52 protein-coding genes and 2 pseudogenes (2 of these 54 cut by a window edge) are annotated in these 56,183 nt (G+C 73.7%); 31 read left to right on the top strand and 23 right to left on the bottom strand.

The window, feature by feature from the left end:
* The 3 genes from ABZ452_RS18985 to ABZ452_RS18975 form a co-directional block, all read left to right on the top strand.
* A protein-coding gene (locus ABZ452_RS18985) for a hypothetical protein (protein WP_357944303.1) crosses the window boundary here: on the top strand, window positions 1-409 show its 3' portion. Its footprint begins 335 nt before the window's first position; only the last 409 of its 744 coding nucleotides appear in the window; its start codon lies beyond the left edge, outside the window; it ends in the stop codon at window positions 407-409.
* 223 nt (window positions 410-632) lie between these two features.
* The gene (locus ABZ452_RS18980) at window positions 633-1,454 is read left to right on the top strand and encodes an HAD family hydrolase (protein WP_357944300.1); all 822 of its coding nucleotides are present in this window, start codon (window positions 633-635) and stop codon (window positions 1,452-1,454) included.
* Window positions 1,454-2,266: an HAD family hydrolase gene (locus ABZ452_RS18975; RefSeq protein ID WP_357944297.1), complete on the top strand. Its 813-nt coding sequence runs from the start codon at window positions 1,454-1,456 to the stop codon at window positions 2,264-2,266. Before ABZ452_RS18980 ends, ABZ452_RS18975 begins: the two co-directional genes overlap by 1 nt.
* A 30-nt stretch (window positions 2,267-2,296) precedes the next feature.
* Here ABZ452_RS18975 and ABZ452_RS18970 read toward each other — a convergent pair whose 3' ends face one another.
* Entirely contained in the window at window positions 2,297-2,890 is a 594-nt protein-coding gene (locus ABZ452_RS18970) for a bacterial proteasome activator family protein (protein WP_357944295.1), read from the bottom strand.
* Between the two features lie 84 nt (window positions 2,891-2,974).
* Between ABZ452_RS18970 and ABZ452_RS18965 the strand changes: the two genes are divergently transcribed.
* Window positions 2,975-3,802: a prolyl oligopeptidase family serine peptidase gene (locus ABZ452_RS18965; RefSeq protein WP_357944293.1), complete on the top strand. Its 828-nt coding sequence runs from the start codon at window positions 2,975-2,977 to the stop codon at window positions 3,800-3,802.
* 49 nt (window positions 3,803-3,851) lie between these two features.
* On the top strand, window positions 3,852-5,081 hold the full coding sequence (locus tag ABZ452_RS18960) for an ABC transporter substrate-binding protein (protein ID WP_357944291.1): 1,230 nt from the start codon (window positions 3,852-3,854) through the stop codon (window positions 5,079-5,081).
* Window positions 5,082-5,142: 61 nt separating this feature from the next.
* Here the strand turns inward: ABZ452_RS18960 and ddaH are convergent, their stop codons facing one another.
* Entirely contained in the window at window positions 5,143-5,976 is an 834-nt protein-coding gene (gene ddaH / locus ABZ452_RS18955; RefSeq protein WP_357944288.1) for a dimethylargininase, read from the bottom strand.
* Between the two features lie 59 nt (window positions 5,977-6,035).
* On the opposite strand from ddaH, the gene ABZ452_RS18950 reads away from it, so the two are divergent.
* Window positions 6,036-6,494: an Lrp/AsnC family transcriptional regulator gene (locus ABZ452_RS18950; protein WP_091265141.1), complete on the top strand. Its 459-nt coding sequence runs from the start codon at window positions 6,036-6,038 to the stop codon at window positions 6,492-6,494.
* Between the two features lie 65 nt (window positions 6,495-6,559).
* Window positions 6,560-7,516, top strand: a complete 957-nt coding sequence (locus tag ABZ452_RS18945) for a zinc-binding dehydrogenase (RefSeq protein ID WP_357944284.1) — start codon at window positions 6,560-6,562, stop codon at window positions 7,514-7,516.
* Between the two features lie 69 nt (window positions 7,517-7,585).
* Here the strand turns inward: ABZ452_RS18945 and ABZ452_RS18940 are convergent, their stop codons facing one another.
* The 3 genes from ABZ452_RS18940 to ABZ452_RS18930 all read right to left on the bottom strand — a co-directional run bounded on the left by ABZ452_RS18940 (window position 7,586) and on the right by ABZ452_RS18930 (window position 9,627).
* A complete protein-coding gene (locus ABZ452_RS18940) occupies window positions 7,586-8,686 on the bottom strand; it encodes a hypothetical protein (protein ID WP_357944281.1) in 1,101 nt (366 codons plus the stop codon).
* 87 nt (window positions 8,687-8,773) lie between these two features.
* Window positions 8,774-9,031: a DUF6457 domain-containing protein gene (locus tag ABZ452_RS18935; protein ID WP_357944279.1), complete on the bottom strand. Its 258-nt coding sequence runs from the start codon at window positions 9,029-9,031 to the stop codon at window positions 8,774-8,776.
* The gene (locus ABZ452_RS18930) at window positions 9,028-9,627 is read right to left on the bottom strand and encodes a molybdenum cofactor guanylyltransferase (RefSeq protein WP_357944277.1); all 600 of its coding nucleotides are present in this window, start codon (window positions 9,625-9,627) and stop codon (window positions 9,028-9,030) included. Before ABZ452_RS18930 ends, ABZ452_RS18935 begins: the two co-directional genes overlap by 4 nt.
* Before the next feature lie 66 nt (window positions 9,628-9,693).
* Here ABZ452_RS18930 and fdhD point away from each other — a divergent pair, with 66 nt between their 5' ends.
* Window positions 9,694-10,548: a formate dehydrogenase accessory sulfurtransferase FdhD gene (gene fdhD, locus ABZ452_RS18925; RefSeq protein WP_357944274.1), complete on the top strand. Its 855-nt coding sequence runs from the start codon at window positions 9,694-9,696 to the stop codon at window positions 10,546-10,548.
* Window positions 10,549-10,553: 5 nt separating this feature from the next.
* On the opposite strand, the gene ABZ452_RS18920 is transcribed toward fdhD, so the two are convergent.
* On the bottom strand, window positions 10,554-11,564 hold the full coding sequence (locus ABZ452_RS18920; RefSeq protein WP_357944272.1) for a DUF4192 domain-containing protein: 1,011 nt from the start codon (window positions 11,562-11,564) through the stop codon (window positions 10,554-10,556).
* Between the two features lie 162 nt (window positions 11,565-11,726).
* Here ABZ452_RS18920 and ABZ452_RS18915 point away from each other — a divergent pair, with 162 nt between their 5' ends.
* The 6 genes and pseudogenes from ABZ452_RS18915 to ABZ452_RS18890 all read left to right on the top strand — a co-directional run bounded on the left by ABZ452_RS18915 (window position 11,727) and on the right by ABZ452_RS18890 (window position 18,610).
* Window positions 11,727-12,641 (top strand): fructosamine kinase family protein, encoded by a 915-nt coding sequence (locus ABZ452_RS18915; RefSeq protein WP_357944270.1) that lies wholly within the window; start codon window positions 11,727-11,729, stop codon window positions 12,639-12,641.
* The gene (moaA, locus tag ABZ452_RS18910) at window positions 12,638-13,654 is read left to right on the top strand and encodes a GTP 3',8-cyclase MoaA (protein WP_357944268.1); all 1,017 of its coding nucleotides are present in this window, start codon (window positions 12,638-12,640) and stop codon (window positions 13,652-13,654) included. Before ABZ452_RS18915 ends, moaA begins: the two co-directional genes overlap by 4 nt.
* Window positions 13,655-13,657: 3 nt before the next feature.
* Window positions 13,658-13,903, top strand: coding sequence for a MoaD/ThiS family protein (locus ABZ452_RS18905; RefSeq protein WP_357944265.1), 246 nt, complete (start codon window positions 13,658-13,660; stop codon window positions 13,901-13,903).
* Between the two features lie 20 nt (window positions 13,904-13,923).
* Window positions 13,924-14,268 (top strand): annotated as a pseudogene (locus ABZ452_RS18900) (metallophosphoesterase); the annotation flags it as partial.
* A 195-nt stretch (window positions 14,269-14,463) separates the two neighbouring features.
* Window positions 14,464-15,324, top strand: a pseudogene (locus ABZ452_RS18895) (metallophosphoesterase); the annotation flags it as partial.
* Window positions 15,325-15,418: 94 nt separating this feature from the next.
* Complete coding sequence (locus ABZ452_RS18890; protein ID WP_357944263.1) at window positions 15,419-18,610, top strand: UvrD-helicase domain-containing protein; 3,192 nt, start codon at window positions 15,419-15,421, stop codon at window positions 18,608-18,610.
* 66 nt (window positions 18,611-18,676) lie between these two features.
* Here ABZ452_RS18890 and ABZ452_RS18885 read toward each other — a convergent pair whose 3' ends face one another.
* Together ABZ452_RS18885 and ABZ452_RS18880 are read right to left on the bottom strand one after the other, a co-directional pair.
* Window positions 18,677-19,384: an A24 family peptidase gene (locus ABZ452_RS18885; protein ID WP_357944261.1), complete on the bottom strand. Its 708-nt coding sequence runs from the start codon at window positions 19,382-19,384 to the stop codon at window positions 18,677-18,679.
* A gap of 11 nt (window positions 19,385-19,395) precedes the next feature.
* Window positions 19,396-20,403 (bottom strand): EamA family transporter, encoded by a 1,008-nt coding sequence (locus ABZ452_RS18880; RefSeq protein WP_357944259.1) that lies wholly within the window; start codon window positions 20,401-20,403, stop codon window positions 19,396-19,398.
* Window positions 20,404-20,488: 85 nt separating this feature from the next.
* Here ABZ452_RS18880 and ABZ452_RS18875 point away from each other — a divergent pair, with 85 nt between their 5' ends.
* Complete coding sequence (locus ABZ452_RS18875; protein WP_357944256.1) at window positions 20,489-21,244, top strand: flagellar basal body protein FliL; 756 nt, start codon at window positions 20,489-20,491, stop codon at window positions 21,242-21,244.
* A 135-nt stretch (window positions 21,245-21,379) separates the two neighbouring features.
* Entirely contained in the window at window positions 21,380-22,615 is a 1,236-nt protein-coding gene (locus ABZ452_RS18870) for an ATP-binding protein (RefSeq protein WP_357944253.1), read from the top strand.
* 7 nt (window positions 22,616-22,622) lie between these two features.
* Here ABZ452_RS18870 and ABZ452_RS18865 read toward each other — a convergent pair whose 3' ends face one another.
* Window positions 22,623-23,168, bottom strand: a complete 546-nt coding sequence (locus tag ABZ452_RS18865; protein WP_357944251.1) for an N-acetyltransferase — start codon at window positions 23,166-23,168, stop codon at window positions 22,623-22,625.
* Window positions 23,169-23,303: 135 nt separating this feature from the next.
* Here ABZ452_RS18865 and ABZ452_RS18860 point away from each other — a divergent pair, with 135 nt between their 5' ends.
* Together ABZ452_RS18860 and ABZ452_RS18855 are read left to right on the top strand one after the other, a co-directional pair.
* A complete protein-coding gene (locus ABZ452_RS18860; protein ID WP_357944249.1) occupies window positions 23,304-23,849 on the top strand; it encodes a DoxX family protein in 546 nt (181 codons plus the stop codon).
* Window positions 23,850-24,053: 204 nt separating this feature from the next.
* On the top strand, window positions 24,054-25,490 hold the full coding sequence (locus ABZ452_RS18855) for a glycosyltransferase 87 family protein (RefSeq protein ID WP_357944247.1): 1,437 nt from the start codon (window positions 24,054-24,056) through the stop codon (window positions 25,488-25,490).
* 3 nt (window positions 25,491-25,493) lie between these two features.
* Here ABZ452_RS18855 and ABZ452_RS18850 read toward each other — a convergent pair whose 3' ends face one another.
* The 5 genes from ABZ452_RS18850 to ABZ452_RS18830 all read right to left on the bottom strand — a co-directional run bounded on the left by ABZ452_RS18850 (window position 25,494) and on the right by ABZ452_RS18830 (window position 31,440).
* Window positions 25,494-25,934, bottom strand: a complete 441-nt coding sequence (locus ABZ452_RS18850) for a molybdenum cofactor biosynthesis protein MoaE (protein WP_357944245.1) — start codon at window positions 25,932-25,934, stop codon at window positions 25,494-25,496.
* On the bottom strand, window positions 25,928-27,184 hold the full coding sequence (locus tag ABZ452_RS18845; RefSeq protein ID WP_357944241.1) for a molybdopterin molybdotransferase MoeA: 1,257 nt from the start codon (window positions 27,182-27,184) through the stop codon (window positions 25,928-25,930). The genes ABZ452_RS18850 and ABZ452_RS18845 overlap by 7 nt, the downstream gene beginning before the upstream one ends.
* 37 nt (window positions 27,185-27,221) lie before the next feature.
* The gene (locus ABZ452_RS18840) at window positions 27,222-27,692 is read right to left on the bottom strand and encodes a MogA/MoaB family molybdenum cofactor biosynthesis protein (RefSeq protein WP_357944239.1); all 471 of its coding nucleotides are present in this window, start codon (window positions 27,690-27,692) and stop codon (window positions 27,222-27,224) included.
* Window positions 27,689-28,180, bottom strand: a complete 492-nt coding sequence (moaC, locus tag ABZ452_RS18835) for a cyclic pyranopterin monophosphate synthase MoaC (protein ID WP_151464469.1) — start codon at window positions 28,178-28,180, stop codon at window positions 27,689-27,691. Before moaC ends, ABZ452_RS18840 begins: the two co-directional genes overlap by 4 nt.
* A gap of 224 nt (window positions 28,181-28,404) precedes the next feature.
* Window positions 28,405-31,440 carry a BTAD domain-containing putative transcriptional regulator gene (locus ABZ452_RS18830; RefSeq protein ID WP_357944236.1) on the bottom strand — a complete coding sequence of 1,012 codons (3,036 nt, stop codon included), beginning with the start codon at window positions 31,438-31,440 and terminating at the stop codon, window positions 28,405-28,407.
* 540 nt (window positions 31,441-31,980) lie between these two features.
* Between ABZ452_RS18830 and ABZ452_RS18825 the strand changes: the two genes are divergently transcribed.
* The 5 genes from ABZ452_RS18825 (at window position 31,981) to ABZ452_RS18805 (ending at window position 37,711) form a co-directional block, all read left to right on the top strand.
* Complete coding sequence (locus tag ABZ452_RS18825; protein ID WP_357944233.1) at window positions 31,981-34,497, top strand: bifunctional diguanylate cyclase/phosphodiesterase; 2,517 nt, start codon at window positions 31,981-31,983, stop codon at window positions 34,495-34,497.
* A gap of 62 nt (window positions 34,498-34,559) precedes the next feature.
* Complete coding sequence (locus ABZ452_RS18820; protein WP_357944231.1) at window positions 34,560-35,915, top strand: glycosyltransferase 87 family protein; 1,356 nt, start codon at window positions 34,560-34,562, stop codon at window positions 35,913-35,915.
* The gene (locus ABZ452_RS18815; protein ID WP_357944229.1) at window positions 35,912-36,544 is read left to right on the top strand and encodes a phosphoribosyltransferase family protein; all 633 of its coding nucleotides are present in this window, start codon (window positions 35,912-35,914) and stop codon (window positions 36,542-36,544) included. Before ABZ452_RS18820 ends, ABZ452_RS18815 begins: the two co-directional genes overlap by 4 nt.
* A gap of 23 nt (window positions 36,545-36,567) precedes the next feature.
* A complete protein-coding gene (locus ABZ452_RS18810; RefSeq protein WP_357944226.1) occupies window positions 36,568-36,945 on the top strand; it encodes a zf-TFIIB domain-containing protein in 378 nt (125 codons plus the stop codon).
* Window positions 36,946-37,027: 82 nt separating this feature from the next.
* Entirely contained in the window at window positions 37,028-37,711 is a 684-nt protein-coding gene (locus tag ABZ452_RS18805) for a maleylpyruvate isomerase N-terminal domain-containing protein (protein WP_357944223.1), read from the top strand.
* An 18-nt stretch (window positions 37,712-37,729) separates the two neighbouring features.
* Here the strand turns inward: ABZ452_RS18805 and dnaB are convergent, their stop codons facing one another.
* On the bottom strand, window positions 37,730-39,133 hold the full coding sequence (dnaB, locus tag ABZ452_RS18800) for a replicative DNA helicase (protein WP_357944221.1): 1,404 nt from the start codon (window positions 39,131-39,133) through the stop codon (window positions 37,730-37,732).
* Between the two features lie 394 nt (window positions 39,134-39,527).
* On the opposite strand from dnaB, the gene ABZ452_RS18795 reads away from it, so the two are divergent.
* Entirely contained in the window at window positions 39,528-41,120 is a 1,593-nt protein-coding gene (locus tag ABZ452_RS18795; protein ID WP_357944219.1) for a hypothetical protein, read from the top strand.
* Between the two features lie 84 nt (window positions 41,121-41,204).
* On the opposite strand, the gene rplI is transcribed toward ABZ452_RS18795, so the two are convergent.
* From rplI to rpsF, 4 genes are all read right to left on the bottom strand, one after another.
* On the bottom strand, window positions 41,205-41,651 hold the full coding sequence (rplI, locus tag ABZ452_RS18790; RefSeq protein ID WP_357944216.1) for a 50S ribosomal protein L9: 447 nt from the start codon (window positions 41,649-41,651) through the stop codon (window positions 41,205-41,207).
* 14 nt (window positions 41,652-41,665) lie between these two features.
* A complete protein-coding gene (rpsR, locus tag ABZ452_RS18785) occupies window positions 41,666-41,905 on the bottom strand; it encodes a 30S ribosomal protein S18 (protein ID WP_007073789.1) in 240 nt (79 codons plus the stop codon).
* Window positions 41,906-41,946: 41 nt separating this feature from the next.
* Window positions 41,947-42,474: a single-stranded DNA-binding protein gene (locus tag ABZ452_RS18780; protein WP_357944213.1), complete on the bottom strand. Its 528-nt coding sequence runs from the start codon at window positions 42,472-42,474 to the stop codon at window positions 41,947-41,949.
* An 81-nt stretch (window positions 42,475-42,555) separates the two neighbouring features.
* Window positions 42,556-42,846 (bottom strand): 30S ribosomal protein S6, encoded by a 291-nt coding sequence (gene rpsF / locus ABZ452_RS18775; RefSeq protein WP_046563719.1) that lies wholly within the window; start codon window positions 42,844-42,846, stop codon window positions 42,556-42,558.
* 643 nt (window positions 42,847-43,489) lie between these two features.
* Here rpsF and ABZ452_RS18770 point away from each other — a divergent pair.
* Together ABZ452_RS18770 and ABZ452_RS18765 are read left to right on the top strand one after the other, a co-directional pair.
* Window positions 43,490-44,272, top strand: a complete 783-nt coding sequence (locus ABZ452_RS18770) for a deoxyribonuclease IV (protein ID WP_357944211.1) — start codon at window positions 43,490-43,492, stop codon at window positions 44,270-44,272.
* Window positions 44,269-46,629 carry a hypothetical protein gene (locus ABZ452_RS18765; protein ID WP_357944208.1) on the top strand — a complete coding sequence of 787 codons (2,361 nt, stop codon included), beginning with the start codon at window positions 44,269-44,271 and terminating at the stop codon, window positions 46,627-46,629. Before ABZ452_RS18770 ends, ABZ452_RS18765 begins: the two co-directional genes overlap by 4 nt.
* 4 nt (window positions 46,630-46,633) lie before the next feature.
* On the opposite strand, the gene ABZ452_RS18760 is transcribed toward ABZ452_RS18765, so the two are convergent.
* The 3 genes from ABZ452_RS18760 to ABZ452_RS18750 all read right to left on the bottom strand — a co-directional run bounded on the left by ABZ452_RS18760 (window position 46,634) and on the right by ABZ452_RS18750 (window position 51,752).
* A complete protein-coding gene (locus tag ABZ452_RS18760; RefSeq protein ID WP_357944205.1) occupies window positions 46,634-48,190 on the bottom strand; it encodes a glycosyltransferase 87 family protein in 1,557 nt (518 codons plus the stop codon).
* 122 nt (window positions 48,191-48,312) lie between these two features.
* Complete coding sequence (locus tag ABZ452_RS18755; protein WP_357944202.1) at window positions 48,313-51,111, bottom strand: transglycosylase domain-containing protein; 2,799 nt, start codon at window positions 51,109-51,111, stop codon at window positions 48,313-48,315.
* A 194-nt stretch (window positions 51,112-51,305) separates the two neighbouring features.
* Window positions 51,306-51,752: a DUF5318 domain-containing protein gene (locus ABZ452_RS18750; RefSeq protein ID WP_357944200.1), complete on the bottom strand. Its 447-nt coding sequence runs from the start codon at window positions 51,750-51,752 to the stop codon at window positions 51,306-51,308.
* A 174-nt stretch (window positions 51,753-51,926) separates the two neighbouring features.
* Here ABZ452_RS18750 and ABZ452_RS18745 point away from each other — a divergent pair, with 174 nt between their 5' ends.
* Both ABZ452_RS18745 and ABZ452_RS18740 read left to right on the top strand, forming a co-directional pair.
* Window positions 51,927-52,565: a PadR family transcriptional regulator gene (locus ABZ452_RS18745; RefSeq protein WP_357944197.1), complete on the top strand. Its 639-nt coding sequence runs from the start codon at window positions 51,927-51,929 to the stop codon at window positions 52,563-52,565.
* A 23-nt stretch (window positions 52,566-52,588) separates the two neighbouring features.
* The gene (locus ABZ452_RS18740; RefSeq protein ID WP_357944603.1) at window positions 52,589-53,668 is read left to right on the top strand and encodes an inositol-3-phosphate synthase; all 1,080 of its coding nucleotides are present in this window, start codon (window positions 52,589-52,591) and stop codon (window positions 53,666-53,668) included.
* A 63-nt stretch (window positions 53,669-53,731) separates the two neighbouring features.
* Here the strand turns inward: ABZ452_RS18740 and ABZ452_RS18735 are convergent, their stop codons facing one another.
* The gene (locus tag ABZ452_RS18735) at window positions 53,732-54,211 is read right to left on the bottom strand and encodes a methylated-DNA--[protein]-cysteine S-methyltransferase (protein ID WP_357944195.1); all 480 of its coding nucleotides are present in this window, start codon (window positions 54,209-54,211) and stop codon (window positions 53,732-53,734) included.
* A 70-nt stretch (window positions 54,212-54,281) separates the two neighbouring features.
* Between ABZ452_RS18735 and ABZ452_RS18730 the strand changes: the two genes are divergently transcribed.
* The 3 genes in view from ABZ452_RS18730 to ABZ452_RS18720 are tightly spaced (at most 17 nt apart) and all read left to right on the top strand, a layout consistent with a single transcriptional unit that may run on beyond the window.
* On the top strand, window positions 54,282-54,791 hold the full coding sequence (locus ABZ452_RS18730; RefSeq protein WP_357944193.1) for a SigE family RNA polymerase sigma factor: 510 nt from the start codon (window positions 54,282-54,284) through the stop codon (window positions 54,789-54,791).
* Entirely contained in the window at window positions 54,788-55,879 is a 1,092-nt protein-coding gene (locus ABZ452_RS18725; RefSeq protein ID WP_357944190.1) for a hypothetical protein, read from the top strand. The genes ABZ452_RS18730 and ABZ452_RS18725 overlap by 4 nt, the downstream gene beginning before the upstream one ends.
* Before the next feature lie 17 nt (window positions 55,880-55,896).
* Window positions 55,897-56,183: the 5' portion of a hypothetical protein gene (locus tag ABZ452_RS18720; protein WP_357944187.1), read on the top strand. 256 nt of this gene lie beyond the right edge of the window; the window shows 287 of its 543 coding nt (coding positions 1-287); it begins with the start codon at window positions 55,897-55,899; its stop codon lies beyond the right edge, outside the window.

The following is a 56,183-nucleotide window of genomic DNA, read 5'->3' as shown; positions in this document are numbered from 1 at the left end:
GCTACGCGGCGCGCCCCCGGTGCGGCAGCACGCCCGGCTCGCGGGTCTCGGTCTCGCGGCGGCCCTGCTGGCCGTGCTGACCGCGACCGCCTTCTCGCTGCAGGAGGTGAGCCGCCGCGCCCTCTTCTTCCCCGCCGAGCAGCGGTTGCAGGTCGAGCACGGGCGCGGCCTGGTCACCGCCTTCCTCGCCACCGTGCTGCTGGCCGCCGCGCTGCACCTGTCCGGCCGGGCCGGCGCCAGGCCGGACGGCCGGGTGGACGAGCCCCGGGCGGAGCCGGCCGACGGGGCGCCGGACGGCTGGTCCGGGCGGGGCCGGCGCCGGGCGGCCGAGGACGAGCTTCCGCCGGCCCCGGCCGACCTGAGCGTGCAGCCCACCACGCCCTTCGCCCGGCCCGAACCGCCCCGCTGACCGGCCGGCGACCAGGCCCTTCGCCCGCCCGAAACCGCCCGCCCGCACCTGCGGAGCGGGCCGTGCGGGCGACACCGGACGGCCGCCGCGGGTTGGTGTCCGATTCGCCGAAAAGCCATGGTTGCGACCCGTTCCGCGAGATACGGTTGCTGCCCGCCGTCCGGTGGCCGCGGCACCGAGGACCTGGACGGCCGACGCGACGGCGGCGGGCGAAGGAGGAACCATGATCCGCCCGGGACTGCCCAAGCTGATCGCCACCGACCTCGACGGCACGCTCGTCCGCAGTGACGAGACCGTCTCCGCCTACACCCACGACGTGCTCGACCGGGTGCGGGCCGCGGGGATCCCGGTGGTCGGCGCCACCGGCCGGGGGCCGCGCCTGACCGAGCTGACCCGCAACGACATCCGCGCCGCGGACTTCCTGGTGATGGCGGGCGGGGGCCGGGTGGTCGACCAGAGCGACCCGGCGGGGCCGCTGGTGCTGCGCGACGAGCGCCTGTCGGGCAGCGTGCTGGCCCGGATCCTGGCCGACCTGGAGGCCGCCGTCGGCCCGCTCACCGTGATGGTGGAGGCGTCGGACGAGCCCGACGCGCCGCTCTGGGGCGACTACCACCCGAGCTGGCCCTACCCGGACCGGTTCGAGGCGCGCAGCCGCGCGGAGTGCCTCTCCTGCGACGTGCTCAAGGCGTTCACAAGGACCGCCGACCACCACGTGGACGAGCTGCTGGCGGTCGGCCGCCGGATCGTCCCGGCCGAGCTGGCCACGCTCACCCAGGCCGGGCTCGGCTTCGTCGAGATCTGCCCGCCCGGTGTGGACAAGTCCACCGGGCTCAGCGTGGTCGCCGAGCGGCTCGGCGTCGACCCGGCCGAGGTGCTGGTCTTCGGCGACCAGCCGAACGACCTGCCGATGTTCGAGTGGGCCGGCTGGGGCCGCGTGGCGGTGGCCAACGCGCACCCGGAGGTGCGGGCCGCGGCCGACGAGATCACCCTGCGCAACGACGACGACGGCGTCGCGGTCTACCTGGACCGACTACTCTCCCGGTGATGGGAGAGGCACCTCGGCTCGTCGCGACGGACATCGACGGCACGCTGCTCCGGGACGACCGGACGCTCAGCCCGCGCACCGCGGCGGTGCTGGCCCGGATCTCCGCGGCGGGCACGCCGGTCGTGCTGGTCACCGGCCGTCCCATCCGCTGGCTCCAGCTCGTGTACGACCAGCTCGCCGAGCCGCTGCCGGCGATCTGCGCGAACGGCGCGGTGGTGTACGACCCGGTCACCGACGAGGTGCTCCGCGCCGATCCACTCGCCCCGGAGCTGCTGGCCGAGGTGGCCCGGCGGCTCCGGGCCGAGGTGCCCGAGGTGAGCTTCGCGGTGGAGATCGTGGACAGCCGGCAGATGCGGCACGAGGCGCACTACCCGCTGCGCTGGGACGCCGACGCCGACGCGATCCGGGCCATCGAGTCGCCGGAGGAGCTGCTCGCCGTCCCGGCGGTGAAGTTGCTGGCCCGGGCCGGGGAGCAGGACCCGGACGTGTTCGTGCGGGTGGTGGCCGGCGCCCTGCAGGGGCTGGCCGAGGCGACCCACTCGTCGTACAGCGGGCTGGTGGAGATCTCCGCCGCCGGGGTGACCAAGGCGGCGGGCCTCGCCTGGTACGCGGCGCGACTCGGCGTCGACGAGCGGGACGTGCTGGCCTTCGGCGACATGCCGAACGATGTGCCGATGCTGACCTGGGCCGGCCGGGCGGTGGCGGTCGCCAACGCCCACCCGGCCGTCCTGGCGATCGCCGACGAGGTCGCCGGGGCGAACACCTCCGACGGCGTGGCCGCGTATCTCGAACAGGTCTTCGGGGTGGCCTGAGCGGCCGGGGCGCGAGCGCGCCCCGGCCGGTCAGAGGTACTGGCCGGGCGCGTGGCCCTCGTTGCCCTGCGGCATGCCCGGCATGCCCGGCACCATCCCGCCGCCCGGGCCGCTGGGCAGCGCCTGCCGTCCGGAGCGCATCTGCTCCAGCTGGACGCGGGCGGCCATCTGCTGGGCGACCAGCGCGGCCTGGATGCCGTGGAACAGCCCCTCCAGCCAGCCGACCAGCTGGGCGTGGGCGATCCGCAGCTCGCCCTCGCTGGGCGCCTGGTCCTCGGTGAAGGGCAGCGAGATCCGCTCCAGCTCCTCGCGCAGCTCGGGGGCGAGGCCCTCCTTCAGCTCGACGATCGAGCGCTCGTGGATCTCCCGCATCCGGTGCCGGCTGGCGTCGTCCAGGGGCGCCGCCTTGACCTCCTCCAGCAGCTGCTTGATCATGCTGCCGATCCGCATCACCTTGGCGGGCTGCTCGACCAGGCGGGCCGGATCCTCACCCTGGCCCTCCTCGGTCTGCACCGTGCCGACCGGCCGGCCGTCCGGCCCGACCACCACCACGGTGCCGGGGATGCCATCGTTGCCCTGTTCGTCGTCCTGTCCGGCGAAGCGCGCTTCGGTCATGGGACCCATCTTTACCCACCTCCACCACGCGCACGCGCCCGGTCCGGCTGCCGGGCCGGAACCACCCGGCCGGGACGCGCTACCGTCGCCGTCATGCCCGCAGACCCGCGCGCCGTGCTGACCCGGCCGGCCCCGCCGCCGGACGCCACCGTCGCCTACGGCGACCACCCGGACCAGTGCGCCGACCTGCGCCGGCCGGCCGGCGACGGGCCGCCCCGCCGGCTCGTGGTCGTGGTGCACGGCGGATTCTGGCGGGCCGAGTACGACCGCACCCACACCGGCCCGATGGCGGCGGCGCTGGCCGCGCTCGGCCACCCGGTCGCCCAGATCGAGTACCGGCGCACCGGCCAGCCGGGCGGGGGCTGGCCGCACACCCTCACCGACGTGCTGGCGGGGATCGCGGCGCTGCCCGGGCTGGCCGCGGCCGCGCTGCCCGGCCTGGTGGCCCCCGCCCCACCGATCGTCGTCGGCCACTCGGCCGGCGGGCACCTGGCGCTGTACGTCGCCGCGCACGCGCCGACCACGGTCGGCGGCGTGCTGGCGCTGGCGCCGGTCGCGGACCTCGCCGAGGCGTACCGGCTGGACCTGGACGCCGGCGCGGTGGCCGCGCTGCTCGGCGGCGGCCCGGCCGACTTCCCGGACCGGTACGCGGCCACAGATCCATCGTCGTTGGTGCCCGTGCAAGCACGCACGGTAGTCATGCACGGGGTTCTCGACCGGCAGGTTCCGATCGCCATCAGCCGGTCCTGGGTGGCGGCCGCCCGGGCCGCCGGCAGTCCCGCCACGCTGATTGAGCTGCCCGAATGTGAGCATTTCGGGCTGATCGCACCCGACTCGGCGGCCTGGCCGCAGGTCGTGGCCGCGTTGCGGTCGCTTCACGATGATCTTCCGGGCATTGACGCAGCGTCGCGGAGCAGGTAGAACGCCGAGGGGGCGTTGCACCCTGGCCGCTCCATCGGGAAGGAAATTGGTGTCGCAGATGAACCGCAGGCGGGCGCTACAACTGCTGGCCGCACTGGGTACCACCGGGCTGGCGGCGGGCTGTGGCTCCGGGACCGACACCGCCGACGAGGCCAAGCCGGGCAGCCCGATCAAGATCGGCCTGATCGTCCCGGGCAGCGGCCCGAACAAGGTCATCGGGGACGAGATCACCAACGGGTTCCAGATGTTCCTCACCCTCAACGACGGGCAGCTCGGCGGCCACCCGGTGACGGTGGTGCCGGCCGAGGAGGGCGACACCGCCAAGACCGGCCAGGCCGCCGTCGACCGGCTGGTCAAGGAGGGCGTGCTGGCGCTCACCGGCGTGGTCAGCTCCGCCGTGATGCTCGGCATCCGGGACGCCGTGGAGCAGGCACGGATGCCGCTGATCGGCTCCAACGCCTCCCCCATCAGCCTGCAGAGCGTCGTCTACATCTGGCGCACCTCCTACGTGCTGAACGAGCCCGGTGAGGCGCTCGGGGAGTACCTGCGGCAGACGCTGGACGCGTCCAGCCGGATCGCCATCTTCGGCACCCAGGGCCAGAGCAGCCGGGACGTCATCGACGGCCTCCGGCGCGGCTACGAGCAGGGCGGCCGGCGGCTCGCCGATGACCCGATCTTCACCCCCGACTACCCCAACCCCGGCAAGGGGGTCTACACGGGCTCGATCCGCAAGGCCCTGGACCGGCGGCCCGGACCCGACGCGGTCTTCTGCCACTACACCGGGGCGCAGGCCGTGCAGTTCGTCAAGCAGCTCTACGCCGAGGGCTACCGGGGCCCCATCTACGCGCCCGGCTTCCTCACCGAGGGCACCGTGCTCGGCCAGCTCGACGACGGCGAGAAGGGCGAGGAGCGAGGGCTGATCGAGGAGAACGGCATCGAGACCGCGCTGAACTACTCGGCCGACCTGAACAACACCGCCAACCGGGTCTTCGCCTCGGCGTACCGCAAGACGTACAACGCCTCCCCCACCACCTACGCGATGGCCTCGTACGACGCCGCACTGGTGTTGGACAAGGCGATCCGGCTGGTCGGTGACAACCCGACCCCGCAGCAGGTCAACCTGGCGCTCGGCAAGATCGGCCAGATCGACAGCCCGCGCGGCGCCTGGCAGTTCAACCAGTCGCGCACCCCGCAGCAGAAGTGGTACCTGCGCCGGGTCCAGCTCGACGGCCGGATGCTCGCCAACGTCGTGATCAACGAGCTGGCCACGCTCGGCTGATCCACCCCGCGTACGCGAAACGGGCGGCCTCCCCTCGGGGAGACCGCCCGTTTCCGTGCGTTCAGTGGCGCAGTTCGGCGATGCAGCACTTCACGCTGCCGCCGCCCTTCTTCAGCTCGGCCAGCTCGACCGGGACCGGGTGGTAGCCGGCCGCCTTGAGCTTGCCGGCCAGCCGGGTCGCCTCGCTGTTCAGCACCACGTTGAGGCCGTCGCTGACCAGGTTGAGGCCGAAGGTCAGGGCGTCCTCGTCGTCCGCGACCACCGCGTCGGGGAAGAGCTGGGTGAGCACCTTCTGGCTGGCCGCCGAGAAGGCGCCCGGGTAGTAGACGATGTTCTCGTCGTCGATCGAGGCGAGCGCCACGTCCAGGTGGTAGAAGCGCGGGTCGACCAGGCGCAGCGAGACCACCGGCCGGTGGAGCGCCTCCTGCGCCTCGGCGTGCGCGGCCAGCTCGGTGCGGAAGCCGTGACCGGCGAGGATCAGCCCGCCGTGCGCCTCCGGCAGGTAGGCGAAGTCGCCCTCGCCCTCGTTGGTCTCGCTCGGCGCGATGAACCGCCAGCCGTTCTCCTCGTAGAACGCCCGGTGCACGGCGGCCTCGGCGGCCCGCTGCTCGTGCTTGAACTGGGCGCCGTAGACCGTGCCGTCCACCACGAACGCGCCGTTGGCGGCGTAGACCATGTCCGGCAGCCCGCGGCCGGGGGCGAGCAGGTGCACCTCGTGGCCGAGGCCGACCAGGGTCTCCCGCAGGCGGTCCCACTGCTTGACCGCCAGCTCCGCGTCGACCGGGGCGGTCACGTCCATCCACGGGTTGATCGCGTACTCGACCGCGAAGTGCTCGGGCGAGCACATGAGATATGTCCGCTTTCGCGGGACTCGCTGCTGGTTCACGGTCACCAAGAGTAGGTACGGTACAACTTTGGTAACAGCCACAACCATTGCTTCCCAGAGGCGGAACGTTGCAGATAGACGCGGTCGACCAGCGAATCATTGCGTTGCTCGTGGCGGATGCCCGCGCCTCGTACGCGGACATCGGCACGCGGGTGTCACTCTCCGCCCCCGCCGTCAAGCGCCGGGTCGACCGGCTCCGATCGGCGGGGGTCATCCGGGGCTTCACCGCGGTCGTCGACCCGGCCGCCGTCGGGTGGACCACCGAGGCGTTCGTCGAGCTGTTCTGCGCCGGCCGGACCACCCCGGCCCAGATCGGCGCCGCCGCCCGCCGGCATCCGGAGGTGGTCGGCGCGTACACGGTCTCCGGCGAGGCGGACGCGCTCGTGCACCTGCGGGCGGCCGACATCGCGCACCTGGAGGAGGCGCTGGAGCGGCTGCGGGCCGAATCCTTCGTCACCTCGTCCCGCAGCACCATCGTCCTCTCCCGGCTGGTCGAGTCCCCCGGCGTCGGCCCCTCCTCGGCTTGACCTGAACCGCACTTCAGGTCGTCAACTGGACCCGGACGTTCCGAGGGCGGCAGCGGGGAGGCGACATGCGGGCGGTGTGGCTACGGGAATTCGGCGGGCCGGAGATGCTGGTGCCCGGACCGGCACCGGATCCGGTGCCCGGCCCGGGACAGGTGCTCATCGACGTGGCGCACGCGAACATCACCTTCGTCGAGACGATGTTCCGGGCCACCGGGTTCGGCCCGTTCACCGCGGCCCTGCCGGTGATCCCGGGCAACGGCGTCGGCGGGACGGTCACCGGGGTCGGCCCCGGGGTGGACCCGGCGCTGCTCGGCCGGCGGGTGGTCAGCACCACCGGCGGCACCGGCGCGTACGCCGAACGCGTGGCGGTGGACGAGGGCGCGCCGATCCCCGTACCGGACGGGTTGCCGCTGGACGCGGCCGTGGCACTGCTCGCCGACGGCCGGACCGCGCTCATGCTGGCCCGGGCGGCCGGGCTGCGGCCCGGCGAGCGGGTGCTGGTGGAGGCGGCGGCCGGCGGGGTGGGCGGGCTGCTCACCCAGCTCGCCACCGCGGCCGGCACCCGGGTCGTCGCCGCGGCCGGCGGCCCCCGCAAGGTCACCCTGCTCCGCGAGCGCGGCCTCGATCCGGTGGTCGACTACCGGGAGCCGGACTGGACCGACCGGGTCCGGGCGGCCGTCGGCGGGGTGGACGTGGTCTTCGACGGGGTGGGTGGGTCGCTCGCCCGGGCGGCCTTCGACCTGCTCGACCGGGGCGGGCGGATGGTCAGCTTCGGGCTAGCCGGCGGCGCCTGGGCGGACGTGCCCGAGGCGGAGGCCGCCGCCCGGGGAGTGGCCCTGGTCCGCCCCGGCGGCACACCCGGCGAGCTGCGCGCCCTCACCGAGCAGGCGCTCGCCGAGGGGGCCGCCGGCCGGCTCCGGCCGCTGATCGGGCAGCGTTTCCCGCTGGAACGGGCCGCCGACGCGCACGCCGCCATCCAGTCCCGGGCCACGGTCGGCAAGACCCTCCTCGACGTCCGCTGACGCCGCCGGGCCTGGCCCCGGCTCGCCGGCCGATTCGCGGCCGTCCCCGGCGTTCCTCCGCCGCGGGCGTCAGAGGTACATGCCGGTGCGGTGCTCCTGGGAGCGGGCCGGCTTGTCCCCCTCGCCGAAGAAGCGCTTGCCGCCGAACTCCCCGTGCAGCCGGTCGTCCAGCTCGTCGGCGAGCCCGGTCATCACCTGCACGGCGAGCATCAGGTGGGTGGCCTGGAAGTTGCGGCCGAACACCGGGATCGAGGCCCACACCGTGTCGTCGGCGCAGTAGAGCCGGCCGATCGGCATCCGGTTGGTCAGCTCGGAGAGCTTCACGTAGAGGCGCTCGGTCGGCTCGACCTCGGTGAGCACCGGGGAGAAGACGTCGACCAGGGGCGGGTTGTCGCGGACCCGGACGAAGACCATCGCCGAGCCGGCGCGGATGTTGATGTCGCCGTCCGAGTCGACCTGCACCTGGTCGGCCTTGGACTTCAGCATCGTGGAGACGACCGTGCGCACCCGCTCCTCCAGGGCCAGCACGTCGTTCTCGCCCGCCTGGGCCGTGGCGGCCGCCGCGAGCGCCTCGTCCAGGTCGGCCTCCACGTCGCGGTCCGGGCCGAACTCGCTGCGCGCGGTGCCGAGCGGCTCCTCCGGCAGCGGCTCCCCCTCGGCGTCGTGCACCAGGTAGACCAGGAAGGCGGGGTGCGGGGCGCCGTAGACGTCGCGCAGGGTCCGGGACAGCACGGCCGACAGCCGGGTGGCCTCGTCGGCGACGCAGTCCAGGCCGAACTGCTCACCGGAGCCCGCCACCACACCGGGCGGGGACCAGCCGAGCGCGATCATGTCGGCCACCGCGGCCCGGTCCAGCCGGTAGCCCTGCGGCAGCGTCGCGTTGCCGACCGCCCGCGCCGAGAGGCGGCCCTCCTCGCCGGCGTCCACGCTCACCGAGTAGACGGCGTCCCCGGTGCCGGAGGCGGTCGGGTCGAGGGTGACCTCCAGGTGCGCGCCCGCGGGCAGCCCGCGCAGCCGATCGGCCAGCGCGCGGGCGAACTCCCGCCAGGCCTCGGTCACCTTCGCCCGCAGGTCGGCCGTGGTCGGCTCGTCAAGCAGGATCGACTCGTGCTGCTCCGGCGTCGCGCCGGCGGGCTCACCAGCCGGCGCCGAGGGGTGGTCTGCCGTCATGATCGCCTCCGTCCGTCCTCGCCACCCTACCCACGCACGAAGGGGGGCCAATCACCCCGACCGGCATCGGACAGCGGACCGGAGGCGCTAGTCGGCGGGGGCGGTCCCGTCCAGCTCCACGGGCCAGGTGCCGGCCAGCGCGCTCAGCCGGGCGGCCGCCGCCGCCGGGTCCGCGCCGCGCCCCACGGCCACCCCCAGGAGGTACGCCGTGACCGGCGCCCCCGGCCGCAGCACCTGGTGGGCCACGTCCTTGGCCAGGTCGAGCACGGTGGGCACCGGCACCTCGGCCGGGTCCAGCCCCAGCTCGGCGCAGGCCGCCGTGACCCAGTCGTCCATCACCGTCATCTCGTCCACTCCTCGGCCCGGCGTACGTCCTCGTCAGTGTCGCAGTCGAACCAGGGCGGTGGCCCGGACCCGGACCAGGACACCTCCCGCACCGGTGTGCCGGCCAGCAGCGCGCGCACCGGGGCCCCGTCGACCGTGCCGCCGCGCTCGGCGGCGAGCCGGTCCAGGGCGGCCCGGAGCGCGCTCACCCGCCACACCGCGCAGAGTTGCTGCCGGCGGCCCGCGTCGTCGACGTAGCAGGCCACGCCGGCGGCCGAGCCGTCGAGGGCGGCCCGCAGCTCGGCCACCGCCGCGGGGCTGAGCAGCGGCAGGTCGGCCGCGAGCAGGGCGACGGTGGCGGTGCCGGGGTCGAGCAGCGCCAGCCCCGCCGCGGTCCCGGCCACCGGGCCCCCGCCGGGCGGCTCCTCGCGGGTCACCCGGACCCCCTCGGGCACCGGGCCGGCCGGGCCCACCACGATCCGCTCGCCCGCGTCGGCCACCGCCGCCAGCACCCGGTGCAGCATGGGCCGGCCGCCGACCGGCCGGGCCGGCTTGTCCACCCCGCCCATCCGGCGGGCCGCGCCGCCCGAGAGCACCACCGCCGCGTACGCCGTCACCGGCCCACGGTAACCGCAGCGGCATCGCCGTGCGGGTGGCCCGGGGCGCGGGGCAGGATGGGCGGCATGGGACGGGCGACTGACCGGCGGGGTGTGCTCCGGATCGACCTCGACGCGGCGGCCGACGGGCGGGCGCGGATCCGCCGGCAGGACACCATGGCGGTGGAGGAGCCCCTGGAGATCCGGGTGGGCCCGGCGGGACCGGGCCGGCGCAAACCGCTCGCCGTGACCATGCGTACCCCCGGCGACGATCTGGACCTGGCGATCGGCTTCCTGCTCACCGAGGGACTGATCCGGTCGGCCGACGACGTGCGCACCGCGCAGCTCTGCGCCGGGGCGGAGACCCCGAACACCTACAACGTGGTCGACGTGGTGCTGGCTCCCGGCGTGCCGGAGCCCGTCACCGATCCGGCCCGCAACTTCTACACCACCAGCTCGTGCGGGGTCTGCGGCAAGGCGAGCATCGACTCCGTCCGGACCCGCTCGCAGTTCGCCGTGCGCGAGGATCCGCTGGCGGTGACCGCCGCGCTGCTCGCCGGGCTGCCCGACCGGCTGCGCGCGGCCCAGCGTGCCTTCGACCGCACCGGGGGCCTGCACGCGGCCGGGCTGTTCACCGCCGACGGCGAGCTGGTGGTGCTGCGCGAGGACGTCGGCCGGCACAACGCGGTGGACAAGGTGGTCGGCTGGGCCGTCCGGGAACGCCGGCTGCCGCTGGCCGGGCACCTGCTGCTGGTCTCCGGCCGGGCGAGCTTCGAGCTGACCCAGAAGGCGTGGATGGCCGGGGTTCCGTTGCTCGCCGCGGTCTCCGCGCCCAGCACGCTCGCCGCCGACCTGGCCGAGGAGGCCGGGATGACGCTGGTCGGCTTCCTGCGCGGCGCGACCATGAACGTCTACACCGGGGCGCAGCGCGTGGCCGGCTGACCCGGTCACCGCCGGGGACGCCGCTTGCGGCGGCGCAGCACCGTGCCGGCGGTCGTCGGCCAGTCGTCCAGCTCGGCCGGGGACAGCCCGCGGCGGAGCGCGTCGTCGAGGAGCACGGCGAGCGAATAGCCCGGGTGGGCGGCGAGCACCCGTTCCAGGGCGACCGCGGCCAGTGCGCCGTGCCCGCCTCGCCAGGCGGCGAAGGCCAGCAGGCTGCCCGGCGCGGCGATCAGCTCGGGCTCGGCCCGGCGCAGCACGTCGGTCCAGAGGCTGATGTCGGCGTCCCGGCCGTCGGTGCGGGACCAGGCGTGGTCGCGGACCGGGAGATGGGTGAGGAGCACGGTCAACCAGGCCACCTCGTCGTCGCCGAGCCGCTCGCCGCGCCGGTGCCGCCGGAACGCGGTGCGCACCGCCGCCATCCCCGCCGAGCGGACCGGGGGATCACCGGCGAGCCCGGCCAGGCGACGGCGGGCCCGATCGGTGGCCCGGCGCATGGCCACCCGGACCGGCCCGCCGATCGGGGCCACCTGCGCGGCCAGCGCGGCGCGGTCGGGCAGGGCCACCTGGCCGGCGAAGACGGCCGCCGCGCTGACCTGGCTGGCCGCCGGGTCGTAGGGGGTGCCGTCGGGCGGGCAGCAGGCCGGCTCGGCGCAGAGGTAGGACCACCAGCGCCCGTCGGTCACCCGGAGCGCGTCGAGGACGACCAGCCCGGCCCGGTCCAGGGCCTCGCCGACCGCGTCGACCGCGCCGGTGACGCGGGCGGCCGGACCGTAGCCGATCACGGTGGCGGCGTCGGTGCCCTGCCGGGCCACCACCTCGGCCACGTGCCGGGCGGCCGGGCGCGGGTCGCTGCCCGGCTCGGGCAGGTCACCCCGGGCGGCGAAGACGACCCGCCGGCCGCGCATCGCCACCACCACGACACTGTCGGCGGGATGGAAGCCGAGCAGGTACGGCACGGCGGCCACGAGGTCGGCCGGCGAGCGGACGGCGAGGCGGGGACGCTCGATGGAGTTCATGCCGGGAGCGTGCGGCGCACGGGTGCCACCCCGACAGGCCCTGTGGACGACACGCGGGTTGTCCACAGATACGGAGAGTATCGGCCCAGGTCGGGGAGGCGCGGCACGGCGCGGAGCCGCACACGGCCCGCACCGCCCCCACGGACCGGCTACGTTGCGCTCATGGACCTGGCGTACCTGCGGGCACACCCGGAGCACCTGCCGACCTTCCTGACCCACCAGCGGATCCGGGAGACGCCGGTCTCCGGCGGGGACATCTGCGCCGCGTCCCGGCTCACCCTGGACGACGGGCACTCGGTCTTCGCCAAGACCTGGCCGGAGCACGCGGAGCGGGCCGCACCCGAGGGCTTCTTCACGGCCGAGGCGGCCGGGTTGCGCTGGCTGCGCGACGCCGGCACGGTCGCCGTACCCGAGGTGGTGGTGGCGCTGCCCGAGCTGCTGGCGCTCGACTGGGTCGAGTCCGGCGAGCCGACGCCGGAGGCGGCCGAGCTGTTCGGTCGCGAGCTGGCCGGGCTGCACCGCGCCGGGGCCCCCGCCTTCGGCGCCGAGTGGCCGGGGTTCATCGGGGCGCTGCCGCAGGACAACACGCCCGACCCGGGCCCCTGGCCGGAGTGGTTCGCCCGGCGGCGGTTGCAGCCCTACCTGCGGATGTCGGTCGACAACGGGGCGCTCACGAGCGGGGAGGCCGGCCGGGTCGAGGAGCTGATCGACCGGATCGCCGAGTTCGGCGGCGACGAGCCACCGGCCCGGATCCACGGCGACCTCTGGCCCGGCAACCTGCTGTGGGGCCTCGACGACCGGGTCTGGCTGGTGGACCCCGCCGCGCACGGCGGCCACCGGGAGACCGACCTGGCGCAGCTCGCCCTCTTCGGCGGCCCGCCGCACCTCGCCCGGATCACGGCCGCCTACCGGGAGGCGTGGCCGCTGGCCGACGGCTGGCGGGAGCGGGCGCCGCTGCACCAGCTCCACCTGCTGCTGGTGCACACCGCGCTGTTCGGGTCCGCGTACCGGGCCGCAGTGGACTCCGTCGCCCGCGCCGCGCTGCGCGGCACCGGACGCGCTACGGTCGACGGGTGACCGCCGCCCCGACGACGACCGACGGGGTCCTCGTCGACCGCTACGGCCGGGTCGCCCGGGACCTCCGGGTCTCGCTGACCGACAAGTGCAACCTGCGCTGCACCTACTGCATGCCCGCCGAGGGGCTGCCCTGGCTGGCCGGGCCGCAGCTGCTCGACGACGACGAGATCGTCCGGCTGATCCGGGTGGCGGTGCACCGGCTCGGCGTCACCGAGGTCCGTTTCACCGGCGGCGAGCCGCTGATCCGGCCCGGCCTGGCCCGCATCGTGTCGGCGGTGGCCGCGCTGGAGCCCCGCCCGCGCATCTCGCTGACCACCAACGGCATCGGCCTGGACCGCCTCGCCCCGACCCTGCGCGCCGCCGGGCTGGACCGGGTCAACGTCTCGCTGGACACCCTCGACCCGGCGCGGTTCGCCGGGCTGACCCGGCGGGACCGGCACGCCGACGTGCTGGCCGGGCTGGCCGGCGCGGCGGCGGCCGGGCTCACCCCCGTGAAGATCAACGCCGTGCTGATGCGCGGGGTCAACGACGACGAGGCGCCCGCGCTGCTCCGGTTCGCCCTGGCCCACGGCTACGAGCTGCGGTTCATCGAGCAGATGCCGCTGGACGCCCAGCACGGCTGGGACCGGTCGACCATGGTCGTCGCCGACGAGATCCTCGCCGCCCTGCGCGCCGAGTTCACGTTGACCGCCGACCCCGGCGAGCGGGGCGCGGCCCCGGCCGAGACCTGGCTGGTGGACGGCGGCCCCTCCCGGGTCGGCGTGATCGCGAGCGTGACCCGGCCGTTCTGCGGCGACTGCGACCGGACCCGGCTCACCGCCGACGGTCAGGTCCGCAACTGTCTCTTCGCCACCGAGGAGTCCGACCTGCGCGCCGCGCTGCGCGCCGGGGCGGACGACGAGGAGCTGGCCCGGCGCTGGCGTGCCGCGATGTGGGGCAAGCGGGCCGGGCACGGCATCGACGACCCCACCTTCCTGCAACCCGCCCGCCCCATGTCGGCGATCGGAGGCTGACCGGTGCAGCTCACCGTCCGCTATTTCGCCGGCGCGCGGGCCGCGGCCGGCCGCGCCGAGGAGACCGTGGCCGCGGGCCGGTCGCTCGACGCGCTCCTCGACGAGCTGACCGAGCGGCACGGCGAACGGCTGGCCATGGTGTTGAAAGCGGCGAGTTTCCTGGTCGACGGGGTGGCCTGCCATGATCGTCAGGCACCGCTGCCGGCCGGGGCGACGGTCGACGTGCTGCCGCCCTTCGCGGGCGGCTGAGGGAGGCTCCCGTGTTGGCGATGGCGACGTTCGTGGGCTTCGCTGTGCTCGTCACCGCCCTGATCCACCTCTACCTGTGGAAGCGGCTGGTGCGGGACGCAACCCGCCCGGGCCGCCTGCGGAAGGCCGGTGGGGTGGTCACGCTCCTGCTGGCGCTGCTGGTGCCCGCGACGATGGTCGGCACCCGCAACGGCTCGTACTGGCTGGCCTGGCCGGGCTACCTGTGGCTGGCCCTGATGTTCTACCTGCTGGTGCTGCTGCTGGTGCTGGAAGTGCCGATGGCGGTGGCGAAGCTGGTGCTGCGCCGCCGGGAGCGGGCCGCGACCGGAGCGGTCGGCGAGCCGGCGCTCGTGCCGGCGGGCGGCGGCGGCCGGGCGGACACCTCCGCGACCGGCCACGTCGCGGAACCGGCGGCCACCGGCCCCACCGCCACGTCGCCCGTCGCCCTCGCGGAGCCGCCCGCCGCGCCGGTGGCGGCGGAGTCCGCCGGGTCGGCCGAGCTGCCGGCCGGCGAGGACAGCGGGCCGCGCGCGGCCGGACCGCGGGACGGCCGCGACCCCGCCGGGGACCGGCCGGACCGCGACCCGTCCCGCCGGTTGCTGCTCGCCCGGGGGGCCGCCATCTTCGCCGGGCTCACGGCCGCGGGCATCACCGGGTACGGCGTACGCACCGCGATGGGAGCGCCCCGGCTGGACCGGGTGCAGATCCCGCTCGCGAGGCTGCCCCGCGCCATGGACGGGCTGCGCATCGCCACAGTCTCGGACATCCACCTGGGGCCGCTGCGCGGCCGGTCGCACACCGAGCGGATCGTCGCGATGATCAACCGGCTCGACGCCGATCTGGTGGCGGTCGTCGGTGACCTGGTCGACGGCTCGGTGGCCGAGCTGGGCCCGGCCGCGGAACCGCTCCGCGACCTACGCTCCCGCTACGGCAGCTTCTTCGTCACCGGCAACCACGAGTACTACTCCGGTGTGGAGGAGTGGGTGCGCGAGGTGGACCGGCTCGGCCTGCGGGTGCTCCAGAACGAGCGCCAGGAGATCCGGGCCCGGGGCGGCGTGCTCGACCTGGCCGGGGTCAACGACGTCACGGCCACCGGCACCGGGCTGGCCGCCCCCGCCGACTACGCCGCGGCCCTCGGCGACCGCGACCCGAGCCGCCCCGTGGTGCTGCTGGCCCACCAGCCGGTGGCCGCGCACGAGGCGGCGAAGTTCGGCGTGGACCTCCAGCTCTCCGGGCACACCCACGGCGGCCAGATGGTGCCGTTCAACCTGCTCGTGAAGCTCCAGCAGCCGGTGGTCTCCGGTCTCGGCGAGGTGGACGGCACCAAGGTCTACGTCACCAACGGCGCCGGCTTCTGGGGCCCGCCGGTCCGGGTCGGCGCGCCGCCGCAGGTGACCCTGGTCGAGCTGCGCGCCCCATAGCGCGTCCGGGCCGCCCGGTCCAGCACCGCATTGCTCAGGTCACGCGTACGCGTGGCGGCGGGCGGCCGGGGGACCGGGCGTGACAGGATGCGGCGTGCCTCCGTTCAGCGCCGTACCCTCCGGTGGCCTCCCGTCGTTCGTCGCGGATCTGCACATCCACTCGAAGTACTCGCGCGCGTGCAGCCGTGACCTGACCCTGCCGAACCTCGGCTGGTGGGCCCGACGCAAGGGCATCGGCGTGCTCGGCACCGGCGACTTCACCCACCCCGCCTGGTACGACCACCTCCGCGAGACCCTGCACCCGGCCGAGCCCGGCCTCTACCGGCTGAGCCCGGAGGCGGAGCGGGACATCGCCCGGCGGCTGCCGCCCCGGCTGGCCAGCGCGGCGGAGGCGGACCCGGTCCGGTTCATGCTCAGCGTGGAGATCTCCACGATCTACAAGCGGGACGACCGGACCCGGAAGGTGCACCACCTCATCTACCTGCCGGACCTGGACGCGGTGGCGCGGTTCAACGCCGCGCTGGGGCGGATCGGCAACCTGGGCTCGGACGGCCGGCCGATCCTCGGGCTGGACTCCCGCGACCTGCTGGAGATCACCCTGGAGGCCAGCCCGGACGGCTACCTGGTGCCGGCGCACATCTGGACGCCCTGGTTCTCCGCGCTCGGCTCGAAGTCCGGCTTCGACGCCATCGCCGACTGCTACGCCGACCTGGCCGAGCACATCTTCGCCGTGGAGACCGGCCTGTCCTCCGACCCGGAGATGAACTGGCGGGTCGGCAGCCTGGACCGCTACCAGCTGGTGTCGAACTCGGACGCGCACTCGCCGCCGGCACTGGCCCGGGAGGCCACCGTCCTCGACTCGGCCCGCGACTACTTCGCCATCCGCGAGGCGCTGCGCACCGGCGACGGGCTGGCCGGCACCATCGAGTTCTTCCCCGAGGAGGGCAAGTACCACGCCGACGGGCACCGGCTCTGCGGAGTGAACTGGTCCCCGGAGCGCACCCGGGAGGCCGGCGGGCGCTGCCCGGAGTGCGGGAAGCCGCTGACCGTGGGCGTACTGAGCCGGGTGGCGGAGCTGGCCGACCGGCCCGAGGGGCACCGGCCGGCGCACGCCCGGGAGGTGACCCACCTGGTGCCGCTGGCCGAGATCCTCGGCGAGCTGAACCGGGTGGGCGCCCGCTCCAAGAAGGTCGAGGGGAAGCTCCACGAGCTGATCGCCGCGCTCGGCCCGGAGCTGGACATCCTCACCCGTACCCCGCTGGACGAGATCGGCCGGGTCGGCGGTGAGCTGCTCGCCGAGGGCATCGGCCGGCTGCGCCGCGGCGAGGTGCGCCGGGTCCCCGGCTACGACGGCGAGTACGGCGTGATCACCCTGTTCGATCCGGCCGAGCTGGGTGGCTCGGGCGGGTCGACCGGCCAGGACACGCTCTTCGACGTACCCGTGCCCGCGCAGCGGAGGCCCGCGGAGCCGGCGGCGAAGCCGAAGGCCCGGCGCCCTGCGGCGGTCAAGGCGGAGCCCAAGCGCAAGCCGGCGCCGCCGCCACCGCCACCGATCGCGCCGGCGCCCTCCCCGCACGAGCCGTTCGAGCCGATGCTCGCCGGGATGGAGGAGGTCGGCACCGGCCTGCTGGACCGCCTCGACGCCATGCAGCGGGTGGCCGCCTCGGCGCCGGGTGGCCCGCTGCTCATCGTGGCCGGCCCGGGCACCGGCAAGACCCGGACGCTGACCCACCGGATCGCGTACCTCTGCGCGGAGCTGAACGTCTTCCCGGAGCAGTGCCTGGCGATCACCTTCACCCGGCGGGCCGCCGAGGAGCTGCGGCACCGGCTGGACGGGCTGCTCGGCCCGGTGGCCGAGGACGTCACGGTCGGCACCTTCCACTCGCTGGGGCTGACCATCCTGCGGGAGAACGCGCCGGCCGCGGGGCTGCCGGCGGACTTCCGGATCGCCGACGACCCCGACCGGGCCGCCGCCCGCGCGGAGGCCGGCGAGGACGACGAGCGGTACGCCGCGCTGCTGCGCAAGCGGGACCTGGTCGACCTGGACGAGCTGCTCACCCTGCCGGTGGCGCTGCTGAAGGGCGACAAGAAGCTGGTCCGGGAATACCGCGAGCGCTGGAAGTGGATCTTCGTCGACGAGTACCAGGACGTCGACGCCGTCCAGTACGACCTGCTCCGGCTGCTCAGCCCCGCCGACGGCAACCTCTGCGCGATCGGCGACCCCGACCAGGCGATCTACTCGTTCCGGGGCGCGGACGTCGGCTACTTCCTGCGCTTCTCCCAGGACTTCACCGATGCCCGGCTGGTCCGGCTGAACCGCAACTACCGCTCGTCGGCGCCGATCCTGGCCGCCGCCGTGCAGGCCATCGCGCCGTCGTCGCTGGTCCGCGGCCGCCGCCTCGACCCGGCGCGGCTCGACCCGGAGGCCCCGCTGGTCGGTCGCTACGCCGCGACCTCCGTCGCGGACGAGGCCGACTTCCTGGTACGCACCATCGACGACCTGGTCGGCGGCCTCTCCCACCGCTCGCTCGACTCGGGCCGGATCGACGGGCGGGCCACCTCGCTGTCCTTCTCGGACATCGCGGTGCTCTACCGCACCGACTCGCAGGCCGCCCCGATCGTGGACGCGCTGGCCCGGGCGAACATCCCGGTGCAGAAGCGCTCGCACGACCGGCTGCGCGACCGGCCGGGCGTGACGGCCATCGCCCGCGAGCTGCGGCACGCCGGGCTGGACGGTTCCCTGGCCGCCCGGGTACGCCTGGCCGGCCAGCTCCTCGCGGAGCGCTTCGCCGTGCCGACCCTCGACGGCTCCGGCGCGGTACGCCCCGAGGACGTCCGCACGGCGGTCGACCTGCTCACCCCGCTGGCCCGGCGCTGCGGCGACGACCTGGAGCTGTTCCTGGCCCAACTCGCCACCGGGGCGGAGGTGGACGCCCTCGACCCGCGTGCCGAGGCGGTCACCCTGCTCACCCTGCACGCGGCCAAGGGGCTGGAGTTCCCCGTGGTCTTCCTGGTCGGCGCCGAGGACGGGCTGCTGCCGCTGCGCTGGCCCGGGCAGGAGCCGGACGACGACGCGGTGGCCGAGGAGCGGCGGCTCTTCTTCGTCGGGCTGACCCGGGCGCAGGACCGGCTCTACGTGAGCCACGCGGCCCGGCGTACGCGGCACGGGTCGGAGCGCGAGTGCCGCCCCTCCCCGTTCCTCGACGTGATCGACCCGGGCCTGTTCGAGCGCTTCGGCGACACCGAACCCCGCCGCCCCAGGGACCGCCAGCTCCGCCTGATCTGACCGCGGGCGGACCGGTCAGGCGAGCAGGACCGCCAGCTCCGCCTGATCTGACCGCGGGCGGAACGGTCAGGCGAGCAGGACCGCCAGCCAGGCGCCGGCGAGGAGCGCCGGGCCGAACGGGAGCGGGGTGTCCCGGCGGACCCGGCGGGCGGCGAGCAGGGCGAGGACGACCACCCCGTTCACCACGTGCGGGAGGAGCAGCCCGAGGCCCACGGTCGGCCAGCCGAGCCAGCCGAGCGGCAGGCCGAGCGCGGCGGCGAGTTTGACGTCGCCGAAGCCGAGCCGGGCGCCGGGTAGCAACGCGAGCAGCACGTACGCGGCGAAGGAGACGGCCGCGCCGGCGAGGGCGGTGAGCAGGCGTCCCGGGGTGCCGTCGACCAGCGCGGCCGGGACCAGGCCGAGCCCGCCACCGAGCGCCGCCGCGCCGACCAGCGGGTTCGGCAACCGGAGACAGGCCAGGTCGGCCGCCGCGAGGGCCAACCCGACCGCCGCGACCAGCAGGAGAGCCGGCAGGGCCGGGTCCGCGCCGCGCGCGGCGGCGAGCCCGCCGAACACCACGGCGCCGGCCGACACCGCTGCGCCCCGGCCGACCTTCGACAGCGCGGCCCGGCGCCCGTGGGCCGACCGCGCCGGGTCGCCGGGAGGTCCCACGTGATCCGCAGGCCCGTCGGACCGGGCGGCCGAACCCCCGACGAAGCGGTGGGCCAGCGGGACGGCGGCCCGGCCGGCCAGCGCGCCGAGGAGCGCGGCACCCGCCACCAGCCCGGTCGACACGGGCCGGGACGTTACCGGCGGGCCGGCTCCGGGGCCGCCCCGTCGACCGGTCGTGCCGCGGACCGGCGCGGACGCTCGGTGCTCACCACCACGGCGACGCCGGCCACGATCACCGCGCCGCCGAGCAGCACCTGCGGGGTCACCGGCTCGGCGACGAGCAGCGCGCCGAGCGCCACCGCGACCGCCGGATTCACGTACGCGTAGGTGGACACGAGGGAGATCGGGGCGTGGGCCAGCAGCCACACGTACGCGGTGAAGGCGACCAGCGAGCCGGCCACCATGAGGTAGGCCAGCGCCGCCCAGGAGCGGCCGGTCACCTCGGCGGGGGAGAAGCCGTGCAGCTCGCCCCGGACGGTGGCGATCACGGCGAGCGCCGCCGCGCCGGCGACCATCTCGTAGACGGTGGCCACGAACGGGTTGTCGGGCATCCGGATCCGCCCGGACAGGTAGGAGCCGACGGACCAGCTGACGGCCCCCGCCACGACGGTCAGCGCGCCGACCAGCGGCACGCTCCCCGGCCCGCCGCCCGGCAGGACGAGCAGCACGAGACCGACGAAGCCGAGGGCGACGCCGGCGAAGGTCCACGGCCGGGGCCGGTCGCCGCCGAGGGTCCGCAGCAGCACCACGAGGAGCGGGACGGTGGCCACCAGCAGCGCGGCGATGCCGGAGGGCAACGCGGTCCCCTCCGGGCCGGACTCGGCGAGCACCACGAGGCCGTTGCCGCCGGCCAGCAGCAGCACCCCGACCAGCGCGGCCGAGCCGAGCTGCCGGCGGTCGACGCGGAGCGCCCCCGGTCCGCCGCGCAGCCGCAGCACCAGGGCGAGGACCGCCGCGGCGGCGGCGAACCGCATCGCGGCGGAGGTGAGCGGCGGCAGGGACTCGACCGCGACCCGGATGCCCAGGTAGGTCGAGCCCCAGAACACGTAGACCAGGACCAGAGCGGTCCAGATCAGCGCGGGGCGGGCCGGGGCGGCGGCGTGGTCGACGGCGGGCGTCGCACTCGTGGGGCGTGAGCTCATCGGTGGACCACGCTACGGTGACCACGGCGTCGGCGTCCCCTGTTGGTGGCCGGCCTCTCAGCACTGGCTACGCAGGAGGGCGTTCATGTCGAACTTCGGACCACCGGGCGGCGGCTCCCCCGAGCCGTGGGGTGGGCGGCGCCCCGACGACGGCTACGCTCCCCCGGCCGATCCGCGCTACGACCCCGGCTACGGCGGCCAGCCGGGGGGCTGGGACGAGGCGCCGACCCGGCACTACGAGCCGCCCGCCCAGCGCTACGACCAGTCGACCCCGCGCTACGAGCCGGGTCCCGCCTGGAACGCCGGCCCGCCGGCCGCCCCGCCCTACCAGGGCTACCCGGCCGACCCGGGCTACGGCGGCCAGCCGCCGTACGCCGAGCCGACGCCGCCGAAGCGCGGCAAGGGGCCACTGCTGGTGGTCCTGGTCGTGCTGGCGGTGCTGCTGCTGGGCGGCGCGGGGGCCTACTGGATGCTCGGGCGGGACGACGCCACCCCGAGCGGGACGGCGTCCGCCTCCGCGCCGGCCGCCGGCCCGACCGGGGCCGCGGGCGAGCCGGCCGACGCGCCCACCACCCCGCCGGCCCCGGCCTCCTCGACGGACCCGCGCTTCGTGAAGGCGGGCCAGTGCGTCGCCAACGAGGGCGGTTCCGCCGAGCCGAAGCTGGTGATCACCGAGTGCGCCGCGAAGACCTACCAGGTGCTGCGCCGCATCGACGGGTCGACCAGCGGCAAGAAGGACGCCGAGTCGAAGTGCGCCAAGGTCGAGGGCTACACCGACTGGTACTTCTTCGACAGCCGGCTCGACACACTCGACTTCGTGCTCTGCCTCAAGCGGCGGTAGGACCACCGTAGACAAAACTAGGGCTGTCTAGCATCCACGCTAGACAGCCCTAGTTTTGTCTCGACGCCCGACACGCGGTAGTCGCATCTACGCATGTCTAGCCCCGCCGCTAGACGGCCCGATACTGTGCGATTCGTGGATCCGGTCCGCAACCCGTACGCCCCTGGCGCCGGTCAGCGCCCGCCCGAACTCGCCGGGCGGGGGCGGGAGCTGGACGTCTTCGACGTGGTGCTGGAGCGGATCGCCCGCGGCCGGCCCGAACGCAGCCTGATGCTCACCGGGCTGCGCGGCGTCGGCAAGACCGTCCTGCTCAACACGCTGCGCTCGCAGGCCATCAACCACCTCTGGGGCACCGGCAAGATCGAGGCCCGACCGGACCAGTCGCTGCGCCGGCCGGTCGCCGCCGCCCTGCACATGGCGGTCCGCGAGCTGGCCCCCCGGCACCGTGCCCCCGACCGGATCGACGCCTTCCTCGGGGTGCTCAAGGCGTTCGCCCAGCGCGCCGCCCCGGCCGGGCGCGGCGGAGCCGCCCCGAAGCTGCGCGACCGCTGGCAGCCCGGCATCGACGTGCCGGCCAGCAGCGGCCGGGCCGACTCCGGCGACATCGAGATCGACCTGGTCGAGCTGCTCACCGACGCCGCCGCGGTGGCCACCGACGTGGGCACCGGCATCGCCATCTTCATCGACGAGATGCAGGACCTCGGCGCGGAGGACGTCTCCGCGCTCTGCGCCGCCTGCCACGAGCTGTCGCAGCTCGGCGCGCCGCTGATCGTGGTGGGCGCCGGGCTGCCGCACCTGCCGGCCGTGCTGAGCGCCGCGAAGTCGTACTCCGAGCGGCTCTTCCGCTACCAGCGGATCGACCGGCTGGACCGGATCGCCGCCGACCAGGCGCTCTGCGCCCCGGCCGAGCGGGAGGAGGTCGAGTACGAGCAGAAGGCCCTCGACCTGCTCTACGAGAAGTCCGGCGGTTACCCGTACTTCGTCCAGGCGTACGGGAAGGCCACCTGGGACCACGCGCCCCGCTCGCCGGTCACCGCCGCGGACGTCCGGGTCGCCGCGCCCGAGGCGGAGGCGGAGCTGGCGGTGGGCTTCTTCGGCTCACGGTTCGAGCGGGCCACCCCGGCCGAGCGCGAGTACATGCGGGCCATGGCGACGCTCGCGCTGGTGGACGGGGAGGACAGCGGCCGCGACGACATGGACGCCGCCGTGCCCACCGCGGAGATCGCGCGGGCGCTCGGTCGCAAGCCGGCCAGCCTCTCGCCGGCCCGGGACGCGCTGATCAAGAAGGGCCTGATCTACTCGGGCGAGCGGGGCACGGTCGCCTTCACCGTCCCGCACTTCGGCCGCTACCTGCGCACCCAGCCGGCCTGACCACGGATCAGACCTTCGACCAGGGCGGCGGGAAGACCACCTCCCCGGTCGGGGGCGGCGGCTCGTCGCTGGTGGACGGCGGCAGCACCAGCGCCTGCCACGGCTCACCCAGCCCCGACCACGGGCTCGTCAACCCCAGCCGGTCCGCCCGGCCGAACCCGAACCGGCGGTAGTACGCCGGGTCGCCCAGCACCACCACCAGCCGCTCGCCCAGCTCGGTCGCCGCGTCGAGAGCGGCCTGCACGGCCGCCGCGCCGTGCCCGATCCGCTGCCGGTGCGGGGCGACCGCCACCGGGCCGAGGGCCAGGGCCGGCCAGGCGCCACCGTCGGTGCGCACCTGCACCCGGGTGAGCAGCGCGTAGCCCACCACCTCGCCGCCGTACTCGGCGACCATGGCCAGCTCCGGGATCCAGGCGTCGCTGCGCCGCAGATCCTCGACCAGCCCCACCTCGGGCGGGGTGGTCACGTCGGGGCGGGCGAACGCGGCGGCCAGCACCCGGGCGACCGGCTCCTCGTCCGCCGGGTCCTCGGGTCGGAGTCGCAGGGTCGTCACCCGCGCGACCTTACCGTCCGGAACCGGTCCATCAGCGACGGTCGCTGAAATCGGTACGCTCTGGACGTCCACGTCGGCCGATCCCTTTCGGGTGTTGCAGGGGTGGCGGGGCCCGCGACGGGGTATGACTGAGCCATGAAGCCCGTGCGCTCCCTCGCCCGCGTCATGTTGAGCGGCATCTTCGTGGTCAGCGGCGCCCGCAACCTGCGGAATCCGGGACGGCTGATCCCGGCCGCGCAGCCGATCACCGACAAGGTCACGCCGCTGCTCCAGAACATCAACCCCCGCATCCCCACCGACACGGCGACCCTGGTGCGGGCCAACTCGGCCACCCAGCTGGCCGCCGGGCTCATGCTGGCGACCGGCAGGTTCACCCGGCCGGCCGCGCTCGTCCTCGCCGCCACGCTGGTGCCGACCACCGCGGCCGGCCATCCCTTCTGGAACAACGACGACCCGGCGGCGCGGAACAACAACCAGGTCCACTTCCTGAAGAACCTCGGGCTCTTCGGCGGTCTCCTCCTCGCCGCCGCCGACACCGAGGGCAAGCCCGGGCTGCGCTGGCGCACCGGCCACCGGATCAACCACTCGCGCCGCTCCGTGAAGCGCGCGGTCCGGACCGCCCGCCGGGAGGCGAAGATCGCCGTACGCTCGGCGGCCACCGCCCGCCGAATCCCGGGCTGACCTGCATCAATACGGCCACCACCCCCCGCAAGGCCACCAATCACCTGAACCGTCCGAGACCCGTTAACGCGGTGGAAATGTCAAAAACACGTGTGGGATCGGACACGGTCGCATAACGCGGGAGGCAGCAACGTGAGGCGCCGTTCTAGGCTCCGTGCTGGACCTGGACGGGCAGGACGACCTTGGTACGGGGGTGGCCACGCCATGCCGACGACAGTCGGTAGACGGATGGACCGCCTCGTTCCCATCCAGCGCGTCACGCGCGGGATCGACCGCCGGACCGTCGTGCGGACCGGCATCGTGGCCGCCGTCGCCTACGCTGCCTGGCTCGCCATCGGCGCCTTCGGGCGGCCGTACAACTTCTTCGACATGAAGATCTACCACGGTGCCGTGGTGTGGTGGGCGAGCGGCAACGAGCTGTACGACTTCATCGCCCCCTCCACCACCCTGGGCTTCACCTACCCGCCGTTCGCCGCCCTGGCCATGCTGCCGATGTCCTGGCTGCCGATCGAGGCCGCCGGCGGGCTCAACGCCCTGGCGAGCATCGCCGCGCTGGCCGTCGTGCTGGCCGCGCTGCTGCGCCCGATCGTCGACCGGCTCGGCTGGTCGCTCTGGTTCACCGTCGGCATCGCCACCCCGTTGGCCGTGGCCATCGAGCCGTCCCGGGAGACCCTCGGCTACGGCCAGGTCAACCTGCTGCTGTTCGCGCTGATCATGGCGGACCTGGTCGGCCTGCGCTGGCGGGCCCGGCGCGGCACCCACCACGAGACCGCCGACTCGGCGCTGGCCCGGTTCGTCTACAGCGGCACCTGGGCCGGGGTCGGCATCGGGCTGGCCACCGCGGTCAAGCTCACCCCGGCGCTGTTCGTGGCGTACCTGGTGATCACGCGGCAGTGGCGGGCCGCGCTGACCGCGGTCGGCACCACCATCGGCGTCACCATCGCGACGTTCGGACTGGTCGGCGCGGAGTCGCGGACGTACTTCACCAACGTGCTCTGGCAGACCGAGCGGGTCGGCGCGGCGGACATGACCGCCAACCAGTCGCTCGCCGGCCTGCTGGCCCGGCTCTACGACTCGATCGAGACACCCGGCCTGCTCTGGCTGGCCTTCGCGGTGCTCATGCTGGCACTCGGGCTGTCCCGGGCGGTCAGCGCCCGCGCCGACGGTGACGAGCTGACCGCGTTCACCCTGGTCGGCCTCACCGCCAACGTGATCAGCCCGATCTCCTGGTCACACCACCTGGTCTGGGTCATCCCGGCGATCATCGTGCTGGCCGACGCCGCCGTACGCCGCCGCGAGGCGAGCCGCGGCCTGCTGCCCCGGGGAACCGGCACACCCCCGGCCGCCGGGGTGCCGGCGCTGCGCCCGCCGATCTGGTACCCGACCCTGACCGGGCTCCGGCACGGGGTCGGCGCGCTCGGGCTCTACCTGCTCTTCCTGATCTCACCGATCTGGCCGTACGAGCACCAACTCCCCGAGGTGTCGCACTACCAGGACGGCCTGTTCGGCGCGCTCATGGAGAACTCCCTGGCCGTCGCCCTGATCGTGCTGGTCGCGGCCCTGCCCTGGCGCCCCGGCGCCGAGCCGGCGTTCTACCACGACCGGCTCACCCGGGCGGCCCAGCCCGCCGGCCGGCGCTGAGCGTCAGGGGCAGTTCACCCACTCCTCGGTGCCGTCGGCGAACACCTGCCGCTTCCAGATCGGCAGCCGCGCCTTCACCTCGTCGACCAGTCGTGCGCAGGCCGCGAAGGCCGCCGCCCGGTGCGCGGTGCTGACCGCCGCCACCAGGGCCACGTCGCCGATCTCCAGTGGGCCGATCCGATGCGACACGGCCACCGCGTACACCTCGGGCTCGGCGGCGATCTCGGCCGCCACCTCGCGCAGCACGACCTCGGCGGTCGGGTGGCCCTCGTACTCCAGCAGCAGGACCGTCCGGCCGTGGTCGTGGTCGCGGACCACGCCCTGGAACGAGACCACCGCGCCGGCGCGCCGGTCGGTGACCGCCGCCTCGTGCGCGGCCAGATCCAGCGGCCGGTCGGTCACCGCGCCGAGCACCACACCGCCCACACTCCCCGCGCTCACCATGCCCGCTCCCCGGGGGTCAGCGGCAGCGGCACCAGCGGCACCCGGTCGCCCGCCGCGCCGCTCGTGCCCGGCCGGATCACCGCGAAGCCGTCCGCGCCGGCCAGGCCGCGCAGCATCGCCGAGCCGACGTGGCGGACCGGGTGCGCGGTGCCGGCCACCCGGTCCCACCGCACCAGGGCGAGATGGGTGTAGTCACCCCGTCCCGCGACCGGCTCGGCCAGCGTGACCTGCGGCAGCACCGGCATCGGCCGGCCCTGCAGTCCGGCGAGCAGCGGCGCGACCAGCGACACCAGCGCGACGACGGCGGACTGCGGGTTGCCCGGCAGGCCGGCCACGAAGCGGACCCGCCCGTCGCCGTCGACCAGCCGGGCCAGCAGCATCGGGAAGCCCGGCCGCACCGCCACGGTGTTCACCACGTAGTCGGCGCCGAGCGCCTCCAGCGTCGGGTGCAGGTGGTCGACCGGGCCGTGCATGGTGCCGCCGGTGGTGCAGACCAGATCGGCGTCGGCGAGCGCGGCGCGCAGCGCGGCCACGTGGGCGGGGAGGGTGTCGGCCACCGGGCCCACCACGTCGGTGGGGCTCACCTGGCAGCCGTAGCGGCGCAGCCAGGCGGGCACCGCCGGCCCGAGCGCGTCGCGGACCCGGCCGGCCCCCGGCGGACCCGCGGTCAGCAGCTCGTCACCGAAGACCAGCAGCGCGGCGCGGGGCCGGCGGCGCACAGGCAGGGTGTCGTGCCCGCAGGAGGCGGCCAGGCCGATCACCGCCGGGTCGACGGGCGTGCCGGCGGGCAGCAGCTCCTCCCCGGCGTACGCCTCCTCGCCCGGCTCCCGCCACTCCGGCGCCGGGCGGGGCGTGCCGGCCACCCGGCCGTCGGCGCCCCGGGTCGACTCCTCGATCCGCAGGATCGCCGCCGTGCCCTCGGGGACCATGGCACCCGTGGCGATCTCCACCGTGCTGCCGTCGGCCTCCAGCGGGGGCGGGGTCTGCCCGGCGAGCACCCGGCCGACCACCCGCCACGGGCCGTCCCCGCGCACCGCCCAGCCGTCCACGCTGGAGGTCGGGAACGCGGGCAGGTCGGTACGCGTCGTCAGCGGCTCGGCCAGGGTGTGCCCGTCGGCGTCGGCGAGCGGCCGGCCGACCGTGGGGAGCGCGGCGGCGAGACCCACCGCGTACACCCGGGAGCGGGCCTCGTCCCACCCGGCCGGCGGCGCGGCGACCTCGGCCGCGGCGGCTGCGGTTTCCGTGCTCATCCGGCGAGCCTAGCGCCGCAGCGGCGGGGGCGTCCGGTCAGTGGTCGCCGCCGCGGAGCTGGTCGACGGTGTGCGCCAGGATCGGCCCGAGCACCGCCAGCCCGTCCTTCGCCCCGCCCCGCGACCCGGGCAGGTTGACCACCAGCATCCGGCCGGCCACCCCGGCCAGCCCGCGCGACAGCGCGGCCGTCGGCACCGCGTCACGGCTGTGCGCCCGGATCGCCTCGGCGATGCCGGGGATCTCGTAGTCGAGCAGGGGGCGGGTCGCCTCGGGGGTGCGGTCGGTCGGCGTGACGCCCGTGCCGCCGCTGGTCAGCACCACGTCGACGCCCTCGTCGCGGGCCGCCCGCAGCGCCGCGCCGACCGGCTCGCCGTCGGGCACCACCACCGGCTCGTCGACCTCGCAGCCCAACTCGCGCAGGCCGGCGACGAGCAGCGGGCCGCTGGTGTCCGCGTAGACGCCGGCGGCCGCCCGGTTCGAGGCGACGATCACCCGGGCGCGGATCACGGCCGGTCCTCCGGCCGGACCCACTCGCCGGTCTTTCCGCCCTCCTTGCGGAGCACCCGGACCGCGTCCACCGACGCCGCCGGGTCCACGGCCTTGACCATGTCGACCAGGGCGAGCCCGGCGACGGCCACCGCGGTGAGCGCCTCCATCTCGACCCCCGTCCGGTCGGCGGTCCTCGCCGTGGCGGTGATCTCGACGGTGTCGTCGGTGAGGCGCAGGTCGACGGTGACGCCGTGCAGGGCGATGGGGTGGCAGAGCGGGATCAGGTCGGGGGTCCGCTTGGCCCCCATGATCCCGGCCAGCCGGCCGACGGCCAGGGCGTCTCCCTTGGGGAGGCCGTCGCGGCGCAGCAGGTCGACCACCTCGGCGGTGGTGCGGAGCCGGCCGGCGGCGACCGCGAGCCGGCCGGAGACCGGCTTGGCGGAGACGTCGACCATCCGGGCCGCGCCGGCCGGGTCGACGTGGGTGAGCTGCGCGGGTTCGGTCACGGCCGCGAGCCTATCCGTCCGGTACGACCGGACGCGCGCTCCGGGCCGTCGGCGGGGAGGGGCGCGCACGGCACCCCTCCCGCACCTGCCCGCCGTCGATTCGCTGGGGGGAAATACGACGGCGGGGGCCTCGTCGGCCGGGTCCCCCGTGAAGTGAACCGCCCCCGTTGGCCGACATGCCGGCGACGCTAACGGGTCGTGCGATAAGAAATCGATAAACCGGTTCAGGCCCGATGCGGCCGGACCTCCGCCAGCAGCTGGCGGATCTCGTGCTGCTCAGGCACGCCCATCCGCTCGAAGATCACCAGGGCCCGCTGCCGGTACCGGCGCGCCTCCTCGGGATCGGTGTCCGCCAGGTGCTCGGCGAGGCCGCTGAGCGCACGGCCCTGCTCATAGGGGTGGGCGATGCGGGTGGCGATGTCGAGCGCCTGGCGGAACATCGCCGCCGACTCCTCCTGCCGCCCGACGGCCCGCAGTGTCACGGCCAGTTCGTTGCGGGCCTCGGCCTGGACGTGGCGTTCGCCGGAGTTGGCCGCCGTCTCGATCGCGGCGTGGTGGTGCCGGAGGGCGTCTCCCAGCCGGCCGAGCTGCCGGTACGTCCCGGCCAGGTGGCTGAGGGTCTCCGCCCGCGCGAAGCCGTTGCCGGTGCGGTCCTGCAGCGCCAGGGAGGCCCGGAGCAGTCGCTCCGCCTGCGCGCTCTGCCCGGCGCGGTAGCGGACGCCGCCGAGATGACCGAGCGCGTTGGACAGGTGGAACTGGTCCCCTCTGACCCGGGCGACGAAGAGCTGCAGCCGGTGGACCGCCATGGCCTCGTCGTACCGGCCGAGGAACCGCAGGGTGAGGCCCAGGTTGGGCAGCACGGGCAGACTGTCCAGGACGCTCGCTCGCACCGCTGCCCGGTTGATGTCGAGCGCCTCCCGGATGCGGCCGGTGAGCCAGTACACGACGCCCAGGTTGACCCGGGCGCGTTGGGTGCCCTCGACGTCGCCGAGTTCCGCGCGGATCGACACCACCTCGTGCAGGTGCGCCGACGCCTCCTGGTAGGCGCCCGTGCGGACGCAGGCCGAGGCGAGGTAGTTGTGCATGAGGGCGACGGCGTGCCGATCGCCCGCCCGGCTTGCCGCGACAAGTCCTTCGCCATGGGTGGCGGAGATGTCGTCGAAGTAGCTGCGCATGTAGAAGAACCGCCAGGCCGCGCGGGCCAGCCGCCACGCCAGCGCCTCGTGGCCCTCGCGGGCGGCCTGCCGGACGAGGGAGTTCAGGTTGAGGCGGTGCTCCTCCAGCCACTCCAGGTCACCGGGCAGCCGCGCCGCGAGCAGATCCGGACGCAGTGGTGCCTTCAGGCGGAGCTGCAGGTCGACCAGGCGCTTCTCCTCCATCGGCGCGGAGACCACCACGACCGAGTGCAGGACGTGGTCGAGGAGGCCCTCCGCCGCCGCTCTGCGCACGGGTTCCGGATCCGCCTGGAGCGACAGTTCGAAGGCGTACTGCCGCATCAGGTCGTGCAGGCGGTAACGCCCGTCGGCGATCTCCTCCACCAGGTGCCGGTCCACCAGTTCGTCGACCAGGTCGGCGGTCTCGTCGAGTGACAGGTCGGTGAGCGCACCGACCATCGCGGTGTCGAGGTGGCCCCCGGCCACCAGTCCGAAGGACCGGAAGACGCGCTTGGCGGAGTCACCGAGCGGCTCGTACGACTCGGCGAATGCCTCGACCACGGTTCGCGCCTCGGCCCGCAACCGGGGAAGGAACGCCGGCTTCCCCGCCAGCCGGCGGGCCATGTCGGACATGCTCCAGGCCGGGCGGTGGGCCAGCCGGGTGCCGGCCAGCCGGATGGCGAGCGGGAGCCCGCCACAGATGCGGACCATCTCCGCCGCGCCGTCGGGATCGGCCTGGACCCGCTGCTCTCCGACAAGGGTCGTGAGCAGGGCAAGCGCGTCGGGCTCGGAGAGCACGGGAAGCGACACCGAGGGCCGCTCGGTGAGCGCCAGGAGACGGCGCCGGCTGGTCACCAGGACCACGGCACGCCCGGTGACGGGCAGCAGGGGCTCGACCTGGGCGCTGTCCGCGGCGTTGTCGAGCACCACCACGGCCCTGCGGCGGGCGAGTTCCCGCCGCCACATCTCGATCCGGTCCGGCAGTTCCCCCGGGATCCGACCGGCCGGCAGACCCACCTGGCGGAGCAGGGTGACCAGCGCGGACGCGGGCGGGACCGGCGCTCCCTCCGCGTGGCCACCCAGGTCGATGAACAGCTGCCCACCCGGAAACCGATCGGCGAGACGGTTGGCGAGATGCACGGCGAGGGTCGTCTTGCCGCAGCCCGCCATGCCGTCGATCACGCGCACCACCGGTCCCGTCTCGTGGCCGGTGGTGATGTCGTCGAGCATCCGTTCGACCAGCTCCCGCCGCCCGACGAAGTCGGTCACCACCCGTGGCAGCCAGTTCGGTCCGCGGCCGGCATCCGCGCTCCGTCCGTTCGGAACAGCCTCCACCCGGCCGCCCCCGGACCTGCGCCGTGCTCGCCGCGCCTCGAGCGCGGCGCGGTGGAGTCGTTCCAGCTCGGGCCCGGGCGGGACACCGAGCTGCTCGGCGAGCGCGTCGCGCGTGGCCTGGTAGACGGCGAGCGCCTCGCTGAGGTCGTCGGTCCGGATGAGCGCCCGCATGAGCAGGACCTGGGCGGGTTCCCGCAGCGGATGCCGCGACGCGTGGGCACGCAGGAGCGGGAGGGCCAGGTCGGCGCCGCCGCTTCCCAGTCGCAGTTCGGCGAACAGCTCCACAGCCGCCTGCCGCTCGCGGTCCACCGCCTCACGCCGCGCGGCCAGGGTGGGACCCGGTCGCAGCCCGGCCAGCAGCGGCTCCGACCAGGCTCCGATCACGTCCGTGAGCAACGAGGCAGCTCCGAGCCGGTCCCCCGCCTCGGCCAGCTCACGCGCCTGGTGCCACCCGGCGGTGAGGCGGACCAGGTCGACCTGGCTCGGCTCGGCTTCAAGGCGGTAGCCGCCGTGTTCGCGGGCGACTGTCACCCGCCCGGCGGTCGCCGCTTCCAGGCTCCGTCGGAGATTCGCGGCGTAGGTCCGCACGTTGGGGACGGCGGATCGTGGCGGCTCCTCCGGCCAGAGCTCGTCCACCAGCCCGTCGAGGGTGACCAGCCGGCCCACCTCCAAGGCGAGCATGGCGAACACGAGTTGCTGTTTCGGTGTGCCGAGATGCAGATACCCGTCCTCGGTCCGTACGGCGAGACCACCCAGGACTCGAATATCCACGCTGGCCGACTCCGGATTTAGTGCACCTCAATCGATCGCATCCGAATTCTACGTCCCCGCGGGCCACCGAGCTGCTACCGGGTATTTACGCGAGTGCGTCGCCCATTCCGGTTCGGACCCTCGACCGAAGCGAGGTTGAAAATGAACGAGCAACTGTCCAGTCTGGCAAGCGAGGTGCAAGTTCCACAGCTACGCGGTCGCGCTCGGCTACCGGGCAGGCACATGCGGGATAGGAGCCACTCCGCTCCGCACAACGGTCGTGGACAGAACGTCATATAACGCCACAGTGTTGGCTAATATCGCGCATACCGACATTTATATCTTCTGACTGGACACCTCCTGCTCCTAAGCTGCATTCGAGGTTCTGAAGGAACCTTCGAACGCTTCGAAAGAGAGTCGGAAGGAGTCAGGCTATGCGCGGCAGCGAGTGGCACTGAAACTGCGGGACTTCACCCCGAGAACCCCTCGCGGTAGGCTCCTGGCATCGAACCTGCTGGTTGATGCCGGTCCAGGCTTCAGCCGATCAGTCACTGGAGCTGGGTGAGCCGCACCGACGGACGACGCGATGTTGAGACCGATCGGCACCTGCTGACGCTCGTCGGTCTCATCGTCGTCCTCGCGTCCACGGTGACGATCGCCGCGACGGCCTTCCTGGTGCGGACGCCGCCCAGCTCCGTCCGGGACGTGGCCACGTTCGCCACGCTGACCTTCATGATCGCGGTCGGCGGGATCGTCAAGACATCCGTCCGGATCCGGTCGACCACCCACTCTATCGCGTGGGTCGAGACCGCCATCGTCATCGGTGTCGCGATCACCCCGCCCTCATGGGTCGTCGTGAGCACGGTACTGGGCGTGGCCGGCGCCTCCGCGGTCCTACGTCTCCCCGCCATCAAGGCGGCCTTCGGCATCGGCAAGAACGTGCTGATCGCCGGCGGCACGGTGGCCGTCGCCGGATTCCTCCACTGGCCCGGCTCGTCGCCTCCGATCGGCAGCCTCATCGGCACCCTGAGCATCGTCTACCTGGCCGCGGCGCTCCTCGACGACCTCCTGGCGATGCCGGTCATCGCACTCGCCTCCGGCACCCGCATCCTCCGGCAGTTCCGCAGCGACCTGGACCTGCGGATCGGCGGCTTCGCCGTCCGGTTCGTGGTGGCCGCCGCCACGGTGCTGATCCTCCGGGCCGACCCCCGGCTGCTGCTCGCCGTGCCGCCGCTGGTGCTCAGCCTGCACCTCGCCTATTCGACGCGGGTCCGCACCCGCACCGAGCAGCAGGCCTGGCAGCGGCTCGCCCGGGCCACCGACGCGCTCAACGTCGTCGACCTCGACGAAGTGCTGACCACCGCCGTCACCGAGGCCGCCGAGCTCTTCTCGGCCGACGAGGTCGAGATCGAGCTGCGCGACCGGGGGCGCACGGTCCGGGGCAACGCCGGCGGCATCGCGTACGACGGGGCGACCCCCGAGCCCAGCACGGTGGACGGCAGGGTCATGCCCGTCGCGCTGGAAGGACACGACCGGGCGGTCGACCTCGGCGTGCTGCGGCTGCGGTTCGCCGGGCCGGTCGAGCTGTCCGAGCGCGAGCAGTACACCCTGCGCACCTTCGCCTCGGCGCTCTGCACCGCCGTCCGCAACGCCCAGGCGTACGCCGAGCTGGCCCGGATCGCCGACGAGCACGCGTACGCCGCCACCCACGACGCGCTCACCGGGCTCTCCAACCGCCGGCACCTGCTCGACGAGGGCACCGAGCAGCTCACCAACCGGCACGCCGACGGCGTCACCGCCCTGGTGCTGATCGACCTCAACCACTTCAAGGAGGTCAACGACACCCTCGGGCACGGCGCCGGCGACCGCGTGCTGACGCAGGTCGCCGACCGGCTGCGCGGCGCGGCCCGCCCCGACGACCTGGTGGCCCGCCTCGGTGGCGACGAGTTCGCCGTGCTGCTGCGCGGTCTCCCCGCCCCGGCGGTCGCGGCGCACCGGGCCGAGGCGCTGCTCGCCGCGCTGCACGAGCCGCTCGACCTGGACGGCATGCGGATCAGCGTGGAGGCCAGCGGCGGCATCGCGGTCGCTCCGGCCAGCGGGGGGATGCCCGAGCTGCTGCGCCGCGCCGACGTGGCGATGTACCAGGCCAAGCGGGCCGGCCAGCGGATCGCCACGTACGCACCGACCCGCGACACCGCCGACCTGGGTCGGCTCACCCTCGGCGGCGAGCTGCCCCGGGCGGTCGCCGACCACGAGTTCACCGTCAACTTCCAGCCGCTCGTCGACCTGGGCAGCGGCGAGGTGATCGGCGCGGAGGCGCTGGCCCGCTGGCACCACCCGACGCACGGCATGATCGACCCGCTGCGCTTCATCGAGGCGGTCGAGCGCTCCGGGCTGCTGCCCGCCTTCGCGGAGGCGATCCTCGACCAGGCGCTGATCGCGGCCGGCTCCTGGCGGGACGCCGGCTTCGACCTGCCGGTCTCGGTGAACGTGTCACCGCGCAGCCTCCTCGACGCCCGCTTCCCCGGTGCGGTGCTGGCCCGGCTGCGGGCGCACGACCTGCCGCCGGACCGGCTGGTGCTGGAGCTGACCGAGACCCTCACCCTCAGCCAGCTCGACGTGGTCGACCGGGTGCTCAGCCGGCTGCGCGACTCCGGCGTACGGCTGGCCCTGGACGACTTCGGCACCGGCTACTCCTCGCTCTCGCTGCTCTCCCGGATCCCGGTGCACGAGCTGAAGATCGACCGGAGCTTCGTCACCGCCATGGAGAGCGCCACCGAGGCCGCCGCGGTGATCCGCTCCACCCTGGACCTGGGCCGCAGCCTCGACCTGACCGTCGTGGCCGAGGGCGTGGAGAGCGAGCCGCAGCGGCGCGCGCTCTGGGAGCTGGGCTGCGCCGCCGGCCAGGGCCACCTGTTCGCGCGGCCGCTGCCCTCCGGCACGCTGCTCGCCGCCCTCCAGCGGGGAGCCGGGGGTCGCCCGGGCGCCCTCGCGCCGCCGCTGCACGACGCGGGCGCGGTGATCCGCCTGCCCGGCCGCCGCACCGGCGGCGGGCGCAACCGCGCCGCCACCCCCTGACCACCGCCGCCCCGCGAAGATCCGCAGCGGGGACGCCGTGCCCGTCTGCCAGACTGGCCCGCGTGACCGCCGACGCCGACCGGACCGCCCCCGCTCTCCGCCGCTGGCGGGCGATCGACACCGCCGCCGGCGGCCTCGCCCTCGACGTGGGCCTCTACGCCGTCTCCGCCCTGTTCGCCGCGGTCACCGCCGCCACCTCCACGCTGCTGCCGCACCGCGCCTGGGGCACCCTCGCCACCACCGGCTACGCCCTGGCGGCGCTCGCCGCGACCGCTCAACTCCTGACCCGACGCCGGCGTCCCGGCGCCCCCCTCGCCGGGCTGCCCGCCCGCTGGGCGGTCACCGCGTTCGCCTGGGCCACCACCGCGCTGCTGCCGGTGGTCGCCCAGAGCGTCCAGCGGGCCGGCGGCCGGACCGACCGGGCGCAGGAGGAGGTGATCGTGGTCGAGCACGCCGGCGCGCGGCTCGCCGAACACGGCACCCCCTACCTCGGGCACGACGCGATCGCCGCCCTGCCCGCCGGCGAGCAACTGCTCGGCTACACCCCCTACCAGCCCGGGATGGCGCTGTTCGGGCTGCCCCGGGCCGCCGCCGACGCCTGGTGGACCGACGCGCGGGTCTGGTTCGCCCTCGTCACCGCGCTGGTGCTGGCCGCCACCGTGCGCACCCTCCGGACCACCGCCGGCCCCACCGGCCCCCGCCCCGCCGCCGCCGTGCTGCGCGCCGCGCAGGCCGTAACCGTCCTGCCCATCTGCGCGCTCACCCTCGCCACCGGCGGCGACGACCTACCCGTACTCGCGCTCTGCCTGCTCGCCCTCGCACTCGCCGCCGCCGGCCGGCCCGGCCGCGCGGGCCTCGCGGTCGGCGCGGCCGGCGCGTTGAAGCTCTTCGCCTTGCCGGTGGCGGTCGTGCTGGTCTGCTGGGCCGTCACCCGCCGGGCCGGCCTGCGCACCGCCCTCGGCGCCCTCGGCCTGCCGGTCCTCGCCCTGCTGCCCGTGCTGCTCGTCGACCGCGACGCCCTCGTGGAGAACGTGCTGCGCTTCCCGCTCGGGCACGGGCTCGTGACCAGCCCCGCGCAGTCCCCGTTCCCCGGCCACCTGATCGCGAGCGCGCTGCCCGCCGGCCGGCTGGTCGCCGCCGCGTTGCTCGCCGCCGTCGCGGTCGTGATCGCCGTCCGGCTGCTGCGCCGCCCGCCGCGCACCGCCGCCGCCACCGCGCTGATCTGCGGGTACGGACTGCTCGCCGCGATCCTGCTGATGCCCTCCACCCGCTTCGGCTACCTGCTCTACCCGATCGCCCTGCTGGTCCTCGCCCCCGCCCTCGCGCTCGCCGAGCGCCGCCCCGAGGTCGTCACCGGGCCGCCTATCCCGGCAACTGGCCGGCACGACCCGGCCGGAAGGCGTAGACCTGAGGCATGACCACCTACCGCGACCGGGCCGAGGCGGGACGCATGCTCGCCGACCGGCTCGGCGACCTCGCCGGGCGACCCGACGTCATCGTCCTCGGGCTGGTCCGCGGCGGCGTACCCGTCGCCCAGGTGATCGCCGAACGGCTCGGCGCGCCGCTGGACGTGCTGGTGGTCCGCAAGCTCGGCATGCCCTGGGCCCCCGAGGTCGCGTACGGCGCGCTCGGCCCCGGCGGGGTGCAGGTGCTCAACGACATGGTCGCCGACCGGATCGACGCGGACGAACGCGCCGAGGTACGCCGGCGCGAGCAGACCGAACTGGACCGCCGCGAGCAGCTCTACCGGGGTGGCCGCCCGCAGCTCGACCTGGCCGGACGCACCGCCGTCATCGTCGACGACGGCCTGGCCACCGGCGCCACCGCCCGCGCCGCCGTGCAGGTGGCCCGCCACCTGGGCGCCGCCCGCGTGGTCGTGGCCGTGCCGGTCGGCTCGGACCAGGCGTACGAGATGCTCGCCGCCGAGGCGGACCAGGTGATCTGCCCCCAGGTCCCGCCCGACTTCGCCGCCGTCGGGGCCTACTACGACGACTTCCACGAGGTCGCCGACGACGAGGTGACTCAGGCGCTCACCGCCACCGCGTGATTTCACCGGGTACCTTCGGTGTCATGCAGCTCACCTGTCCCAAATGCCATGGAGAGATGCGCCAGTACGAGCGCAGCGGAGTGATCATCGACCAGTGCGGCGAATGCCGCGGCATCTTCCTCGACCGCGGCGAACTCGAGAAACTGTTCGAGGCCGAGGCGAACTGGAACCAGCAGCACGGCGCCCGCCAGGCCGCGCCGGCCGGAGGCGGCTACACCCCGCCCCCGCCGCCACCGCCCGCCGCCGCTCCCCACCAGCCCGGCTACGGCGCCGTCCCGCCGCCGCCCCCGCCCGGCCACGGCTACGCGCAGCCCGCGTACGGCCAGCAGCACTACGGCTACCACGGCCACTACCGCCGCAAGAAGAAGCACGGCGGCTTCCTCGGCGAACTGTTCGACTGACCCTCGCCACGCCGGGCCGGTGACCCACCGGCCCGGCGTCACCGTCGTGCCGACTCCGCCACGCCGTGGCAGGCTGCACGGCATGACCGCGATCCGGCCGCACGAGGCGCTGGCGCAGGCGTACGACGGCATCACCGCCGTCGTCACCCCACTCGACGACGCCGGCCTGCAACGACCCACCCGCTGCCGAGGCTGGCTCGTCGCCGACCTGCTCTTCCACGTGCTCTGCGACGCGCAACGGGCGCTGGTCGCCCTCGCCAGCCCGGCACCCGGGCCCGCCGACGTCGACGACGTCAGCTACTGGCGCGCGTTCACCCCGGGCGGCGACGACGAGGCGAGCACGAAACACGCCTGGTGGGCGCGGCGCTCCGCCGCCGCCTTCGACCGGCCCACCGGCGTGGTGCGCATCTGGTCCGACACCGCGCCCGCCGCCGTCCGGGCGGCCGCCGCCGCCGACCCCGACGGGCACGTGACCACGCAGGGGCACGTGCTGCGCGTACCCGATTTCCTCGCCACCCTGACCACCGAGGCCGTCATCCACCACCTCGACCTGGTGGTGGACCTGCCCGGCGCACCGCTCCCCGCGGAGGCCCCCACCCGGGTGGCGGTGGCCACGGTGGACGGGCTGCTCAGCGACGACGCCGTCCGGCCGACCGGCTGGGACGACCGGGACTACCTGCTCAAGGCCACCGGCCGGGTGCCACTCACCGACCGCGACCGGCTGGAGCTGGGCGAGGCCGCCGGCTGGTTCCCCCTGCTCGGCTGACCGCTCCGCCGGTACGGGTCAGACGATCGCCATGTCGACGAAGCGCGAAAGATGCAGCTGGGCGGCAACCGTGATCGTGTCAGTCGGTCCATTTCGGTGCTTGGCGACGATCAGGTCCGCCTCCCCGGCGCGCGGTGACTCCTTGTCGTAGTAGTCGTCGCGGTGCAACAGGATGACGACGTCGGCGTCCTGCTCGATCGATCCCGATTCACGCAGATCCGACAACTGAGGTCGCTTGTCGGTGCGCTGCTCCGGGCCACGGTTCAGCTGGCTGACCGCGATCACCGGGCACTCGACCTCCTTGGCCAGCAGCTTCAGGCCACGGGACAGGTCCGCGACCTCCTGCTGCCGGCTCTCGGTGCGCTTCGGCGAGGTCATCAGCTGGAGGTAGTCGACCACGATCAGCTTGAGGTCGTGCTTCTGCTTGAGTCGCCGTGCCTTGGACCGGATCTCCATGAGGTTCATGCTCGGCGTGTCGTCGACGAAGAGCGGCGCCTCGCTGATCTCGCCCATGCACCGGGCCAGCTTGGTCCAGTCGTCGTCGGAGAGCTGGCCGCTGCGCAACACGTGCAGCGGTACGCGCGCCTCGGCCGAGAGGAGTCGCATGACGATCTCGACCTTGCTCATTTCCAGGGAGAAGATCGCCGCCGCCTGGTTGGCACGAATAGCAGCATTCCGGGCAAAGTCCATAGATGCGGTTGATTTTCCCAAACCTGGCCTGCCCGCCACGATGATTAGTTGCCCCGGGTGGAGGCCGTTGAGCAGGCGGTCGAGGTCGCTGAACCCGGTCGGGACACCGGTCATCACCCCGCCCTGCGCGCCCACCGCCTCGATCTCGTCGAGGGTCGGCTGGAGCATGTCGGCCAGGACGGCGAAGTCCTCGCTGACCCGCTTCTCGGTGACCTCGTAGATGGCCTGCTGGGCGAGGTCGACGACGTCGTCGACGTCGCGGCTGCCGCCCTGGCCGGTGCCGTAGCCGAGCTGGACGATCCGGGTGCCGGCCTCGACCAGCCGGCGGAGCACCGCGCGCTCGCCGACGATGCGGGCGTAGTAGGCCGCGTTGGCGGCCGTGGGGACGCTGGCGATCAGCGTGTGCAGGTAGGGCGCGCCACCGATTCGGGCCAGGTCGCCGGAGTCGGCGAGCGCGGCGGCCACGGTGATCGGGTCGGCCGGCTCGCCCCGGCCGTAGATGTCGAGGATCGCGTCGAAGATGGTGGCGTGCACCGGGCGGTAGAAGTCGTTCGACTTGAGGATCTCGACGACGTCCGCGATGGCGTCCTTGGAGAGCAGCATGCCACCGAGGACGCACTGCTCGGCGGCCACGTCCTGGGGCGGGGTCTTCTCGAACTGGCCGTCCCGCTGCTGTGGTGCGGGCGGTGGCCCCCCGGGCCGCTCCGAGCGCGTCTCGTCGGTGACCGACACGGGTCCCCCCTTGCTGCGTCGGATCGGATCCAGCTCTACCGCCGGGGTATGACAAATTCCGACGACCCTCCGGTCGATCGGGGGCCATCGCCCGGACGGTCGGGGGACCACGATACGGAACCCGAGGTCAGCCACTCAACAGCACCGGTGGACGAGCCTCGGGACAACCTGTGGACGCCGGTGGGCAGGCATGTGCGCAGGGTGTGCACAGGGTGTGGATAAGTGATGGGGAATTTCGGCTCGCTCGGCGCTGACCTGCGGTTTCGCGATCCCCACCCTGTGGACGGAAGATTTCAGGTCGAGCTTGGGCGCCGTTCGTCCCGTACTATCTCTGCGAACGGCTACACCTGGACTGCGGATTGCACTTTCGGTCGAGAAGGGTCACGCTCCCGCCGTGAGAAACCGGGACTGGGGAAGCGGGGAGGGCAGCCCGCGCGAGCGCCGGCCGAGCGCCTCCTGGGACGCTCCCGCCGGTCCGCTCCCGGTCGTGTCGTCCGCCCCCGAGAGCTACCGCACGCCGAGTCGGCGGCGCGCCGTCGAGCGCGGCCAGGACGAGCCGGTGGACGCCTACCTTCCCCGGTGGGCGTTGGAGTCCGGGATCCGTCGGGCCGACGGCGGGGGTCGGCACGCCGCACGCGACGACGACGAGGACGTCGAGCCGCCGTACTCGGGCGGGGGCTGGCGGGCCGACACCGGCTGGCGCCGCGAGGACGACCGCCGCGACCTGCGCGCCATCGGCGCCGGCCCGGTGTCCGAGCACACCGCCGAGTGGACCCTGGACACCCCACAGGATCAGGGGTACGTCGGGAGCCGGCGGGCCGACGGTTTCGAGGGCGAGCCGGTTTCCGGGGTGGCCCCGCGGAGCCGGCCGCGTCGCGCGGCGACCCGGCGGCCGCAGGTGACCTGGTCGGGGCTGGAGGAGGCGCCCGCGTCGGACGACGACGGCGACCGGCGGGAAGCCGAGCGGCCGACCCGGCGTAGCCGGCGCACGACGGCGGATTCCTGGTCGCGGCCGGAGGCGGATTCCTGGTCACGGCCGGAGGCGGATTCCTGGTCGCGGCCGGCGGTGGACCCGTGGGAGCGCGGCCGGGTGGCCGAGCCGGATCCGGCGGAGCAGCAGGCGGTCGACCCGTGGGACGCGTCGGGCGTGCACGCCTGGGGGCGTTCGGCCACCGCCGGCCGGTGGGATCAGGCGGAGAGCCGCTGGGACCGGACGGAGCACACCGGCCAGTGGGACCGGTTCACGGACACCGGCCAGTGGGACCGGCAGGCCGACACCGGCCCGTGGGACCGGGTCCGGGAGGCCGGCGCCGGCGAGCGGTACGCGGAGGTCGACCAGTGGGACCGGACGGCGCCGCCGGTGCCGGTCCGGGAGGGCTGGGCGTCGCCGGAGCGGGCCGAGGCGTTCTGGTCCGGGACGCGGCTGGCCGGTGACGATCCCCGCTGGACGGAGACGCCGCCGTCGGCCCCGCGGTCGCCGATGGTCGCCGCACCCGCGCCGCGTCCGGCGCCCCGGCGTCGCCCGGTGGAGCCGGTGGTGGCGGGGCGGGCCGGGGCGTCGACGCTGCGACGGCGGGTGGAGCCGGTGGGCGCCGGGTCGTGGGGGCGCCCGCTGGAGGACGACCTGCTCGGCCCGGATCCGGGTGGTCCGCTGCGGTCGCTGTTCTACACGGCTTCGTGCTATCTGGTGCCGGCGTTGCTGCTCATCGTCGGTTTGCTGTTCCTCGACGGGCAGCCGCCGGCCGGGTGCGTCACGGACATCACCGGGGGCGGTTGCGACTCGCAGCGGGCGCACGCCATCGCCTCGTTGGTGGCGGGGGCGCCCCGGTTCGGGCTGGCCCTGCTGAGCAGTCTCGTGGTGGCGGTGGTGCTGCGTCGGGTCGGCACGACCTGGCGGTCGGCGACGGTGGCGCTGGCGGCGGCTGTGGTGGGCGGCGGGCTCTCGACCGTGGTGATCAGTGCGGTGACGGGCCAGCCGATCGGGTGACGCCGGGAGCGGCGTCCGCCCTCGGACATGCGGAAGGGCCCGCACCGGGTGTCGGTGCGGGCCCTTCCGTCGTGCTGTCGGGTGTCAGCCCTTGACCACGTTCAGGTCGAACTTGGCGGTCACCTCGGGGTGCAGCCGGATGCTGACCGGGTAGGCGCCGAGCGACTTGATGGTGCTGGGCAGCGTCAGCCGACGACGGTCCAGGGTCGGACCGCCGGCCGCCTTGACGGCGTCGACGATTTCGGCCGGGGTGACCGAGCCGAACAGCCGGCCGCCGTCGCCGGCGCGGGCCTTCAGGTTGACCTTCAGACCCTCGACCTGGGCCTTGACCTCGTTGGCGTGGTCGAGGTCGCGGATCTCGCGGGCCGCGCGGGCCCGCTGGATGACCGTGACCTGCTTCTCCGCGCCCTTGGTCCAGGCGATCGCGAAGCCCTGCGGCAGCAGGTAGTTACGGCCGTAGCCGTCCTTAACCTCGACGATGTCGCCCGGGGCACCGAGGCCGGACACCTCCTGAGTCAGGATGATCTTCATGTCGGTGCCTCCTCTCAGCGGGCCGTGGCCGTGTACGGCAGGAGCGCCATCTCGCGGGCGTTCTTGACCGCACGGGCGATCTGCCGCTGCTGCTGCGAGGTAACGCCGGTCACCCGTCGAGCGCGGATCTTGCCGCGGTCGGAGATGAACTTGCGCAGCAGCGCGGTGTCCTTGTAGTCGATGTAGGTGATCCCGTCCTTGTCGAGCGGGTTCACCTTCTTCTTCGGCTTGCGAAGTGCCGCAGCCTTGGCCATTGCTCTTGCTCCTGGTTTGCGATCGCGGGCGCTCGGCGCCATTAGAACGGGGGCTCCTCGTCGAAGTTTCCGCCGCCCGAACCACCGCGCGAGGGAGCCGGCGCAGCCGAGGCCCAGGGGTCGTCGAAGTTGCCTCCGCCGCCACCCTGGCCACCACCACCGAAGCCGCCACCGCCGCCACCCGAGCGGGACATCTTCTGCACCTTCGCCGTGGCGTAGCGCAGCGACGGGCCGATCTCGTCGACCTCCAGCTCGATGACGGTGCGCTTCTCACCCTCGCGCGTCTCGTACGACCGCTGACGCAGCCGGCCGGACACGATCACGCGGGCGCCGCGCTGCAGCGACTCGGCGACGTTCTCGGCGGCCTGCCGCCAGACCGTGCACGAGAGGAAGAGCGGCTCGCCGTCCTTCCATTCGTTGGTGGTCTTGTCCATGAACCGGGGCGTCGAAGCGACCCGGAACTTGGCGACCGCCGCACCCGACGGGGTGAACCGCAACTCGGGGTCATCGGTCAGGTTGCCGATGACCGTGATGGTGGTGTCTCCTGCCATGACCATCTCCTCGCGCACTCATCAGATCTCGCCGTACAGGCTCTCAGAGCCGTGCGACAGAGCCGATGAGGCTGATCCGGGCGAACCGGGGTTGAATGCTTAGCGCATCTCCGGCCGGATGACCTTGGTGCGCAGCACCGACTCGTTGAGTCGGAGCTGACGGTCCAGCTCAGCCACGGCCTCCGGCGACGCCTGGAGGTCGATGACGGCGTAGATGCCCTCGGCCTTCTTGTTGATCTCGTACGCGAGGCGCCTGCGGCCCCACACGTCGGTCTTCTCCACCGAGCCACCCGCGGTCCGGATCACGTTCAGGTACGTGTCGAGCGACGGGGCGACGGTGCGCTCCTCGAGGCTGGGGTCGAGGATCACCATGACTTCGTAATGACGCAAGACGTGCTCACCTCCTGTGGGCTAAGCGGCCACGGTCCTTCCGTGGCAGGAGGTCGTGCGTCGCTGCCGTGACCGGAGCCGGGGGAACCCGGCCGGACGCGGACAACCGGACCAGGATACCCGGTCCGGACGATCATGCCCGGGCCGGTCGGCCACGGCGTCCGGGCGCGGCGACAGGGGCCCACCTCCGGTGTCGCGTACCGGAAGGTGGACCCCTGTCCACAGGGCCGCGGGGCGTCCCGTCCGCATTCCTTGGGTGGGACCTGGGGAGGAACGACCACACCGATGAGGTTGGATCGAGGACGCCCCGCGGAGCTTTATCGTGTTGTTACCTGGTCTGACCATACAACGGCTCTCGTCACCTCTTGGGGGAAATGGAGGAATTCGCCGGACTGATTCTGCGGCGACCTTCAGGTGTGACGAGCGGATCCCGCCCCGTCGTGCCGGGCCGCACGGCGGGGCGTCCCGTTGCCGGGGGCCTCCGCTTCGCCGTACGCGCTGTGGACCCGCGTGCGGCCGGAGCGTCGACCATCGATCCCACCTCGGACAACGACCACCGGGCCGGGTGGTGACGCGATCCGTACCACGGAGCCCCCGCGCGCGGGAACCCCGTGCGTCGGGGGCGCGACGTAGGCTGCCGTGCATGCGAATCGGAGCCCACGTCGATCCGACCGACCCGCTGGCCGAGGCGGCCGCCCGGGACGCCAAGGCGGTGCAGTTCTTCCTCGCCGATCCCCAGGGCTGGAAGGCCCCGAAGCCGCGGGCGGACGCCGAGCGCCTGCGGGCCGCCGACGTCGACCTCTACGTGCACGCGCCGTACGTCATCAACGTGGCCACGCTGAACAACCGGATCCGCATCCCCAGCCGCAAGCTGCTGCTCGGCCACGCCGCGGCCGCGGCCGAGGTCGGCGCCAAGGGACTGATCGTGCACGGCGGCCACGTCAACGCCGGTGACGACCTCGCCGTCGGCTTCGACAACTGGCGGAAGACCTTCAAGTACGCGGCGGACTCCGGCGGCTTCCCGCTCCCGATCCTGATCGAGAACACCGCCGGCGGCGACAACGCCTGCGCCCGGCACCTGGACGCGCTGGCCCGGCTCTGGGACACGCTCGGCGACTACGAGGTGGGCTTCTGCCTCGACACCTGTCACGCGCACGCCGGGGGCGAGGAGCTGCTGGGGCTGGTCGACCGGGTGAAGGCGATCACCGGCCGGATCGACCTGATCCACGCGAACAACTCCAAGGGCACGTTCAACTCCGGTCAGGACCGGCACGACAACCTGACCGGCGGCACCATCGACCCGGAGCTGGTGGTCGCGGTGATCCGGGCGGCGGGCGCGCCGGTGATCGTGGAGACACCGGGCGGCGCCGAGGGCCAGGCGGCCGACATCGCGTTCCTGCGCGGGCAGTTGGGCGCGACGGCATGACCACCGAGCAGTCCGACGCGACCGGCGGCCGGGCCGACAGCGCGCCGCAGCCGGCCACCGGCGACACCGCGTCCGACGCGAAGCCGGGGAAGACCGCCCGTCGGCGGGCGCGAAAGAAGGGCGCCAGGGCGGGCGCGCCACCGGACGGGACCGGCGCCACGGAGCCGGCCCCCGGAGACGGGCCGGCGCCGGCCGCCGAGGCGGGGCGGGGCGGTGGCCCCGCCGAGAGCGCCGCCGCAACCGCGAGCAGCGGTGACAAGGCCGACAGGGACGCCGCGGAGGCGGCCGCCGCGGACGGCGCTGCCCGAGCCGACGGCAAGGCCACGACGGACAACAAGACCGACGGCAAGGCCACGACCGACGACAAGACCGACGGCAAGACCACGACCGACGGCAAGACCACGACCGGCGACAAGACCGACGGCAAGGCCACGATCGGCGGCAAGACCGAGACCGGCGACAAGACCGGAAGCGGCGACAAGGCCGAGACGGGGAAGGTCGGGACCGACAAGAGCGGGACCGACAAGAGCGGAACCGGAAGCCAGGCCGGGACCAGCAAGGCGGAGACAGCCAAGGCCGGGGACAAGCCTGCCGATCCCTGGACGGCGTTCGGTCCCGCCCCGGATCCGGTGCTCACCCGGCCCCGGCGGATCGTCCGGGCGGTGGGCCGGTTCCTGGTGCACGAGTGGACGCTGGCCGCCGTCGCCTCGCTGGCGCTGGCCGCGCTGATGACCTGGCCCACGCTGCGCTACCCGCGCTACACCCTGCCGCAGGACTACTGGGACCCGAGCCTCCAGTCGTGGCAGCTGGCCTGGTCCGGCCACATCCTGCTGACCGACCCAGCGCAACTGTGGAACTCGAACACGTTCTTCCCCGAGTCGTGGAGCTTCGCCTTCTCTGACACCCTGCTCGGGTACGCCCCGGCCGGCATGATCGGGGTCGGCCCCGAGGGCGCCCTGCTGCGCTACAACATCCTGTTCGTCCTGGCACACGCCCTCGCGACCTTCGGGGCGTACGCGCTGGCGCGGCAGCTCGGGGCGGGCCGGATCGCCGGTGCGGTGGCCGGGGCGAGCTACGCGTACGCGCCCTGGCTGCTGGCCCAGGCCGGGCACCTGCACATCATCTCCAACGGCGGCATCCCGCTGGCGCTGGCCATGCTCGCCCGCGGTCACGGCTGGTCGCTGCGGCACGGCTACCGGCCGCGGCGCCGGCATGCCGGCTGGGCGTTCGCGGGCTGGCTGGTGGCCGCCTGGCAGCTCAGCCTCGGCTTCGGCATCGGGCTGCCGTTCGCGTACCTGCTGGCCGGCATCGTGCTGGTCGCGGCGGCCGTCTGGTTCGCGCGGCGGCGCTGGGTGAAGCACCCGTTCGGCTGGCGGCTGTTCCTGGCCGACCTGCTCGGCGGGCTGGTCTTCGCCGCGGTGGGCGCCCTGCTGGCCGTGCCGTACTTCACGGTGTCGGAGCTGCACCCGAACGCGGCGCGGACGCTGGGCGAGATCCAGCTCTACTCGCCGCCGGCCAGCGGGTTCTTCACGGCCCCGGCGGAATCGCGGATCTGGGGTGAGCTGCACGAGGGCGCCCGGGCCGTGCTGCCCTGGCACCCGGAGATGACGTTGCTGCCCGGCTTCGCGCTCTACGCGCTGGCCGCCGGCGGGCTCTTCTTCTCGGTCTGGCGGGTCCGCCACCGGCTCTTCCTGCTGGCCGGGGTGCTGCTGACGATGGCGCTGGGCATGGGCACCCGGTTCTTCGGCGGCCGGTTCACCTACGTGCCGCTCTTCGAGCACCTGCCGGGCTGGAACGGCTTGCGGACGCCGGGCCGGATGATGCTGTGGACCACGCTCCTGCTCGGCCTGCTCGCGGCCGGCGCCGTCACCGCGTTCTGCGCCCGCGTACGCGAGCTCGCCGCCGAGCGGGTCCCGCCGTGGCCGGGTCCGTGGCTGCGGCTGGCCACCCTGGTGCCGCTGCTGCTGGTCGTGGTGGAGGGGTTGAACGTCACTCCGCACCCGGTGGTGCCGCGGCAGCCGGCTGTGATGCGGACGGTGGACGGGCCGATGCTGGTGCTGCCCAGCAGCCAGAACCTGGACCAGCCGGTGATGCTCTGGTCGACCGACCGGTTCCAGCGGATGGTCAACGGGGGCAGCGGCTTCACCCCGAACTCCCAGGCCCAGGTGCGCGATGCCACGGTCAGTTTCCCCGACTTCGGCAGCGTCGACTACCTGCGGCGGCTGGGTGTGAAGAACGTGGTGGTGCTCCGTGACCGGCTCGGCGGCACCCCCTGGGAGGGGATGCTCGACCGGCCGGTCGACGGGCTGGGCGTGACCCGGGAAGAGGTCGGCGACGCGGTGGTCTACCGCCTCTGACCGGTCAGGCGGTCACCGGCTCGGCGGGGTGATCAGCAGCGGTGCCGTGTCGCCACCGCTGGTACCAGGGCGCGTCCCGCGCGCCGTCGAGCACCCCGCCGTCCGGGTCGTCCGCGTAGGTGTCCCGCACCGCGTCCCGCTCGGGGCGCAGGATGTCCCGGATCACGAAACCGCAGAGCACCACGACGGTGATCAGGCGCAGGCTGGCCGCCAGCACGAAGACGCCTTCGGGGAAGACCGGCCGGGTGGTGGCCGCGCCGAGCAGCTCGCCGTAGAAGGCGGCGAAGTAGCAGACCTCGGCGAACTGCCAGGCCAGGAAGGCGCCCCAGCGCGGCCGGGCGAGCACCGCGAGCGGCAGCAGCCAGAGCACGAACTGCTGGGACCACACCTTGCTGAAGATCAGGAAGGCGGCGACCACCAGGAAGGCCAGCTGGGCGAGCCGCGGGCGGCGCGGTGCGAGCAGCGCCAGCGCGCCCACGCCGAGGCAGGCCAGCCCGAACAGCAGGTACGACAGCCAGTTGAGGGTGGAGATGTGCGCGTTCAGCCACTCGAAGGGCCCGAGGTCACCCGGCGCGGAGGGGCTGATCCTGCCGTCCAGGTAGCGGCCGATGTACCAGAGCGTGCCCCAGTCGATCGGCCTGGTGGTGTTCAAATCGAAGAAGCGTTCCCAGTTCTCCCGGTAGGGGATCGCCACCGGCAGGTTGACCGCGATCAGGGCCACCGCGCCGGTGGCGGTGGCGGTGAGCGCGGCTCGCATGCGCCCGGCGCGCAGGGCGAGCACGAGGATCGGGCCGAACAGGAAGAGCGGCCACATCTTCGCCGCCCCGGCCAGGCCGAGCAGCACGCCGGCGGTGGCGGGGTGGCGGCGCGCCCAGGCCAGCAGCCCGAACGCGGCCAGCCCGACGGCGAGCAGGTCCCAGTTGACGGTGGCGGTGAGCACCAGCGCCGGTGAGAGCGCGAAGAGGGCCGCGTCCCATGGTCGTCGGCGGCGCAGGCTGAGGATGACCGCGACGGTGGCGACGGCGAGCGCGCTGAGCACCAGCGCGTTGAGGTTGTAGAACCACTGCCCCTGGTTGATGCCGGGGTTCTCCACGCCGAGGGCGTGCACCGGCAGGCCGATCGCGCCCATGAAGTAGCCGGTCAGCACCGGGTACTCCACCGGGTGGTCGGCGTAGGGGACTTTGCCCTCGTTGAGCCCCTCGGCGTAGTAGAGCGCCAGCACGTCGGTGTAGCACATCCGGGTGTACTGGACGTTGTTCTGCCAGGCGCTGTCCTGGCAGGGGGATTTCTGCACCCAGTGCAGGGCGAGCGTCAGGCAGACGAGGGCCAGCACGATCCGGGCCGCGGTCCAGAATCGGCCCTCCCGGCCCGGGGGCCGGTCCAGGGCGACGGCATGGTCGCCCAGCGGGCCGCCGATCAGTTCGGCGGCGCCACGGACGAAGCCGTCCGAGCGGGACGGGTGGTCCATGACGGCTCCGGGTCGCGGCGCGGCCTCGGACGCGCCGGTTTGGAGGCGGTCGGACCCGTTCTCGTCGATGCCTGCCGTCGACTGGGTGCTCATGGAGAGGCATCCTGCCGTACGCCGGGCCCCGCCGTCCCGTCTCGTACGCACAAATTCCGCCACGCGAAACGCCGACGGCGGCCGGACCAGGTGGTCCGGCCGCCGTCATGAGGCCGTGGGCGTCAGTATGTCCGGGTCGGTGGTGTGCTCGGTAGCAGGCCGCCACCGCGGCCACCGGTGTTGCCCGGTCCCGGCGGCAGGCCCGGCCCCGTGTTGCCGCCGTTGTTACCGCCGCCGTTGTTACCGCCGTTGTTACCGCCGTTGCCATCCGGGCAGAACAGGCCCAGCGGGTCGCAGCCCGGCTGGCCCGGCTGGCCCGGCAGCGGCACCTCCGGCGGCGGCGCCGTGCCGTTGCCCGCTTCGTCCTTGCCGACGTGCGCGGCCGGCGGGAAGTCCACCTTCTCCTCGCCCTTGAGCGCGTCGTTCATGAAGCGTTGGAAGATGGCACCCGGCATCTTGGCACCGCTGATCTTGTTGCCGTTCTTGTCCTCGATCGCCTTGCGGGCGCCCTTGTTGCCGACCCAGACGGCGGTGGCGAGTTGCGGCGTGTAGCCGATCATCCAGGCATCGCCGTTGTCCAAGGGGTGCTTCGGGTCGCCGAGTTCCCAGGTACCGGTCTTCTCGGCGGCCTTGCGGCCGTCGTCGAGCCGGCGGTTCACCTGGCCCGGGTACTGCTCCAGCACCGAGGTGACGTCCGCGACGATGTCCTTGTCGATCCGCCGCTGCGGCTTGAGCTTCTCCCCGCCGACCGTGTCCCACTTGCCGGTGTCCGGGTTCTGCTTCTGCACCAGCTTCACGAAGTGGGCCTTGTTGTAGACGCCCTGGTTGGCGAAGGTGGCCACACCGTTGGCGTGGTCGAGCACGGTGATCGGGTACTGGCCGTAGCCGATGACGTTGAAGAAGGGCGACGGGGCCAGGTCCTTGGGGTCGGCCTTGGTGAGGTCGTACGCCTTGGCGGGGTTGGTGTCGGTGCGCCACATCGTGGTGACGCCGGCCTGCTTGGCCATGTCGAGCACCTTGTCGGCGCCGATCTGCTCCGTGATGTAGTAGAACGGCACGTTCAGCGACTTGAGGGTTGAGATCTCAAGGGTGCAGGAGTCGCCGCAGGAGACCCGGTCGGCGCCGGCGTTGCTGACCTTGAACTTCGTGTCCTTCGGGGTGAACGCCGAGCCCTTCCACCGCGACTTGATCGAGATGTCCGCCTTGAGCGCCGCCGCCAGCGTGTAGATCTTGAAGCTTGAACCCGGCGAGTGGCCTCCGGAGATCACCCCGTTGTCCACGTTCTTACCGGCGTAGTCGGTGCCGGTGCCGTTGTCACCGCCGTAGTAGGCGCGCACCGCACCGGTCTTCGGGTCGATCGACACCACGGCGGCCATCAGGTTCTTCGGGTGCCCGTTGAGTTCCGAGCCCTTCTTGGTCGGCTGGGCGGCCTCGACCGCCGCCTCCTGCATCTTCTTGTCGATGGTGGTGGTGATCTTGTAACCGCCCCGGCTCAGCGCCTTCGCGCAGAGCGGCCTCTTCTCGGTCACCTCGGCCTCGTTGTCGGTGCAGAGGTTCATCTCGCGCAGTTCCTGCGAGACGTAGTTGACGATGTTGCCGTACGGGGTGTCGATGCCGAACCCGCCGCCGTTGTTCTTCGACGGCTTCTGGAGCGTCTTGGTCGGGTATTCGGTGGGGTGCGGCGGCATCTGCGGCGCGTCGAGCCACTTCTCGGTGATCATGCCGTTGATGACGTAGTTCCACCGGTCCAGCGCGGCCTGCTGGTTGATCGCCGGGTCGTAGCCCTTGTGCGTGGCGCTCGGCTCGGGCTGCTTGATGAGCGCGGCGAGCACGGCCGCCTCCGCCACGGTCAGCTTGGAGACGTCCTTCTTGAAGTACGTCTGCGCCGCCGCCTGGATGCCGTACGCGCCCCGGCCGAAGTAGATCACGTTCAGGTAGTGCTGCATGATCACGCGCTTGTCGTACTTGTCGTTCAGCTTGGAGGCGAGGATCGCCTCCTTCACCTTGCGGCCGTACGTGTCCTGGTTCAGGTTGTCGAACGCGTTGCGGGCGTACTGCTGGGTGATCGTCGACGCGCCCTGCTTGTCGCCGCCGCTGATGTTGTTCCAGGCGGCCCGGGCGATGCCCTTGTAGTCCACACCCGAGTGCCGGTAGAAGTTCCGGTCCTCGGCCGCGGCGACGGCGTGCTGCACCCAGTCCGGGATCTGCTCGATCGTCACGAGCTGCCGGTTCTGATCGCCGATCTTGGCGATGGCCGTCTTGCCGGTGCGGTCGTAGATGGTCGTCGACAGCGGCGGGATGGTGTCCTCGGGGAGCAGCACCTTCTGCGAATACCAGGTGAAGCCGACCACGCCCATGCCCGCGAGCATGATGAAGACGGCGAACCCGGCGATCATCATGTTCATCCGCCGGCGCTTCTTGGCCCGGGCCGGATCCCCACCACGGCCGCTGCGACCGCCCGAGCCGGGACCGGTCGGGCCGCCCGGGCCACCGGGGCCGCCGCCGGCGAAGCCGGCCCGGCCCACCGAGGCGCGGCCACCCACCGCCGCGGAGCCCACGCTCGCCCGCCCCGCGCTGCCGACGCTCGCCGCGCCCACCGAGGCGCGTCCGGCCGGGCCGGCCGGGGAGATCGGCACGGAGGCACGGCCCGCGCCCGCGCGCCCGGAGACACCGGGCGCCGGGGAGATCGGCACCGAGGCCCGCCCGGGGCGGCCCACGGAGGCCGAGCCGGCGGCGCCGCCGGCCGAGGCCCGGCCGCCGGACGCGGAGCCGCGCGGCGTCACGGAGGCCCGGGCCGAGGCAGCGCCCTCCGACCCGGAGGACCAGCCGTTCCCGTGCGAGTTCCGGGGAGAACCGGGCTCGCCGTTCGGGCCCGGGATCTGGGCCCGCCCACGCGAAGAACTGGGATCGCCGTAGTTCATTCCTCACACCCTGCCGGTCGCGGTGGGGCGCGGGCGCGCCGCCACCGGGTTGCCGTGAGATGGAACACGAGACGCTACACCCCGGGAGCGCCCGGGCGCAGGCGTCAAATCCGACCTATTCGGATCAATCAGACCTAGTAGCTGTCGGTCGTCCCGCCCTGGAGTCGGGCCGGGATCGATCGGGACAGCCAGGTTCACCGTTGCGCCTCTCGCCTTCGCCGAGGGGTGGAGCCGGTCGCGGTCTCCTGCTGCACCGCGTCCTCCGTGCCGCCGGCCAGCCCGTCCCGGCCGAGCAGGTACTGCTCGACGAGATGGTTCCAGTCGCAGCCGGGGCACACCTCCACCACGAACACCTGGAACTCACGCAGCGTCATGGCCAGGACCGGCAACTCCGCCCGGGTGCGCGCCTGGCCGGCCGACTGCTTGAGTTCGTCGCCGTAAATGTAGTGGACGTGGATGAGGTTCTCACTGCGGCAGATCGGGCAGCGCTCATCGGTGGGCTCACCGTGGAAGCGGGCGGCGTTCTTCAGGTACGGCGAGGCGTCGCAGACGTCGTAGGTGCCGATCCGCCCGGTGAGAAGTTCACGCAGCACCGCTCGCTTCTGGAGCGAGTAGTCGACGACCTGGCGCTGCGTACGCATGCGGGAAAGGGTACGCGGTCCGGCGGGGTGAGGCGACCACCGTCACGATCCGTGACGGCAGAACCTCGAATTCGGGGGTTTGCCCTGATCATGCGTCTCCGCTAACGTGCGATGTATCGGTTCGATACATCGCGGCGGTTACCGCTCCGCGCCAGGGGTAAGAAGGGATGGCCCGTGCTCGAGTTCGCCATCCTGGGTCTCCTGCAGGAGGCTGCGATGCACGGCTACGAGCTGCGCAAGGAGTTGACCGCCAAGCTCGGCGCGATCCGGGCGGCGATCAGCTACGGCTCGCTCTACCCGACCCTGCGCCGGCTGCAGGCGGCGGGATGGATCACCGAAGCCGACGAGACACCCGCCACCGCCGAGGAGGTTCCCGCGCTGACCAGCCGACGCGGTCGGGTGGTCTACACCATTACCGCGGAGGGCAAGGAACGCTTCGCCCAGCTCATAGCGCAGGCTGGACCCGAGACGTACGACGACACGGGCTTTGGCGTGCACTTCGCGTTCTTCGCCCGGACCGACCAGGCCACCCGGCTCCGGATCCTGGAAGGTCGTCGTCGAAAGATCGAGGAGCGTCGCGAAGGCCTTCGTGACGTGCTCGGCCGGGCGGCCGAGCGGCTCGACGCGTACACCCTGGAACTGCAACGCCACGGGCTCGACGCCTGTGAGCGCGAGGTCCGCTGGCTGGAGGAGCTCATCGCCAACGAGCGCTCCGGCCGGGCCCCGACGGTCCCCCAACCCGGGACGGCCGGCGGCCGAGGAGAAAACGACAGCCCGCCCCCGCCTGGAGAGTCCAGGAAAGAGCGGCCGTGATGAAGAAGAAGGAGGCAGACGTTATGGGCTCCGTCCGCGTCGCCATCGTCGGTGTGGGTAACTGCGCCTCGTCCCTCGTGCAGGGCGTGGAGTACTACCGGAACGCCGACCCGAACGACCGCGTCCCGGGTCTCATGCACGTCACCTTCGGCGACTACCACGTTTCCGACGTGAAGTTCGTCGCGGCGTTCGACGTGGACGCCAAGAAGGTGGGCATGGACCTCGCCGAGGCCATCGTGGCCAGCGAAAACAACACCATCAAGCTGTGCGACGTGCCGCCGACCGGCGTCACCGTGCAGCGCGGTCCGACCTTCGACGGTCTGGGCCAGTACTACCGCGAGATCATCGAGGAGTCGGACGCCGAGCCGGTCGACGTGGTCAAGGCGCTGCGCGACGCGCAGGTCGACGTGGTCGTCTCCTACCTGCCGGTGGGCTCCGAGCAGGCCGACAAGTTCTACGCCCAGGCCGCCATCGACGCGGGCTGCGCGTTCGTGAACGCCCTGCCGGTCTTCATCGCCTCCGACCCCGAGTGGGCCAAGAAGTTCGAGGACGCGGGCCTGCCGATCGTCGGTGACGACATCAAGAGCCAGGTCGGCGCCACCATCGTGCACCGCGCCCTGGCGAAGCTCTTCGAGGACCGCGGGGTCGAGCTGCTGCGCACGTACCAGCTCAACTTCGGCGGCAACATGGACTTCATGAACATGCTGGAGCGCAACCGCCTGGTCTCGAAGAAGATCTCGAAGACCCAGTCGGTGACCTCCCAGATCCCGCACGAGATGCAGAAGAGCGACGTGCACATCGGCCCGTCCGACCACGTGCCGTGGCTGGACGACCGCAAGTGGGCGTACATCCGCCTGGAGGGCCGCTCCTTCGGTGACACCCCGCTCAACGCCGAGCTCAAGCTCGAGGTGTGGGACTCCCCGAACTCGGCCGGTGTCATCATCGACGCCGTCCGGGCCGCGAAGATCGCGCTGGACCGGAAGATCGGTGGCCCGATCCTCTCCGCCTCCTCGTACTTCATGAAGTCCCCGCCGAAGCAGTACGCCGACCACGACGCGCACGCCGCCGTCGAGGCGTTCATCGCCGGCGAGGTCGAGCGCTGACGCGCTGAGCACACCGAAAGAAGGCCGGGTCCGCGCGGACCCGGCCTTCTTTCTCGGCGTACGTCAGGACCAGGCGCGCCGCAGCGCCACGGCCGCTTCGAGTTCCAGCAGGGTCACCTTGCGCGGCAGCCCGCCGCCGAAGCCCACCAGCTTGCCGCCCGCCCCGACGATCCGGTGGCAGGGCACGATCACGGGGATCGGGTTGCGGTTGCAGGCCACCCCGACCGCCCGGGCGGCCCCCGGATCCCCGACCGCCCTCGCCACCTCGCCGTAGGTCTTCGTCTCCCCGTACGGAATGAGGGTCATCTCCCGCCAGACCGCGCGCTCGAACTCCGAGCCACGCGGCGCCACCACCGGCACGGTGAACCCGGTCAGCTCACCGGCGAAGTACGCCCGCAGCTCGGCCACCGCCCGCCGGGCCACCTCGTCGCCGGGCTCGTCGGTCGCCGACGCCACCCGGCCGAAGTGCGCCCCGCGAACTGCCTCGGTGTCGGTGCCGACGGAGAACTCCCCGATCGGCGAGTCGAGCACGGTCCAACGCATGTCGCCCATTGTCCCGCGCCATGAGGCAAAGTTCCTCCCGCCCCGGGCGTCTGAGCTACGGAGGTGGGCGGTGGCAGAGGTCGACGGGGAGTTCACCGCGTTCGTCAACGAACGGGGAGCGGCCCTGCTGCGCGTCGCGTACGCGCTGGCCGGGAACCAGCACGCGGCGGAGGACCTGCTCCAGAACGCGCTGGCCAAGGCGTACGCCCGCTGGCCCCGGATCCGCGGCGACGCGGAGCCGTACGTGAAACGGATCCTCTACCACGACCAGGTCTCCGGTTGGCGGCGCCGGGCGCGGCGCCCCGAGGTGCCGCTGGCGGAGCTGCCGGAGCGGGCGGCGGCCGGCGAGGACAGCGACCTGCGGCTGCTCCTGCGGGACGCGCTGCGAGCGCTGCCGCCCCGGCAACGGGCCGTGCTGACCCTGCGCTACCTGGAGGACCTGAGCGTCGAACAGACCGCCGCGCTGCTCGGTTGCCGCAGCGGCACGGTGGCCAGCCAGAGCGCCAAGGCGCTGGCCAAGCTACGGCAGCTGGTGCCGGGGCTGGACGAACGGACCAGCCGAGCGGAGGTGACCCGATGAGCACGTCGCTGGACGAGACCCTCCGGGCGGCCGTACGCGAACTCGCGGACGACGCCGGCCCCGCCCCGGACCTGGCCGTCCGGGCGCTCGGCCGCGGTCGCCGGCTGCGCCGCCGGCGCCGCGCCACGGCGGCCGCCGCCGCCCTGGTCGCGGTGGCCGCCGTGACCCTGCCGTTCGTGCTGTTCCGCCCCCGGCCGACCCCGCCACCCGCGACGCCGTCGGTGACCACGATCCCGTCGCCGGCCGCGCGACCCACCCCGGGCCCGGACTGGGCCGGGAAACCGCTGGTGCTGCCCGGCGACTGGGTGGTGACCAGGGCGCAGGCGGCCGGCGGGTCGGGCGGCGGGGTGCTGCTCGACCGCAGCCGCGGCCGGTACTTCGCCACCGACCGCTACGACGGCATCTTCCCGGCGCCCACCGGCTCGCTCGTGGCGGTCCGCGACGACGACCGGCCCAGGGACGTCGGCCTGTTCGACCTGGCAAGCGGCAAGACCCGCTGGTACGAGGTGGGCCGGGCGCTGTCCGTGCCGCGCTGGTCGCCGGACGGGCAGCGGCTGCTGTTCACCACCCACCAGCTGGACCACTTCGGCTTCATCGTGCTGCACCTGGACGGCACCAGACAGACCCATCCGGTGGGTCTCCTCGGCTGGCCCTGCGCGGACGCCTGCGAGTTCACCTGGATGCGGGACGGCCGGGAGGTGGCGCTGACGCTGAGCAAGCGACGCTCGGAGAGCTGGCCCCGGGACCTCGCCAAGGGCGTACAACTCCTGTCGGTCGACGACGGCCGGCCCACCCGGCTGGTGACCATGCCCGGCGGGCCGGCCGGTCCGGACGCCTGGTCGCCGGACGGGAAGTTCGTGGTCGTCCAGGGCCTGACCGAACCGTTGCTGGTGGAGACGGCGACCGGCCGGGTGGTGAACCCGCTGCCCACCGCCGACGTCGTCTGGGTCACCGACGACCGACTCCTCTACCGGTGGCCGTACGGGCAGCGGCACTTCGTGCTCGCCGACACCGCCGGCCGGGAACTGGTCCGCCAGCCACTGCCGAAGCAGCTGATCGATCTTGAGGTGAGTGTCGCTCCCCGCTGACCGTTCAGCGGTCGTTGATGTTGCATGACGTCGATACCGTGCAGGTCGTGGCCACGGGGACGCTCATCTTCCTGATCATCGGCGGGGTCGGGGTCGGGGTGCTGACGCTCGCCCTGCTCGGGTCGGGCGTGCTGCACCTGGGCCATCCGGACGTCGACGGGCCGGTGTCGCTGGAGGCGGTCGCCGGGTTCACCGGCGCGTTCGGCTTCGGCGCCGCGATCGTCAACGAACTGCTCGGTGGGCGTACCCCCGGGATGATCGCGGCGGCGGCGGCCGGTGGCGTGCTCGCCGCCGTGCCCACCGC

Source organism: Micromonospora sp. NPDC005707 (assembly GCF_040631005.1).
In the GTDB taxonomy this organism is placed as follows: domain Bacteria; phylum Actinomycetota; class Actinomycetes; order Mycobacteriales; family Micromonosporaceae; genus Micromonospora.
This window is presented reverse-complemented; position numbering and strand designations above follow the sequence as displayed.

What these genes read in the sequence shown, in the direction of transcription:
- rpsR (WP_007073789.1), bottom strand. Translation starts at nt 41,905, where the DNA reads ATGGCCAAGGCTGCGGCACTTCGCAAGCCGAAGAAGAAGGTGAACCCG.
- ABZ452_RS18855 (WP_357944247.1), top strand. Translation starts at nt 24,054, where the DNA reads ATGCCGACGACAGTCGGTAGACGGATGGACCGCCTCGTTCCCATCCAG.
- fdhD (WP_357944274.1), top strand. Translation starts at nt 9,694, where the DNA reads ATGGGACGGGCGACTGACCGGCGGGGTGTGCTCCGGATCGACCTCGAC.
- ABZ452_RS18965 (WP_357944293.1), top strand. Translation starts at nt 2,975, where the DNA reads ATGCCCGCAGACCCGCGCGCCGTGCTGACCCGGCCGGCCCCGCCGCCG.
- ABZ452_RS18815 (WP_357944229.1), top strand. Translation starts at nt 35,912, where the DNA reads ATGACCACCTACCGCGACCGGGCCGAGGCGGGACGCATGCTCGCCGAC.
- ABZ452_RS18810 (WP_357944226.1), top strand. Translation starts at nt 36,568, where the DNA reads ATGCAGCTCACCTGTCCCAAATGCCATGGAGAGATGCGCCAGTACGAG.
- ABZ452_RS18750 (WP_357944200.1), bottom strand. Translation starts at nt 51,752, where the DNA reads ATGCGTACGCAGCGCCAGGTCGTCGACTACTCGCTCCAGAAGCGAGCG.
- ABZ452_RS18975 (WP_357944297.1), top strand. Translation starts at nt 1,454, where the DNA reads ATGGGAGAGGCACCTCGGCTCGTCGCGACGGACATCGACGGCACGCTG.
- ABZ452_RS18850 (WP_357944245.1), bottom strand. Translation starts at nt 25,934, where the DNA reads ATGGTGAGCGCGGGGAGTGTGGGCGGTGTGGTGCTCGGCGCGGTGACC.
- ABZ452_RS18940 (WP_357944281.1), bottom strand. Translation starts at nt 8,686, where the DNA reads ATGACGGCAGACCACCCCTCGGCGCCGGCTGGTGAGCCCGCCGGCGCG.
- ABZ452_RS18740 (WP_357944603.1), top strand. Translation starts at nt 52,589, where the DNA reads ATGGGCTCCGTCCGCGTCGCCATCGTCGGTGTGGGTAACTGCGCCTCG.
- ABZ452_RS18725 (WP_357944190.1), top strand. Translation starts at nt 54,788, where the DNA reads ATGAGCACGTCGCTGGACGAGACCCTCCGGGCGGCCGTACGCGAACTC.
- ABZ452_RS18765 (WP_357944208.1), top strand. Translation starts at nt 44,269, where the DNA reads ATGACCACCGAGCAGTCCGACGCGACCGGCGGCCGGGCCGACAGCGCG.
- ABZ452_RS18935 (WP_357944279.1), bottom strand. Translation starts at nt 9,031, where the DNA reads ATGACGGTGATGGACGACTGGGTCACGGCGGCCTGCGCCGAGCTGGGG.
- ABZ452_RS18875 (WP_357944256.1), top strand. Translation starts at nt 20,489, where the DNA reads ATGTCGAACTTCGGACCACCGGGCGGCGGCTCCCCCGAGCCGTGGGGT.
- ABZ452_RS18860 (WP_357944249.1), top strand. Translation starts at nt 23,304, where the DNA reads ATGAAGCCCGTGCGCTCCCTCGCCCGCGTCATGTTGAGCGGCATCTTC.
- ABZ452_RS18920 (WP_357944272.1), bottom strand. Translation starts at nt 11,564, where the DNA reads ATGAACTCCATCGAGCGTCCCCGCCTCGCCGTCCGCTCGCCGGCCGAC.
- ABZ452_RS18915 (WP_357944270.1), top strand. Translation starts at nt 11,727, where the DNA reads ATGGACCTGGCGTACCTGCGGGCACACCCGGAGCACCTGCCGACCTTC.
- ABZ452_RS18945 (WP_357944284.1), top strand. Translation starts at nt 6,560, where the DNA reads ATGCGGGCGGTGTGGCTACGGGAATTCGGCGGGCCGGAGATGCTGGTG.
- ABZ452_RS18970 (WP_357944295.1), bottom strand. Translation starts at nt 2,890, where the DNA reads ATGGGTCCCATGACCGAAGCGCGCTTCGCCGGACAGGACGACGAACAG.
- ABZ452_RS18760 (WP_357944205.1), bottom strand. Translation starts at nt 48,190, where the DNA reads ATGAGCACCCAGTCGACGGCAGGCATCGACGAGAACGGGTCCGACCGC.
- ABZ452_RS18770 (WP_357944211.1), top strand. Translation starts at nt 43,490, where the DNA reads ATGCGAATCGGAGCCCACGTCGATCCGACCGACCCGCTGGCCGAGGCG.
- ABZ452_RS18755 (WP_357944202.1), bottom strand. Translation starts at nt 51,111, where the DNA reads ATGAACTACGGCGATCCCAGTTCTTCGCGTGGGCGGGCCCAGATCCCG.
- ABZ452_RS18980 (WP_357944300.1), top strand. Translation starts at nt 633, where the DNA reads ATGATCCGCCCGGGACTGCCCAAGCTGATCGCCACCGACCTCGACGGC.
- ABZ452_RS18805 (WP_357944223.1), top strand. Translation starts at nt 37,028, where the DNA reads ATGACCGCGATCCGGCCGCACGAGGCGCTGGCGCAGGCGTACGACGGC.
- rplI (WP_357944216.1), bottom strand. Translation starts at nt 41,651, where the DNA reads ATGAAGATCATCCTGACTCAGGAGGTGTCCGGCCTCGGTGCCCCGGGC.
- ABZ452_RS18880 (WP_357944259.1), bottom strand. Translation starts at nt 20,403, where the DNA reads ATGAGCTCACGCCCCACGAGTGCGACGCCCGCCGTCGACCACGCCGCC.
- ABZ452_RS18845 (WP_357944241.1), bottom strand. Translation starts at nt 27,184, where the DNA reads ATGAGCACGGAAACCGCAGCCGCCGCGGCCGAGGTCGCCGCGCCGCCG.
- ABZ452_RS18735 (WP_357944195.1), bottom strand. Translation starts at nt 54,211, where the DNA reads ATGCGTTGGACCGTGCTCGACTCGCCGATCGGGGAGTTCTCCGTCGGC.